Annotated in this window: 45 protein-coding genes, 1 tRNA gene and 2 pseudogenes; 23 read left to right on the plus strand and 25 right to left on the minus strand. The window is 60.6% G+C overall.

Annotated features, from left to right (window positions below; all coding sequences use genetic code 11):
* Positions 1-81: 81 nt before the first annotated feature.
* Complete coding sequence (locus KGA89_RS20290; RefSeq protein WP_223472392.1) at positions 82-2,382, minus strand: hypothetical protein; 2,301 nt, start codon at positions 2,380-2,382, stop codon at positions 82-84.
* Positions 2,383-3,548: 1,166 nt separating this feature from the next.
* Between KGA89_RS20290 and KGA89_RS30865 the strand changes: the two are divergent.
* From KGA89_RS30865 to KGA89_RS20310, 5 genes and pseudogenes are all read left to right on the plus strand, one after another.
* Positions 3,549-4,571: pseudogene (locus tag KGA89_RS30865) on the plus strand (HAMP domain-containing protein); the annotation flags it as partial.
* Positions 4,572-4,682: 111 nt separating this feature from the next.
* On the plus strand, positions 4,683-5,471 hold the full coding sequence (locus KGA89_RS30870) for a methyl-accepting chemotaxis protein (protein ID WP_371103541.1): 789 nt from the start codon (positions 4,683-4,685) through the stop codon (positions 5,469-5,471).
* A 131-nt stretch (positions 5,472-5,602) separates the two neighbouring features.
* Positions 5,603-6,037: a DUF3592 domain-containing protein gene (locus KGA89_RS20300; protein WP_003205539.1), complete on the plus strand. Its 435-nt coding sequence runs from the start codon at positions 5,603-5,605 to the stop codon at positions 6,035-6,037.
* A 14-nt stretch (positions 6,038-6,051) separates the two neighbouring features.
* On the plus strand, positions 6,052-6,639 hold the full coding sequence (locus tag KGA89_RS20305) for a hypothetical protein (protein WP_003205538.1): 588 nt from the start codon (positions 6,052-6,054) through the stop codon (positions 6,637-6,639).
* A gap of 106 nt (positions 6,640-6,745) precedes the next feature.
* Positions 6,746-7,123 carry a c-type cytochrome gene (locus tag KGA89_RS20310; protein WP_080587856.1) on the plus strand — a complete coding sequence of 126 codons (378 nt, stop codon included), beginning with the start codon at positions 6,746-6,748 and terminating at the stop codon, positions 7,121-7,123.
* Between the two features lie 229 nt (positions 7,124-7,352).
* On the opposite strand, the gene ychF is transcribed toward KGA89_RS20310, so the two are convergent.
* The 8 genes from ychF to KGA89_RS20350 all read right to left on the minus strand — a co-directional run bounded on the left by ychF (position 7,353) and on the right by KGA89_RS20350 (position 14,272).
* A complete protein-coding gene (gene ychF / locus KGA89_RS20315; RefSeq protein ID WP_003205534.1) occupies positions 7,353-8,453 on the minus strand; it encodes a redox-regulated ATPase YchF in 1,101 nt (366 codons plus the stop codon).
* Between the two features lie 22 nt (positions 8,454-8,475).
* Positions 8,476-9,060, minus strand: a complete 585-nt coding sequence (pth, locus tag KGA89_RS20320; RefSeq protein ID WP_003205533.1) for an aminoacyl-tRNA hydrolase — start codon at positions 9,058-9,060, stop codon at positions 8,476-8,478.
* 166 nt (positions 9,061-9,226) lie between these two features.
* Positions 9,227-9,829 (minus strand): 50S ribosomal protein L25/general stress protein Ctc, encoded by a 603-nt coding sequence (locus KGA89_RS20325; protein ID WP_003205531.1) that lies wholly within the window; start codon positions 9,827-9,829, stop codon positions 9,227-9,229.
* Between the two features lie 143 nt (positions 9,830-9,972).
* On the minus strand, positions 9,973-10,914 hold the full coding sequence (locus KGA89_RS20330; RefSeq protein ID WP_003205529.1) for a ribose-phosphate pyrophosphokinase: 942 nt from the start codon (positions 10,912-10,914) through the stop codon (positions 9,973-9,975).
* A 47-nt stretch (positions 10,915-10,961) separates the two neighbouring features.
* A tRNA-Gln gene (locus KGA89_RS20335) sits at positions 10,962-11,036 on the minus strand.
* A gap of 36 nt (positions 11,037-11,072) precedes the next feature.
* The gene (ispE, locus tag KGA89_RS20340; RefSeq protein ID WP_223472394.1) at positions 11,073-11,924 is read right to left on the minus strand and encodes a 4-(cytidine 5'-diphospho)-2-C-methyl-D-erythritol kinase; all 852 of its coding nucleotides are present in this window, start codon (positions 11,922-11,924) and stop codon (positions 11,073-11,075) included.
* A gap of 1 nt (position 11,925) precedes the next feature.
* Positions 11,926-12,543: a lipoprotein insertase outer membrane protein LolB gene (gene lolB / locus KGA89_RS20345; RefSeq protein ID WP_003205525.1), complete on the minus strand. Its 618-nt coding sequence runs from the start codon at positions 12,541-12,543 to the stop codon at positions 11,926-11,928.
* 4 nt (positions 12,544-12,547) lie between these two features.
* Positions 12,548-14,272 carry a tetratricopeptide repeat protein gene (locus KGA89_RS20350; protein WP_223472395.1) on the minus strand — a complete coding sequence of 575 codons (1,725 nt, stop codon included), beginning with the start codon at positions 14,270-14,272 and terminating at the stop codon, positions 12,548-12,550.
* A gap of 172 nt (positions 14,273-14,444) precedes the next feature.
* On the opposite strand from KGA89_RS20350, the gene hemA reads away from it, so the two are divergent.
* The 6 genes from hemA (at position 14,445) to KGA89_RS20380 (ending at position 19,823) form a co-directional block, all read left to right on the plus strand.
* On the plus strand, positions 14,445-15,734 hold the full coding sequence (gene hemA, locus KGA89_RS20355) for a glutamyl-tRNA reductase (RefSeq protein ID WP_003205522.1): 1,290 nt from the start codon (positions 14,445-14,447) through the stop codon (positions 15,732-15,734).
* The gene (gene prfA / locus KGA89_RS20360) at positions 15,731-16,813 is read left to right on the plus strand and encodes a peptide chain release factor 1 (protein ID WP_003205519.1); all 1,083 of its coding nucleotides are present in this window, start codon (positions 15,731-15,733) and stop codon (positions 16,811-16,813) included. The genes hemA and prfA overlap by 4 nt, the downstream gene beginning before the upstream one ends.
* A gap of 14 nt (positions 16,814-16,827) precedes the next feature.
* Positions 16,828-17,658, plus strand: a complete 831-nt coding sequence (gene prmC / locus KGA89_RS20365) for a peptide chain release factor N(5)-glutamine methyltransferase (RefSeq protein WP_223472396.1) — start codon at positions 16,828-16,830, stop codon at positions 17,656-17,658.
* Positions 17,652-18,407 (plus strand): molybdopterin-synthase adenylyltransferase MoeB, encoded by a 756-nt coding sequence (locus KGA89_RS20370; protein ID WP_223472397.1) that lies wholly within the window; start codon positions 17,652-17,654, stop codon positions 18,405-18,407. Before prmC ends, KGA89_RS20370 begins: the two co-directional genes overlap by 7 nt.
* Positions 18,400-19,191, plus strand: coding sequence for a glutamate racemase (gene murI, locus KGA89_RS20375; protein WP_003205515.1), 792 nt, complete (start codon positions 18,400-18,402; stop codon positions 19,189-19,191). The genes KGA89_RS20370 and murI overlap by 8 nt, the downstream gene beginning before the upstream one ends.
* A gap of 113 nt (positions 19,192-19,304) precedes the next feature.
* Positions 19,305-19,823 (plus strand): acyloxyacyl hydrolase, encoded by a 519-nt coding sequence (locus tag KGA89_RS20380; protein ID WP_003205514.1) that lies wholly within the window; start codon positions 19,305-19,307, stop codon positions 19,821-19,823.
* A 124-nt stretch (positions 19,824-19,947) separates the two neighbouring features.
* Here the strand turns inward: KGA89_RS20380 and KGA89_RS20385 are convergent, their stop codons facing one another.
* The 6 genes from KGA89_RS20385 to KGA89_RS20410 all read right to left on the minus strand — a co-directional run bounded on the left by KGA89_RS20385 (position 19,948) and on the right by KGA89_RS20410 (position 25,711).
* Entirely contained in the window at positions 19,948-20,253 is a 306-nt protein-coding gene (locus KGA89_RS20385) for a YkgJ family cysteine cluster protein (RefSeq protein WP_003205513.1), read from the minus strand.
* 27 nt (positions 20,254-20,280) lie between these two features.
* Positions 20,281-21,054: an SDR family NAD(P)-dependent oxidoreductase gene (locus KGA89_RS20390; protein WP_223472398.1), complete on the minus strand. Its 774-nt coding sequence runs from the start codon at positions 21,052-21,054 to the stop codon at positions 20,281-20,283.
* Between the two features lie 123 nt (positions 21,055-21,177).
* Positions 21,178-22,629 (minus strand): deoxyribodipyrimidine photo-lyase, encoded by a 1,452-nt coding sequence (gene phrB, locus KGA89_RS20395; protein ID WP_223472399.1) that lies wholly within the window; start codon positions 22,627-22,629, stop codon positions 21,178-21,180.
* A gap of 12 nt (positions 22,630-22,641) precedes the next feature.
* Positions 22,642-23,589: a MerR family transcriptional regulator gene (locus tag KGA89_RS20400; protein ID WP_223472400.1), complete on the minus strand. Its 948-nt coding sequence runs from the start codon at positions 23,587-23,589 to the stop codon at positions 22,642-22,644.
* Positions 23,589-24,551 carry a YbgA family protein gene (locus tag KGA89_RS20405; RefSeq protein WP_223472401.1) on the minus strand — a complete coding sequence of 321 codons (963 nt, stop codon included), beginning with the start codon at positions 24,549-24,551 and terminating at the stop codon, positions 23,589-23,591. Before KGA89_RS20405 ends, KGA89_RS20400 begins: the two co-directional genes overlap by 1 nt.
* 173 nt (positions 24,552-24,724) lie before the next feature.
* Entirely contained in the window at positions 24,725-25,711 is a 987-nt protein-coding gene (locus tag KGA89_RS20410) for an NAD(P)/FAD-dependent oxidoreductase (protein ID WP_223472402.1), read from the minus strand.
* A gap of 196 nt (positions 25,712-25,907) precedes the next feature.
* Here KGA89_RS20410 and KGA89_RS20415 point away from each other — a divergent pair, with 196 nt between their 5' ends.
* Entirely contained in the window at positions 25,908-26,807 is a 900-nt protein-coding gene (locus KGA89_RS20415) for a TIGR01777 family oxidoreductase (protein WP_223472403.1), read from the plus strand.
* Positions 26,808-26,820: 13 nt separating this feature from the next.
* A complete protein-coding gene (gene hemH, locus KGA89_RS20420) occupies positions 26,821-27,846 on the plus strand; it encodes a ferrochelatase (RefSeq protein WP_223472404.1) in 1,026 nt (341 codons plus the stop codon).
* A gap of 124 nt (positions 27,847-27,970) precedes the next feature.
* Here hemH and KGA89_RS20425 read toward each other — a convergent pair whose 3' ends face one another.
* Complete coding sequence (locus tag KGA89_RS20425) at positions 27,971-29,245, minus strand: uracil-xanthine permease family protein (protein ID WP_223472405.1); 1,275 nt, start codon at positions 29,243-29,245, stop codon at positions 27,971-27,973.
* Positions 29,246-29,247: 2 nt separating this feature from the next.
* Positions 29,248-29,886, minus strand: a complete 639-nt coding sequence (gene upp, locus KGA89_RS20430) for a uracil phosphoribosyltransferase (protein WP_223472406.1) — start codon at positions 29,884-29,886, stop codon at positions 29,248-29,250.
* Positions 29,887-30,050: 164 nt separating this feature from the next.
* Here upp and KGA89_RS20435 point away from each other — a divergent pair, with 164 nt between their 5' ends.
* A complete protein-coding gene (locus KGA89_RS20435) occupies positions 30,051-30,608 on the plus strand; it encodes a hypoxanthine-guanine phosphoribosyltransferase (RefSeq protein WP_223472407.1) in 558 nt (185 codons plus the stop codon).
* Between the two features lie 25 nt (positions 30,609-30,633).
* Positions 30,634-30,725 (plus strand): annotated as a pseudogene (locus KGA89_RS20440) (cupin fold metalloprotein, WbuC family); the annotation flags it as partial.
* A gap of 165 nt (positions 30,726-30,890) precedes the next feature.
* On the opposite strand, the gene dauA reads toward KGA89_RS20440, so the two are convergent.
* The gene (gene dauA / locus KGA89_RS20445; RefSeq protein WP_223472408.1) at positions 30,891-32,633 is read right to left on the minus strand and encodes a C4-dicarboxylic acid transporter DauA; all 1,743 of its coding nucleotides are present in this window, start codon (positions 32,631-32,633) and stop codon (positions 30,891-30,893) included.
* A 268-nt stretch (positions 32,634-32,901) separates the two neighbouring features.
* Here dauA and KGA89_RS20450 point away from each other — a divergent pair, with 268 nt between their 5' ends.
* Positions 32,902-33,387, plus strand: a complete 486-nt coding sequence (locus KGA89_RS20450) for a hypothetical protein (protein WP_223472409.1) — start codon at positions 32,902-32,904, stop codon at positions 33,385-33,387.
* Positions 33,388-33,448: 61 nt separating this feature from the next.
* Entirely contained in the window at positions 33,449-33,736 is a 288-nt protein-coding gene (locus KGA89_RS20455) for a PA4642 family protein (protein ID WP_223472410.1), read from the plus strand.
* Between the two features lie 113 nt (positions 33,737-33,849).
* Here the strand turns inward: KGA89_RS20455 and mqo are convergent, their stop codons facing one another.
* Both mqo and KGA89_RS20465 read right to left on the minus strand, forming a co-directional pair.
* Complete coding sequence (mqo, locus tag KGA89_RS20460; RefSeq protein WP_223472411.1) at positions 33,850-35,358, minus strand: malate dehydrogenase (quinone); 1,509 nt, start codon at positions 35,356-35,358, stop codon at positions 33,850-33,852.
* 738 nt (positions 35,359-36,096) lie between these two features.
* Positions 36,097-36,330: a hypothetical protein gene (locus tag KGA89_RS20465; protein ID WP_223472412.1), complete on the minus strand. Its 234-nt coding sequence runs from the start codon at positions 36,328-36,330 to the stop codon at positions 36,097-36,099.
* A gap of 205 nt (positions 36,331-36,535) precedes the next feature.
* Here KGA89_RS20465 and KGA89_RS20470 point away from each other — a divergent pair, with 205 nt between their 5' ends.
* Positions 36,536-37,120, plus strand: coding sequence for a YajG family lipoprotein (locus KGA89_RS20470; RefSeq protein ID WP_003205489.1), 585 nt, complete (start codon positions 36,536-36,538; stop codon positions 37,118-37,120).
* A 170-nt stretch (positions 37,121-37,290) separates the two neighbouring features.
* Here KGA89_RS20470 and KGA89_RS20475 read toward each other — a convergent pair whose 3' ends face one another.
* Positions 37,291-37,497, minus strand: coding sequence for a hypothetical protein (locus KGA89_RS20475; RefSeq protein ID WP_014340170.1), 207 nt, complete (start codon positions 37,495-37,497; stop codon positions 37,291-37,293).
* 230 nt (positions 37,498-37,727) lie between these two features.
* On the opposite strand from KGA89_RS20475, the gene KGA89_RS20480 reads away from it, so the two are divergent.
* A complete protein-coding gene (locus KGA89_RS20480; protein WP_072344446.1) occupies positions 37,728-38,009 on the plus strand; it encodes a hypothetical protein in 282 nt (93 codons plus the stop codon).
* 177 nt (positions 38,010-38,186) lie between these two features.
* Here the strand turns inward: KGA89_RS20480 and KGA89_RS20485 are convergent, their stop codons facing one another.
* Positions 38,187-39,353, minus strand: a complete 1,167-nt coding sequence (locus KGA89_RS20485; protein ID WP_223472413.1) for a 1-acyl-sn-glycerol-3-phosphate acyltransferase — start codon at positions 39,351-39,353, stop codon at positions 38,187-38,189.
* Positions 39,354-39,492: 139 nt separating this feature from the next.
* Between KGA89_RS20485 and KGA89_RS20490 the strand changes: the two genes are divergently transcribed.
* From KGA89_RS20490 to KGA89_RS20500, 3 genes are read left to right on the plus strand one after another with little or no spacing between them, the layout of a single operon-like run.
* Positions 39,493-39,675, plus strand: a complete 183-nt coding sequence (locus KGA89_RS20490) for a CPXCG motif-containing cysteine-rich protein (protein ID WP_003205483.1) — start codon at positions 39,493-39,495, stop codon at positions 39,673-39,675.
* Between the two features lie 15 nt (positions 39,676-39,690).
* A complete protein-coding gene (locus tag KGA89_RS20495; RefSeq protein WP_072344436.1) occupies positions 39,691-39,951 on the plus strand; it encodes a putative signal transducing protein in 261 nt (86 codons plus the stop codon).
* 39 nt (positions 39,952-39,990) lie between these two features.
* The gene (locus KGA89_RS20500; RefSeq protein WP_223472414.1) at positions 39,991-40,614 is read left to right on the plus strand and encodes an SOS response-associated peptidase; all 624 of its coding nucleotides are present in this window, start codon (positions 39,991-39,993) and stop codon (positions 40,612-40,614) included.
* Positions 40,615-40,730: 116 nt separating this feature from the next.
* Here the strand turns inward: KGA89_RS20500 and KGA89_RS20505 are convergent, their stop codons facing one another.
* From KGA89_RS20505 to algW, 3 genes are all read right to left on the minus strand, one after another.
* On the minus strand, positions 40,731-41,450 hold the full coding sequence (locus KGA89_RS20505) for a DUF4198 domain-containing protein (RefSeq protein WP_013694201.1): 720 nt from the start codon (positions 41,448-41,450) through the stop codon (positions 40,731-40,733).
* Between the two features lie 13 nt (positions 41,451-41,463).
* Positions 41,464-43,569, minus strand: a complete 2,106-nt coding sequence (locus KGA89_RS20510; protein ID WP_223472415.1) for a TonB-dependent siderophore receptor — start codon at positions 43,567-43,569, stop codon at positions 41,464-41,466.
* Between the two features lie 233 nt (positions 43,570-43,802).
* On the minus strand, positions 43,803-44,963 hold the full coding sequence (gene algW, locus KGA89_RS20515) for a Do family serine endopeptidase AlgW (protein ID WP_003205476.1): 1,161 nt from the start codon (positions 44,961-44,963) through the stop codon (positions 43,803-43,805).
* Positions 44,964-45,067: 104 nt separating this feature from the next.
* Between algW and KGA89_RS20520 the strand changes: the two genes are divergently transcribed.
* Entirely contained in the window at positions 45,068-45,826 is a 759-nt protein-coding gene (locus KGA89_RS20520) for a Nif3-like dinuclear metal center hexameric protein (protein WP_003205474.1), read from the plus strand.
* Positions 45,827-45,899 lie beyond the last annotated feature (73 nt).

The following is a 45,899-nucleotide window of genomic DNA, read 5'->3' on the forward strand; positions in this document are numbered from 1 at the left end:
ACGCCTTCGGAGCAAGCCCGCCGATCAACACGGCTTTTTCTTCGAGCGGAACTCCCGCTCCTCATGCCTGCGATTCACCCCTCAAGGACGGTAGATACTGGCCTGGATGGCGCCAGGGTATTGCTTGTACCCGCCCGTGTTGCACAGCGGTGTCGACAGTTGGTAGTCGCCCACCGTCGTGGCGTTGGCGGTGCGCACATTACCAGCCGCGAACCCAGAGTAATCCTGAAAGGCATCGAACGAGGCGATTGGCTCGTCGAAGTAGTTGCCACGGGAAGGGTCGAAGATCGAGAGAGTGATCGCTACGCCACCAGGATATGCAGCTTCGGCCTCGATCAACACCGTCTCGTAGGGATACAGGGTTTGTGGGGACGGCCCGGCGGAGGTGGGGGACGGATTGAACACCGTGGCCACCAGCGTGTTCGGGCTCAGGTTGGTAAGCGCGATTACCAGGTAATTGGCGGCGTTGCCGCTGTAGGTGTAGGGCCGCGTCAAGGCGAACGCCCAACCGTTACTGCTGTTAAAGAAGTCGTCCTTCGAGCCGCCATTGTCCCAGACCTGGGTGAGCGCGATTTCTTCCGGATAGATTGACCAGTCCGTCGAATCGGCGATCCAGTATTTGAAGTAGGTCCCGTCGATCGCGGGTGTGATGTACTGCGCATAGGCGGGCACACCGTCGATGGGGTTGTTATTGACGTCCAGGTATTGGTAGATCTGGTATTTGGCCGGCAGCAGCATCTGCATTACTGACAGCACGTAACCCTGCTTGGCGGCTTTCACCATATTTCCAGTTTCACCGGAGTTCCAGAACAATCCGTCGGGCGCTGTCGAGGCGATCAGCGTATAGGTGATTTTCAGCTTGGCCCAGTCTGTCAGGATGGCGGTTTCCATGGTGTCGAACGTGTCCAGCAACCCTTCGAAGGTAGTGCTCAATTGTCCCCACAGGTCGGCATAGGCCACCTGGAACAGGCTGGGAGAAACATTCGAGCTCTGGGCCGCGACCGCCACATTGATGCCGCTCTGGAGAACGTTGGCCGCGACGGCGAAATAATTGATGTCGCCTTCCATCGTTTCAGCCGAGAGCACGGTGTAGATGACGCCCGAGAGCACCGCCAGGATGATGCCGCCGATATTGGTCGAGTCACCGTCCTCGAAGCCGGCATCCAGGCCCAGTTCGGAGAGCAGCGCTCCTTGGTCCACGAATAACAGGGTGTGGAAACTGGTGTAGCAGGCGAACAGGCTGTTGACGGCGCTCGCTGCGCTGAGCTCCAACTTCAACTGCTCCACTACGGGTTGCCAGACTTGCGGTGGGAACGCGCTGTAGTCCAGGCCGAGCATGTCTTGCCGGTAATTGTCCAGGGTGCTGGCGCCGTTGGTGTACTGCTCGCGCAGGATCAAATGGCGCTGATTGTTCATGGCCGCCAGTTTGTTGTTGATCCAGTCATAGACAGCCTGTTGGTCAGGCGTAAAGGCCGGGAAGGCCGGGTCGGACGCCGGCAAGGCCATGATGCTGTCCAGGGGCGTGGTCGGCATGAAGTACCATTGGCTCGAGGTGTCGGTGTCTTGCATCTGTACCGAGCCCCCCGTGATATCGACACTCAGATACTGATTCGAAGCGCTGTTCTGGATGGCCGTGGGGCCGAGCCCCGTTCCCCAGAGCCAGGTCTGCTCGACCGGGACGGGTATACTCTGTGTGGTGTTGATTGGCGTACTGCTGCCGGCATCCTGACCCAACACCAACCCGTCGAGCAGGCCACTGAGCAGCCGTCCATCGGCGGTGACTTGCCAGATCTGGTTGGGCGAACCGGCCACGAAGGGGCTCAACGTCACGCCGTCGGAACTGGCGGTGAGTACAAAGGGCACGCCTTTCTCGGGAGCGACGAGACGGCTTTGCACATTGACCCAGCGAGTCGGCGGCCAAACCTGATAGTGATTGCTGCTCGAGGCCCAGCAGGCTTGGTTGAGGGTGTTGTACAGCACGAGGTTGCCGTCGGTCTGGACGAGCAGTTCCTGAGGGTCGATGCCATTGGTGTAGGGCGACCATGCCACGTTGCCGTCGCTGGTACCCAGGACCAGATTGCCATCGGTCTGGACATCGAAGTAGGCACCGTTGTTGGTGCCAGTGGCCCAGATCGCGCTACCGGTGAACGAGCTGTTGGCCGCCACGGGACCTGTGACGACCTGGTACAGCACCAGGTTGCCGTCAGGCTGCAGCAGCAACACATAGCCGTTGCCGTCCGCTGCCGCCCACTGGCCGGGCAGCATCCGCGTGTTGGGTGGAATGTTGCCGTTGTCAGCCTGGACCGGATCGCCGAGCGGGACCGTGAGGAAGGTGCTGGGGTTGGTGGATGTTGCCAGCGCTATATCGCTCAGGTTATTCATGTTGATCTCCTTTTCACGACATTGGGTGGACGCCTTGCGGTTGTTTTCGGACGTGAGAGCGCGCGGTGCATGGGCACGGTTGCGCTCCCACTCCCACGAATCCGGCGCGCCTGTGCCTGCTACGCCGATGCAATTGATCGGGAAGTCTTTTCAAGTGTTGGGTCGCGAACAGGTCCCGGAGCGAATCAACCGCTCCCGGACTTGAGGTAGCCGAGGGAATACTCAGCCAGGAGGGTGCCGTTCAATGTCGCCAGTGGCTGGCAGCACTGCACGAATGGCGGGGGCGGGGGCTGGTCTCTTCGTATATCCGTAGTCTGCGAGACTGTGCATGAGAATCTCCCTATCCATGCGGAAGAAGGCGCTTGAGCGTTGTGCCTTGCAGGACGCGCATGGAGTGTAGCCCGGCGCTCATATCTTGCCCGAGGTCGCCATTGCGGGGTGGCGGCCGGTGCCGTGCAACGAGAGAGTCTCAACTTGAATCTTGTACTTGATAAGTACGTTGCTGTTGCGACCAAAGTACTGGTTTGTATAAGCCTTAAGTGGGTATTTGTATAAAGGTTGGTCGTGTTAATTTGCTGTTGTGGTTAATGGTTAGAAGGGAATCTGCAGCATTATTCAAGGGTGACCCCTGTGGTGACTGGAAAAGCAGGTTTTCACATTCTTTCCACCTATCGCCCTTATTGTCCCGGACATAAGGCCTTCGGTTTTTGGTTTGATGACCTCTTCTGCGCTGCGGGCGGACAGGGGTTGCGCCCCCCACCTGCCATATTGAAATTCTTATAAAGAGCTGTATCGCCAAGTTCTTCCAAGGTGTTTGTCTTGGGGGTGGCGTAGCAGCCGTGATCGATTGTCATGCCGTGTCGTGCACACGTTAGATGCTGCCGTCTTTTGACGTTGGCCATAAATAGAATCAGGCGGGGAATGATATGAAGTTCAAGTCATTGCAGGCACGCATTTGTGTCACGGCAGGCGTATGCCTGTTTGTTTCATCCATCAGCCTGATTGCCTACGGGCTCTTCAGCGCCCGGGCCAATGAGCAATATGTCTCGACCGAGGTCAGCGCACTGGTTGAGAAATCAACCATCCGGGAAATTCAGAACCTGGCCGAATCCCGGGCCAACGCCATCCAGGCCAAGTTGCAGAATGCGCTGGATGCGGCCCGCACCATGGCCAATGCCTTTGCCGCCAGCAAGGCCTCGCAAAGCCCCCTGGCATTGGGGCGTGAACAGATCAACAGCGTACTGCTCAGCGTCCTCAAGGATAACCCGGACTTCAACGGCACCTATTCCTGCTGGGAACCGAATGCGTTGGACGGGCAGGATCCGGCGTTCCGCAATGCAGAGGATGGTAATAACCCACTGACCGGACGCTTCACGCCTTACTGGACGCGCAGCGCCGATGGCCATGTCGCGGTGCAGCCATTGGTCGAGTATGACTCCCCGGACCGTCATCCCAACGGTGTGCCCAAGGGCGGTTGGTACAGCGGCCCGCGCGACACCCTGAAGGAAAGCGTGCTGGACCCCATTCCTTATGTGGTCCAGGGGAAAAACGTCTGGCTGACCACCTTGTCGGTGCCCATTGTGTCCAACGGCAAGTTCTACGGTGTGGTCGGGGCTGACTTCGATATCGCGTTTATCCAGAAACTCAGCGAGCAGATGTCTGCTGATCTCTACGGCGGCAAAGGCACGGTTTCGATCCTGAGTAACCAGGGCTTGGTGGTCGCGGACAGCCAGCGGACCGACCTGATTGGCCAGCCGATCAAGGCCTTGTTGCCTGACTCCTGGGAAAAAGTGCTCCGCGATATCCAGGCCGGTCGGGGTGATGGCCTGCTCAATGCGCAAACACAGAACATTGAAGTGCTGATGCCCATTGCGCTCGGTCGCACGGGCAAGCCCTGGGCGGTGTTGATTCGCCTGCCCAAGGCTGTGGTCATGAGCCAGGCCATCGCCCTGGAGCAGGAGCTGCAGGCACGCAGCCTCAACAACAGCATCTGGCAAGTGTCGGTAGGGTTGGTCATTTCGTTGTTGGCCCTGGCTGCCCTGTGGTATGCCGCGGCAAAAATCGTTGGGCCGATTCGCGAAGCCGCCGCCTTGGCCGCCACCATCAGCCTGGGAGATTTCTCTCGTCGCCTGGTGCAGAAATCCGAAGACGAAGTCGGGCAGTTGTCTGCGGCCCTCAACGACATGTCTGAAAGCCTGCAACGGCAGGTGCGGGTGGCTGAGCGTATTTCCGAAGGTGACCTGGACCTGGAGGTCCGCTTGTCTTCGCCCCATGACACCCTTGGCAAGTCATTGGAGAAGATGGTCAGCAACCTGAACCAGCTGATTTCCGAGGTTCAGATCAGCGCCACCCAGATCACCGGCAGCTCGGCGCAGGTTACCGACTTGAGTCAGTCACTCTCCGACGGGGCCTCCAATTCCGCCTCGTCCATCACCGAAATCAGCGCGGTGATGACGCAGATGGCCGCCCAGACCCGGGACAACGCCGCCAACGCCAAGAAAGCCGATGAGCAATCCCAGGCCTCGCGGGCCGATGCCGGTGAAAGCGACAAATTGATGAGCGAACTGATTGCCGCCATGGCCGAAATCGACAACTCGGGCAAGGACATCACTGCGATCATCACCACCATCGACAACATTGCCGCACAAACCAACCTGCTGGCCCTGAACGCGGCGATCGAAGCTGCCCGGGCCGGTGAGCTTGGGCGCGGTTTTGCCGTGGTGGCCGATGAAGTACGCAGCCTGGCCGCCCGCAGTGCCGAGGCCGCCCAGCAGACCGCCGCGCTGATCGCCGATTCCTCGAGCAAGACTCAACGCGGCATGATCATCGCCGGCCGGACCGCCGAATCGCTGAAGAACATCGTCAGCGGAACCGGCGCGGTGTCGAGCCTGGTTTCGCTGATCTATCAGGCCTCCAGCGAGCAGGCTTCAGGTTTGCAGCAGGCCAGTATCGGGCTTGAGCAGATCGACGAAGTGACGCAGAAAAACCAGTCGAACTCGCAAGAGTGCGCGGTGGCGGCCAAGGATCTTTCAGAGCGAGCCTCGCTGATGCAGCGGGTGTTGGGACGCTTCAAAGTCAAAAGAGGCTAATGGGCGTCCGTGGCGAGGGAGCAAGTTCCCTTGCCACGGCGGTCACAAACCTCGAATGAACAGCATTACGGCATAGCAGGCTTTTTGTTATCCTCGCCGCCTTCTTTCATGGATGAATACCGGGACAAGCTATGGCTAACGACACCCCGTCACGCATCGGGACGATACTGCTGGGCCTGCTTTTTGCGCTGATCGGCATTGGCTTGCTGGGCATTGCCGTCAATCTCACCCTCGACCGTCGCGACTTCCTCGCCCGGGCACAGACCGCCGATGGCATCGTTAGTCGGCTGAACGCCGGTGGTTCTCACCCCGAAATCGCGTTCACCACTGGCAAAGGTGAAAAAATTTCCTACCCCCAGGGTGGCTTCATCTTCGGCTATGAGCCGGGGCAGCCGGTGCGAGTTTATTATTTGCCCGAGCAGCCGGCCGCCAACCCCCTCGTCGTGGATCGAGGTGCACTGTGGGGGACACCAGTGATGTTGGGTGCCATGGGGCTGTTCTTCACCCTGGTCGGGTTGCTGAAAACCATCCGACCAGCGCGGTCGCGGTGCGGTTCATTCACTTAAAGGACTTTGAACGTATGAGCTATAACATCCCACTCCCGGTTAATGAGAGTCGCTGGCAGTACCAGACCGCTAGCGGTGGTGGCCTGACCGTGGTCATGGTGGCTGGCAGTGGCGGTTCGATTATCCTGCGTTCGCCCCAGGGCGAGGACGTCAGTTACCGCTATGGCGGCGTCGGCGTAGGTGTCGGTGTTGGCGCGCGATTGCCGCGCTTTGGCAAGATCAATATTCAGATCAAGGGCAAGGGTGTATCGGCTGCGGGTGCGGCGGAGTCTTTTTACAGCGTTGGCAGAGTGTTTGTCAGTGACGCCCTGGTCGATCGCGACCTGACCAGTGACGACATCACCGGCCCTTGCATGTATACCGAAGTGGGCGTGGGCCTGGGGATCGGCGGTTCGGCCACAGCGCTGCTGTTCGGGCTCGATCCCAAGTTGCTGGCGTTGTCGGTGGTCCTGAGTTCCAACCCGGCAACCTCGCTCATTGCTTCGACCACAGTCAACCGGCAACTGGCGCGTTCGGCCAAGGGCGCGGTGGTCATGGCCGGGATGAACGCTGGCTTGCAGGCTGGTGGTGGGGCGGCGATCTACATGGGCTACCTGTTCTAGTCAGATTGTGCGAACAGACAACAATCCCGGCATCTAAAACCTGTGGGAATGAGATTGTTCCCGCAGGGCGTTGCGCCCATAAAAATTGGCATGTGCCGAAAGCATAATGAAAATATTAGTCATCGCTTCGCTAGGGTTTTTATCGCTCATTCAAACATCACTATCCTTTGCGGATAGTGCCAATGGGAAAAATCTCTATTTACAGAGATGTGCCATGTGTCACGGCGCAGATATCAAGGGGACAGGGCCGTTGGCTCATAAAAGCAATCCTCCTACGCCTGACCTTACAACTGCCGCTTTCAAGAAACGACTCGGTGATTATCCGGGTGTGATTGTGTCGTCGATAATACTGCGACCCAATGGGGATTTGATTCCGAGGACCTTGCGAGAGAATGGTGTGAAGCTATCGCCGTATCCTTGGAGTGTTAAGGATTTTCGCGATTTGAATCAGTATATGGGTGGTGTGATTTCGAAGGGCCGATGATTTTTTGGGTTGCTGTTGATCTCTTGAGTGCGATAGAAACGGTTTGGGGTGGTGTGTATATCCGTTTCTGCGGTAAGGACTACTGGCGGTTCCGCTCTTACAGCGGGTCACTTTTGACTGGGCCGGCTTCCGGGCTTCTCAAAAGTGAGCCGCCGTCAGGGCGGAATCCTAAGCATCCGTTACCTAAATAACGGATATACACACCATCACCCGCAACACCAGCGACAACTTAGACGTTAAAGCGGAAGTGCATCACATCACCGTCCTTGACGATGTATTCCTTGCCTTCCAGACGCCATTTACCGGCTTCCTTGGCACCGGCTTCACCCTTGTACTGGATGAAATCGTCATAGGCGATGACTTCGGCGCGGATGAAGCCTTTTTCGAAGTCGGTATGGATCACGGCCGCGGCTTGTGGCGCGGTAGCCCCGACGCGAACGGTCCAGGCGCGGACTTCTTTTACGCCAGCGGTGAAGTACGTCTGCAGGTTGAGCATTTCATAACCCGCGCGGATCACGCGATTCAGGCCAGGCTCTTCCAGGCCCAGGGCCTCCAGAAACATGTCTTTCTCTTCGCCGTCTTCAAGCTCGGCGATTTCCGCTTCGATCTTGTTGCAGACCGGTACCACGATCGCGCCTTCTTCTTCGGCGATAGCTTTTACCACGTCCAGCAGCGGGTTGTTTTCGAAGCCGTCTTCGGCAACGTTGGCAATGTACATGACCGGCTTGGTGGTCAGCAGGTGGAAGCCACGAACGATCTGCTTCTCATCGGCACCCATGTTCTTGATCAGGCTGCGTGCCGGCTTGCCCAAGGTGAAGTGGGCGATCAACTGCTCGAGCAGGGCTTTCTGGGCGACGGCGTCTTTGTCGCCACCCTTGGCATTGCGAGCGACTTTCTGCAGTTGCTTCTCGCAGCTGTCGAGGTCGGCGAAGATCAGTTCCAGGTCGATGATTTCGATATCGCGTTTCGGGTCGACGCTGTTGGAGACGTGAATCACGTTCTCGTCTTCGAAGCAGCGGACCACGTGGGCGATGGCATCGGTTTCGCGGATGTTGGCCAGGAACTTGTTGCCCAGGCCTTCACCTTTCGAAGCCCCAGCCACCAGGCCGGCGATGTCCACGAACTCCATGGTGGTCGGCAGCACGCGCTCCGGGATCACGATGGCCGCCAGGGCTTCTAGGCGTGGATCGGGCATCGGAACGATGCCGGTGTTCGGCTCGATGGTGCAGAAGGGGAAGTTCTCAGCCGCGATACCGGATTTGGTCAGGGCGTTGAACAGGGTGGACTTGCCGACGTTAGGCAGGCCGACGATGCCGCAATTGAATCCCATGGTGTTTCCCCTCGGATAAGTGTCAGGCCTTCTGGCTGTGCAGGTTTTTCATCGCGCGGTTCCATTCACCGGCGAGGATATCCGGCAGCACGCCGAGGGCAAAGTCGATGCTGGCATCGAGTTTTTCCTGTTCGGCGCGAGGCGCACGACCCAGGACAAAGTTTGAAACCATACTGGCAACGCCCGGGTGGCCGATGCCGAGCCGCAGGCGGTGAAAGGTATTCTGATTACCCAGTTGCGCGATGATGTCGCGCAACCCGTTGTGACCGCCATGGCCGCCGCCTTGCTTGAGCTTGGCAACGCCCGGAGGCAGGTCGAGTTCGTCGTGGGCCACCAGGATTTCTTCAGGCTTGATGCGAAAGAAACCGGCCAATGCCGCCACGGCCTGGCCGCTGCGGTTCATGTAGGTGGTGGGAATCAACAGACGAACATCCTGACCCTGGTGCGAGAAGCGACCGGTCAGGCCGAAATACTTGCGATCGGCTGCCAGGCTGACGCCTTGTGCCTGCGCGATGCGCTCAACAAAAAGGGCCCCTGCGTTATGCCGGGTCTGTTCGTATTCAGCGCCTGGATTTCCCAGGCCAACGATCAGTTTAATGGCAGTCACGATAGGGGCCCTTCCTGGAGTGTGGATAACGATGTCGCAATCAGGCGGTGTTGCGACAGTGGACGATAATGGCGGATTTACCGTTAAGTAAACTTCGCGTTCTCGCCCGCTGTCTCGCTACGTTCCAGTCCGCGATGTTTCCGGTCACTCCGGCGACAGAGTGAAATTACTCTGCAGCGCCTTCTTCAGTGGCTTCTGGAGCAACACGTGGGGCGTGGACGTTGGCAACTGCCTTGTCATCGCCGTGTGCCAGAGCAACAAACTCAACGCCTTTAGGAGCCTTGAGGTCGGACAGGTGAATGATCGTGCCGACTTCGGCGTCAGCCAGGTCGACTTCGATGAATTCAGGCAGGTCTTTCGGCAGGCAGGTCACTTCGATTTCCGAAACAACGTGCGAAATTTCGCCGCCTTTCTTGATCGGAGCAGCTTCGCCAACGAAGTGTACAGGCACGATAGCGGTCAGTTTCTGGCCAGCTACTACGCGTACGAAGTCGGCGTGCATCACGTGGCCTTTGGCCGGGTGACGCTGCAGGGCCTTGATCACGACGTTCTGCTTGGTGCCGCCAATGTTCAGCTCGATGATGTGGCTGTAGGCCGCTTCGTTTTCGAGCAGTTTGGCAACTTCTTTGGCCAGCATGCTGATGGACTCAGGGGCTTTCTCGCCACCGTAGACTACAGCTGGAACCAGGCTTGCGAGACGACGCAGGCGGCGGCTCGCACCTTTCCCCAGGTCGGAACGCACTTCAGCATTCAGAGTAAATTCGTTCATGTTGTATCTCCAAAGTAACCACATTCACCCCAGCGCTTGCGACCAGCGCTTAAGGCGATATGGGCAAAAAAGCCCCGCCCCGACAGGTAATGCCGGGGCGGGGCGCTTTTCGTCAACGAGATGTCCTGGAAAGGGCAGGGCCCTTAGCGGAACATCGCACTGATCGATTCTTCGTTGCTGATGCGGCGAACCGCTTCGGCAACAACCGGTGCGATATCCAGTTGGCGGATACGCACACAGGCTTGTGCTGCAGCGGACAGCGGGATGGTATTGGTGACCACCAGCTCGTCCAGCACGGAATTTTCAATGTTCTCGATCGCTCGACCCGACAGCACAGGGTGTGTGCAGTAGGCAAAGACCTTGGCAGCGCCATGCTCTTTCAGGGCCTTGGCCGCGTGGCACAGGGTGCCGGCGGTATCGACCATGTCATCGACCAGAATACAGGTACGCCCTTCGACGTCGCCGATGATATGCATCACTTCGGAGTGATTGGCTTTCTCACGGCGTTTGTCGATGATACCCAGATCCACGCCCAGGGATTTGGCAACCGCCCGTGCACGCACGACGCCGCCAATGTCCGGGGACACGATCATAAGGTTTTCGAAGCGCTGATCTTCAATATCATCCACCAGGACCGGGGAGCCGTAGATGTTATCCACGGGAATATCGAAGAAACCCTGAATCTGGTCAGCATGCAGATCAACCGTGAGAACACGGTCGATGCCGACTACGGTCAGCATATCAGCCACGACTTTCGCGCTGATTGCCACACGCGCGGAACGCGGACGGCGATCCTGACGGGCATAACCAAAGTAAGGAATAACAGCAGTGATACGAGTAGCCGAGGAGCGACGGAAGGCATCAGCCATCACGACGAGTTCCATCAGGTTATCGTTGGTCGGAGCGCAAGTCGGCTGAATAATGAAGACGTCTTTACCGCGAACGTTTTCATTGATCTCCGCAGTGATTTCACCGTCGGAAAACTTACCGACAGAAATGTCACCGAGAGGGATATGCAGCTGACGTACGACACGCCGAGCCAGATCGGGGTTGGCGTTCCCCGTAAAGACCATCATCTTGGACACGCGCAGTACCTGAAGGCTGAGGGTATACCTGGATGAGTATAGGAAAATGGCAGGGGCGGCTGGATTCGAACCAACGCATGGCAGGATCAAAACCTGCTGCCTTACCGCTTGGCGACGCCCCTGTATCTGTTGCTGCGAGTGCCCAGCACTCGATTCCTTTAGAGCAGGTCTTGCAGCTTGCGATGCAACATCGAAACGTTGCTTCCTTTTGCTACAAACCCTGTAAGGGTCTCTGTCAGAAGGGCCGAGACTTTATCAGCTTCAGCTTTGCTTGGGAAGCCCCCAAACACACAACTTCCAGTTCCGGTGAGTTTTGCTTCGGTAAATTTACCTAACAAATTCAAAGCGTTACGAACATCTGGATAACGCCTTGCTACCACCGGTAAGCAGTCATTTCGACTGTTTCCCTTGGGAACGGGGCGCACTTTAATGGGAGGAGAGTTACGTGTCAACAGTGGATCTGAAAAAATTTCTGCTGTACTTACAGAGACTTGCGGCACCAGCACCAAGTACCAGGGTTCTTCGGGGTCCACCGGGGTGAGTTTTTCCCCTACGCCCTCGGCGAAAGCGGCGTGGCCACGCACGAAAACCGGCACGTCGGCGCCCAGTGTCAGGCCCAGGGCGGCCAGGCGATCCGCGTCCCAGCCCAGTTGCCACAAGTGGTTGAGACCCAGCAGCGTGGTGGCCGCATTCGAGCTGCCGCCACCGATGCCGCCACCCATGGGCAGGATCTTTTCGATCCAGATATCGATGCCCAGCGCACAACCGGATTGTGCCTGGAGTTTTTTCGCGGCCTTGACGATCAGGTTGCTGTCGTGGGGAACGCCTTCGAATTCGGTGTGCAGGCGAATCACGCCGTCGTCGCGTACGGCAAAGGTGATTTCGTCGCCGTAGTCCAGGAACTGAAAAATCGTCTGCAGCTCGTGGTAGCCGTCCGGGCGACGACCGAGGATGTGCAGCATCAGGTTGAGCTTGGCCGGGGAGGGCAGGGTCAGGCGTGCGGCGCTCATGTCATTGCCCCAGTTTGCGCGGCTGCCATTGCTTGATCACCAGCGTGACGTCGAGGTTGCTGCCATGCAGTTTGATGCGTTCGGGCAGCCAGTAGCCGTTCTGCTGGGCATAGCTGAGGTATTCGATCTGCCAGTCATCCTGTTCCAGGTTGGACAGGCGGCTGTCGGCGTCGAGGGTCAGGCGGCTTTTACTGTCTGGTGCCGGCAGCCCGCGAACCCACCAGGTCAGGTGGGAAACCGGCAGCTTCCAGCCCAGTTGTTCTTCCAGCAGCGCTTCGGGCGTGGGCGCCTCGTAGCGTCCCTGATTGGCAACTTCCAGCGATACCTGGCCCGGTCGGCCGGTCAGGCGGGCCGCACCGCGCCCCAATGGGCCTGACAGGCGAATATCGTAGTAGTCCTGGCGTTGCAGCCAGAACAGCGTGCCACTGCCCGAGTCTTTCGGGGCGCGGATACCGATCTTGCCGTCGATCTGCCAGCCGTCGAGGCCGCTCAGTTGTTGCTTGTGCTCGCGCCATTGGGCCTGGTTGCCCTGGCCCTGGACGGATTCACGGGCGCCGAAGCCCGCGCAACCGGCGAGCAGGGCAATGAAGCTGAAAACGATGAGATGGCGCAAAAACATAATCTTAAAGAGTCTCGGATCCGGTCAGGCGTTTGATGGTGCTGCGCAAGATAGGGCTGTCAGGCTGATCCTTGAGGAATCGGCTCCAGATCTGCCGGGCTTCGCGTTGTTTGCCGTTGGCCCACAGGACCTCGCCCAGGTGAGCGGCGACTTCCTGGTCGGGAAAGCGCTCCAGGGCCTGGCGTAACAGGCGTTCGGCTTCATCGAGATTGCCCAGGCGGAAATTCACCCAGCCAAGGCTGTCGAGCACCGCCGGGTCTTCCGGATTGATCTGGTGGGCCTGTTCGATCAGCAGCTTGGCTTCGTCGTAACGGGTGGTGCGATCCGACAACGTATAGCCCAGGGCGTTGAGGGCCATGGCGTTGTCCGGGTCACGCTGGATGATCAGGCGCAGGTCTTTTTCCATCTGGGCCAGGTCATTGCGTTTCTCCGCCAGCATGGCGCGGGTGTAAAGCAGGTTCAGGTCATCCGGGTACTGCTTCAAGGCTTGTTGCAGCACGTTCCAGGCCTTGTCGCCCTGATTGTTGGCCGCCAGGGTTTCGGCTTCGATCAGGTACAGCTGGATGCCGTAGTCCGGTTGGGAGTCGCGTTGTACGGCGAGGCGGCTCTGGGCATCGGCGGTCTTGCCATTGCCGATCAGGATATCGGCCTGGCGCAACTGCGCCGGCAGATAGTCGTTGCCCGGGCCGACCTGGGCGTACTCGATCAGTGCGCTCTCGGGGTCATTGCGCTCCTCGGCGATGCGACCCAGGTTCAGATGGGCCGAGTCGACGTGGCTTTCCCGGGCGATCAGGTCTTCCAGGTAACCCTTGGCCTCTTCCCAGGCCTTGGCTTCCAGGCAGACCAGCGCCAGGGAATAACGCAACTCGTCGTCTTCCGGGTATTGCTGGACCAGGCTGGAGAACTCCACCTTGGCGTCGTCCATGCGGTTGTTTTCCACCAGCATGCGGGCGTAGGTGAGGCGCAGGCGTTTGTCGTCCGGGTACTTCTTGATGCTTTTTTCCAGCAGCGGCAGCGCTTCGTCGCCGCGGTTCAAGCCTTGCAGCAGGCGTGCGCGCAGCAGGATTGGCGCTACTTCGCCAGCTTCCGGTGGGTTGTCTTCCAGAAGGGTGAGGGCGCCCTGGGTGTCACCATCCTGTTGCAGCAGCAGGGCCTTGCCGAAAATCAGCTGGCCGTTGTTCGGGTGGCGCTGCAACAGGCGATCGAAGCTTTTCATCAGGCCGTTGCGGGTTTCCTGGTCGGTATCGGCGGCGGACAGGGCCAGGAAGTCGAAATGGGTGTCGCCCTTGCCCTGCAGGACCTTCTCCATATACATCATGGAGTCGTCGTAGCGCCCGGCCCGGGCCAGTTGCACGGCGGCGGCGCGCTGCGCTTCGAGGTCGTCCGGGGCGTTCTTGGCCCAGATCAGCGCGGTATCCAGCGCGGGCTGGTCGGCGCCCAGGTATTCGGCAATGCGAAATGCCCGCTCGGAAATTCCCGGGTCCTGGGTATTGATGGCCTGCGTCACGTAGTTGTCCAGCGCAATGTCAAAGCGATTGCGCTGGCCTGCCAGTTCGGCGCTCAACAGGCTGAAGATGGTTTCTTCGCTGAACGAGCCGTAGACCTTGGGTTTTTCAGGTACCTGCACGCTGTCTTCGACCGGCGGCGTACCGTCCGTCGAAACGGGGGCCATGGACTGGCAGCCGCTGAGCAAGGCAAGAGCGAGGAGCAACGCGGAAGATCTATTCATATAGGAAGAGGACGACTAACCTGCGGTCAGATCATCATGACACAAGCCTTCGGTCAAACATAACCGCCCCGTCGATTTACAACCCCGGGCAGGGCGATAGAGATCGAGTGGTTGTTCTGAATCTGACGAAGTAGGACAATTGCCGGCTTCACGTCACTATCAGCGACCTTGAATGGCCTTCCTTGCACTCGGTATTAACCACAAGACTGCGTCAGTAGACGTCCGCGAGCGCGTGGCCTTTACGCCTGAGCAGCTGGTTGAGGCCTTGCAGCAGCTCTGCCGACTCACCGACAGCCGCGAAGCTGCGATCCTCTCCACCTGCAATCGCAGCGAGCTTTATATAGAACAGGATCACGTTTCGGCCGATTCAGTCCTGCGCTGGCTGGCCGACTATCACAAGCTGAGCCTTGAAGAACTGCGCGCCAGTGCCTATGTGCATGAAGATGATGCGGCCGTTCGTCACATGATGCGTGTCGCCTCGGGGCTCGACTCGCTGGTGTTGGGCGAACCGCAGATTCTCGGCCAGATGAAGTCGGCCTACGCCGTGGCCCGCGAGGCCGGCACCGTCGGCCCGCTGCTGGGTCGCCTGTTCCAGGCGACGTTCAACGCCGCCAAGCAGGTGCGTACCGACACCGCTATCGGCGAGAACCCGGTGTCAGTGGCGTTTGCCGCTGTCAGCCTGGCGAAACAGATTTTCAGTGATTTGCAACGCAGCCAGGCACTGCTGATCGGCGCTGGGGAGACCATCACCCTGGTCGCCCGCCATCTCCATGACCTGGGGGTCAAGCGCATAGTCGTCGCCAACCGGACCCTGGAGCGGGCCAGTACCCTGGCCGAGCAGTTCGGTGCCCATGCGGTGTTGCTGTCGGACATTCCCGCGGAACTGGTACACAGCGACATCGTCATCAGTTCCACCGCCAGCCAGTTGCCGATCCTTGGCAAGGGCGCCGTGGAAAGTGCCCTGAAGCTGCGCAAGCACAAGCCGATTTTCATGGTGGACATTGCTGTTCCCCGGGACATCGAGCCAGAAGTCGGCGAGCTGGATGACGTGTATCTCTACAGCGTCGACGATCTGCATGAGGTGGTCGCCGAGAATCTCAAGAGCCGGCAGGGCGCGGCCCAGGCGGCCGAAGAGATGATTAGCGTCGGTGCCGACGACTTCATGGTGCGCCTGCGCGAGCTGGCGGCGGTGGATGTGCTCAAGGCCTATCGTCAGCAGAGCGAACGCCTGCGCGACGAGGAACTGCAAAAAGCCCAGCGCCTGCTGGCCAACGGCGGCAATGCCGAAGAGGTGCTGGTACAACTGGCCCGCGGCCTGACCAACAAATTGCTCCACGCCCCCAGTGTCCAGCTCAAGAAGTTGACCGCCGAAGGCCGCCTCGATGCGCTGGCCATGGCCCAGGAACTCTTCGCCCTCGGTGAGGGCTCACCGGATAGCTTTTCGGATAAAAAACCGCAATGAAAGCGTCACTGCTCAACAAACTGGACATCCTCCAGGACCGTTTCGAAGAACTGACCGCCTTGCTGGGCGATGGCGAAGTCATTTCCGACCAGAACAAATTCCGCACCTATTCCAAGGAATACGCGGAAGTCGAGCCGATTGTCGCCACCTATAAACAGTTGCTCAAAGTGCAGGGTGACCTTGAAGGTGCCCAGGCACTGCTCAAGGACAGCGACCCGGATATGCGCGAAATGGCCGTGGAGGAAGTCCGCGAAGCCAAGGATCAACTGGTTGAACTGGAAAGCAGTCTGCAACGCATGCTGTTGCCCAAGGACCCGAATGACGGGCGCAATGTGTTCCTTGAGATCCGTGCCGGTACCGGCGGCGATGAGGCGGCGATTTTTTCCGGCGACCTGTTTCGCATGTATTCGCGCTACGCCGAACGTCGCGGTTGGCGGGTGGAGATCCTCTCGGAGAACGAAGGCGAACACGGTGGCTATAAAGAAGTCATCGCCCGGGTCGAAGGCGACAACGTCTACGGCAAGCTGAAATTCGAATCCGGCGCCCATCGCGTGCAACGCGTGCCGGCCACCGAGTCCCAAGGGCGGATCCACACCTCGGCTTGCACCGTGGCGGTATTGCCCGAGCCGGACGAGCAGGAAGCCATCGAGATCAACCCGGCAGATCTGCGGGTCGACACTTATCGTTCCTCCGGCGCGGGCGGCCAGCACGTCAACAAGACCGACTCGGCGATCCGCATCACGCACTTGCCCTCGGGCATCGTGGTCGAGTGCCAGGAAGAACGTTCCCAGCACAAGAACCGCGCGCGGGCCATGGCCTGGTTGTCGGCCAAGCTCAACGACCAGCAGACCAGCGCCGCCGCCAATGCCATCGCCAGCGAACGCAAATTGCTGGTGGGCTCGGGCGATCGTTCCGAGCGGATCCGTACCTACAACTTCGCCCAGGGCCGGGTCACCGACCATCGCGTCAACCTGACCCTGTATTCCCTGGACGAGATCCTTGCCGGTGGTGTCGATGCGGTGATCGAGCCGTTACTGGCCGAATACCAGGCCGACCAGTTGGCTGCGATTGGCGAGTAAGCACAGGTGAAAAAATGACCATCATCGCCAGTCTGTTACGCGCGGCCGAGTTGCCGGATTCGCCCACGGCACGGCTGGACGCCGAGTTGTTGCTGGCCGCAGCCTTGGGCAAGTCCCGCAGCTTCCTGCACACCTGGCCCGAGCGGATCGTGCCCAGCGAGGCGGCGTTGCTGTTCTCCGAATACCTGCGGCGGCGGCGCTCTGGCGAGCCGGTGGCGTACATACTCGGACAACAGGGCTTCTGGAAACTCGATCTGGAAGTCGCGCCCCATACCCTGATCCCGCGTCCTGACACCGAGCTTTTGGTGGAAACCGCGCTGGCCTTGCTGCCGGCTACACCGGCCCGGGTCCTGGATCTGGGCACCGGCAGCGGCGCGATTGCCCTGGCACTGGCCAGCGAGCGCCCGGCCTGGAAAGTTACGGCGGTCGACCGGGTGCTGGAGGCTGTGGCCCTGGCCGAGCGCAATCGCCAGCGCCTGGACCTGCACAACGTCACGGTGTTGAGCAGCCACTGGTTCAGTGCGCTGGAAGACACGCGTTTCGAGTTGATTATCAGCAACCCGCCGTACATTGCGGCCAGCGATCCGCACCTGATCGAGGGCGACGTGCGCTTCGAGCCGGCCAGTGCCCTGGTTGCCGGGCCGGACGGGCTCGATGATTTGCGCCAGATCGTTGCCCAGGCACCGGCTCACCTCGAGCCGGGCGGCTGGCTGATGCTCGAGCACGGTTACGATCAGGCCGAAGCGGTGCGCGATTTGCTGCGCGCCCAAGGCTTTGTCGAAGTCCATAGTCGCAAGGACCTGGGTGGTCATGAGCGCATCAGCCTGGGGTGCTTGCCGTGCTGAACGATCAGGAGTTGTTGCGCTACAGCCGGCAGATTCTGTTGCAGCACGTCGACATCGACGGCCAATTGCGTCTCAAGCAAAGCCGCGTGCTGATCATCGGCCTTGGCGGCCTCGGCGCCCCGGTGGCGTTGTACCTGGCCGCCGCTGGCGTGGGTGAGATGCACTTGGCGGATTTCGACACCGTTGACCTGACCAACTTGCAACGCCAGATCATCCATGACACCGACAGCGTTGGCCTGAGCAAGGTTGATTCGGCGATGCGACGCCTTGGGGCGATCAACCCCGAGGTTCGACTGGTGCCTCTCCGGGCGGCCATGGACGAAGACAGTCTGGCCGCGGCAGTCGCGGCAGTGGATGTGGTACTCGATTGCTCCGACAATTTTTCGACCCGCGAAGCGGTGAACGCGGCCTGTGTCGCAGCGGGTAAACCGCTGGTCAGCGGCGCGGCGATTCGCCTGGAAGGGCAGTTGTCGGTGTTCGACCCACGCCGCCCCGAAAGCCCTTGCTACCACTGCCTTTATGGCCACGGCAGCGAAGCCGAGCTGACCTGCAGCGAGGCCGGTGTGATCGGACCGCTGGTAGGATTGGTGGGCAGCCTCCAAGCCCTTGAAGCCTTGAAGTTGCTGGCCGGTTTCGGTGAGCCGCTGGTGGGGCGCTTGCTGTTGATCGACGCCCTGGGCACGCGTTTCCGTGAACTGCGGGTCAAGCGTGACCCGGGTTGCAGCGTCTGCGGTGGCCAGCATGAGTGAAGCGCCGATTGGTGTGCTTGACTCGGGTGTCGGCGGGTTGTCGGTGCTGGGGGAAATTCGCCAGCTGCTGCCCAATGAATCGCTGTTGTATGTCGCCGACTGTGGGCATATTCCTTACGGCGAGAAGACCCCGGAATACATCCGACAACGCTGCTCGATCATTGCCGACTTTCTCCTGGGCCAGGGCGCCAAGGCGCTGGTTGTAGCCTGCAACACCGCAACGGTTGCTGCCGTTGCCGATCTACGCCGTGATTTTCCCCATTGGCCCATCGTCGGGATGGAGCCGGCGGTCAAGCCGGCGGCTGCCGCGACCCGTAGCGGTATCGTCGGCGTGCTCGCCACCACCGGCACCTTGCAGAGCGCCAAGTTCGCCGCTTTGCTCGACCGTTTCGCCACCGATGTGCGAGTCATCACGCAACCGTGTCCGGGCCTGGTTGAACTGATCGAAACGGGTGATTTGCACAGTCCGGCCTTGTATCAGTTGCTGCAACATTACGTCGACCCCTTGCTGGCAGCCGGCTGCGATACGCTGATCCTGGGGTGCACGCACTATCCCTTCCTCAAGCCATTGCTCGCGCGGATGATTCCGGAGCACATCAGCCTGATCGACACCGGTGCCGCCGTGGCCCGGCAACTTCAGCGCCTTTTGGCTGAGCGAGAGCTGTTGGCTGAGGGGCCAGCCGGCGAAACGTATTTCTGGACGAGTGCAGACCCGATACATTTAAGAAAAATCCTACCAACGCTATGGCATTCGTCCGGCGTTGTGCGAAGCTTCGATCTGTAAAAAGAATGTGAAAACCGTGTGAAACGGGCTGAACTTCTGTTTGGATGCGGATTTCTATAGCTTTGTCTGTTTGTAACAAAACTAACTAAGTCTGTTCGAAAAGGATGTTTCTAATGAAGCGCTTATTCTGCTTTTCCGCGCTTGCGGCCGCATTGTTGGGGCACACTTACACTGCACAAGCAGCGGGTGTGGAATTTGGGGTTGGCCAGACCAGCGATTCGACCATGACCTATCGCCTGGGCATGCAGTTCGACTGGGACAAGAGTTGGCTGCAAAGTGATGTCGGTCGCCTGACTGGCTACTGGAGCGGCGCCTACACCTATTGGGAAGGGGACGAGACATCCAGCAATCACAGCCTGTCGTTTTCGCCTGTGTTTGTGTATGAGTTTTCCGGCCAGAACGTGAAGCCTTACATCGAGGCGGGTGTCGGTGTGGCGTTGTTCGCCAATACCGAAGTGGAAGACAACAAGCTCGGTACGGCTTTCCAATTTGAAGATCGTATCGGCTTCGGCCTGCGCTTCAACGGTGGGCATGAAGTGGGCATTCGCGCCACTCATTACTCCAACGCCGGTATCAAGTCGACTAACGACGGTGTAGAAAGCTACTCGCTGCACTACACGATGCCGCTGTAACAAAACAGTTTGAGAACAGTGGGAGCGAGCTTGCTCGCGATAGCGATAGACCAGCCAAGATAAAGTTGTCTGACTCACCGCTATCGCGAGCAAGCTCGCTCCCACAATAGATCAGACCACGCCTTTATCGATACGCCGTCGCAATCCCTTGGCGTTCTTCCAGGCACTCCGGTGCGCCCATCTCGAACTCCCGGCAGATCAGCGGACGCTTTTCGTAGATGGTGCACATCATGCTGTCGCGATCGAGGGCCGCGCACCAACCGTCATCCAGCCGCAGCATCACCTCTCCACCCCAATCGTCCGTGTCGATAAAACGCTCCGGAACCCCAGTGTCGGTGATCAACATCACTTCCAACTGGCAGCAGCACGCCGCGCACGTCGAACACGTGACGGCCGGTGCCGGGATTTCATGGACGGGGATGGTTTTCATGGTCCGCAGTGTAAGGCAATCGGCGGCTCAGGGTTGTCCCTTGATCGGATAGCCGTTTTTCGCCTGGGATGAGCCGATATCGGTTGGCAGGGTTTCGGTCGACGAAGGCAAAGGCCAGAGTGCGGTCATGGAGGCAATGGGAAGCGCAACTTCTCGCGGGCGCTCGACCAACTGATTCAGCACATGCCGCGCTGTTTCGTCCGCCGACCAGTGAATCGGGGTTTGGAAGCAATCGTCGGGCCCCAGCAATGGGCCGTCGTAGCCAGGGTGTACCAACGTCACATCGACACCCGCGCACGCCAAGTCTGCCCGAGCCGATTCGAACAGATGACGCATCCCGCTGCCACCCGTTTCTATTTGCGAAGGCGGCAGGTAAGTCGCCGGGCTGGCAATGCCCACCAGATGAGGTTCGGTCCCGGCGCGCAACAAGGGCATGGCCACTTCGAGGCAGAAACTGGCAGCCAGCAGATTGCTGCGCACGATATGCTCGATCAATGTGTGATCAGCCGGCTGCCCGTCAACGTACTCAGCCGTCCCGGCATTGACGATCACCTGATCCAGGGCGCCCCATTGCCGGGCGATCTGTTCGCCGATCTCGCGCACGGCCTGGCTGTCGGTCAAATTGCCGGGCACGCTTAGCACTTGTCCTGGATAACGTACCGAAAGGGTTTCGCATGATCGGGTCGAGCGCGAACTGACGGCCAGGTATGCACCTGTCTCCAGTATCGCCTCAGCCAACGAAGCGCCGATTCCGTTGCCAGCCCCGGTGAGCCAATAGCGCCGTGGCAGTCTTAGACCCATTCCCTACTCCTTTCGATTGGACAGCGCACTGATACGTAGCTTTTCAGTAGAGTCCGTACGACTAGTAAGACTATATGTTATCGGATAAACAATGCATCCCGCTGGCTGGCAATTTCTTGTTCGCTAATCGCCCATCCCCTCGACGGTCGCGTCCTGTCGTGCTGGCAGGTTTCTGAACGCTGCCAGCGCACGCGCCCTGGATTGCTTCAAGTCGACAATCGGTGCCGGATAATCCGCGGCGCCAAACAAGCCGCCCTGGGTATTTGGGCTATGGACCTGTTGCTTGTCCAGATCGTTCAGTTCAGGTAGCCAGCGTTTGATGAACAGGCCCTCGCGGTCGAATTTTTCCGACTGGCTCAACGGGTTGAAGATACGGAACCAGGGCGCGGAATCGGTGCCGGTGGAGGCGCTCCACTGCCAGCCGCCATTGTTGGCGGCCAGGTCGCCGTCGATCAGGTGCTGCATGAAAAAGCGCTCGCCTTCGCGCCAATCGATCAACAGGTTCTTGGTCAGGAACATGGCTACGACCATCCGCAAGCGGTTGTGCATCCAACCGGTCTCCAGCAATTGACGCATGGCTGCATCGATAATCGGCAGGCCGGTGCGTGCTTGCTTCCAGGCTTCCAATTCTGCGGGGGCCTTGCGCCATGCCAGCGCCTCGGTTTCCGGGCGAAACGCACGATGGCGCGACACGCGTGGATAGCCCACGAGAATGTGTTTATAAAACTCGCGCCAGAGCAATTCATTGATCCAGGTCACAGCACCGGCACTTCCGCTCTCGAATTCACCTTGGTTGGCTTGCAGCGCGGCGTGCAGGCACTGACGTGGCGACACCACGCCGGCCACCAGATAGGCCGAGAGCTGGCTGGTGCCGGGTCTGGCGGGATAATCCCGTTCGCCTTGGTAATCGTCGATGTGCTGGTCGACAAAGGTGTCCAGGCGCCGACGGGCTTCGGTTTCCCCGGCGGGCCAGAGGGCGCGTAGCGCTTCGCTGGGCGGGGCGAACCCATCGACTTGCGTCGGCACCGGGTCGCGGGCAATGCCGGTGAGGGCCTGCCGGGCCGGCGTGGCGACCAGGCTCGGCAATGAAAAGTGCAGACGGCTGTAGCAGACCTTGCGGAACTGACTGAACACTTGGAAGTAATTGCCGGTCTTGGTCAGTACGCTACCGGGCTTGAACAGCAATTGATCGAGGTGGCTGTGAAATTCAACGCCCTGGTCATTCAACACGCGGGCGACTTCTGCGTCGCGTCGCGTTTCATTCAGGCCGTACTCTTCGTTGACATGCACGGCGCCGACGTTCAGTTCGCGACACAGCTTGAGTAGTACCTGCGGGGCCTGGTGCCAATGCGCAGCGGCGCGGATCAGCAGTGGGATGTTCAATTCGGCCAGGGTCGCACTCAACGCGTCGAGGTTGCGCAGCCAGAAATCGATCTTGCACGGTGCGTCGTCATGGGCCCGCCATTGTTCGGGGCTGGTCAGGTACACCGCCACGCAGGGGCCTTGGGCTGCCGCAGCCGCGAGGGCGGTGTTGTCGTGCAGGCGCAAGTCGCTGCGCAGCCAGATCAGTTGCATCCTGTCTTCCATTTAAAGGAGTTCTCGGCGACTCAGTTCGCGGTGAGCCGATAACGGGTCTTCGGCCCAGGACACGTCAATCATCGACACGCCTGTGGATAACCTGGCGTGGTGGATCGACGCGGCCGGGCCGGCAATGACGATCGGGCAATCGATTCCACCCAGCAGCCTGGGCAGTTGGGACAGGTTGAGGGCGTGACTGGAATACAGCAGGACGCCGCGGGCCTTGAGGCGCTCGACCGCCAGGGCCAGTTCGCCGGCCGGTAGCGGGCTGTCGAACACTTCCACCGGGCAGTCGGCGCTGCTGGCCAGCCAGGCGGTGAGCCACAGGTGCGGCTCCTGGGGCGAGTCCGAATGATTGACCAGTAACAGTGGCGCGCCGCGCAACTGACGGTTGTTGTGGTAGATCCGGCTGCCGAACTTGCTGCGCAGCCACGAGTTGAGGAAGACCCGTTCCAGCTGCGCACCGAACTGGCCTTGCCAGCGCTGGTGCAGCTCGGCCAGCAACGGCAAGAGCAACTGCTCGCACACGGTCCAGGGCGGGTACAGCGCCATCGCCTGGTTGACCAGGTCATCGATCTGGCGCTCGGCCAGTTGCGTCACCGCCAGCACCAGGGCGTGGCGCTGACGCTGCCAGTCATTCTCCGGCACCTGTGTGGGTTCGGTCGGTGGCTGCGGTGTGTCCAGCAAAGGCTTGATCTTGCTCACCGCAACGCCACGGTCGATCCAGGTGAGAATGCTCAGGATCCGTTGCACATGGTCGGCATTGAACAGCCGGTGCCCCTTGGGCGTGCGGTGTGGCACGATCAGGCCGTAACGGCGTTCCCAGGCTCGCAGCGTGACGGCGTTGACACCGGTTTGCCGGGCGACCTCGCGTATAGGCAGCCAGCCTTGCGCCAAAGCCTTGGCAAAGTCGGCCCCCAGATCTTCGCTGGCGCTGGAGTCGGGTTCGTTGCTCATCAAATAGCGTTTCGCAAGCTGAGGTTTTCCGGGTGCGGTTGCAGGTAGACCTGCTGCGCCAGGTAAGGATCGGGATGCTGGCGCAAGTGATGTTTGAGCAGCGTCAGTGGCACCACCAAGGGCACGATGCCGAGGCGGTATTGCCCGATCAGATGCTGTACTTCCTGCTTGTCCTCGGCGTCGATGGCACGCTTGAGGTAACCGCTCAGGTGTTGCAGCACATTGGTGTGGGTGCGGCGGGTGGCGCATTTCTTCAAGGCGGCCATCAATGCGCTGAAATAGCGTGGGCCCAACTCATTGGGGTCGGCCTTGCCCATGTTGCCCAGCAAATTGCCCAGGGCCTTGTATTGCACCGGATTGTGGGCCATCAGCAGGTATTTGTAGCGCGAGTGGAATTCGATCAGGTTGCGACGGGTCAGTCCGTCGCGACGCAAAGATTGCCAGGCGGCATAGGCGAACACCCGGGTCAGGAAATTCTCGCGCAGCACCGGGTCGTTGAGGCGACCGTCTTCCTCCACCGGCAGGTCGGGGTGGCGTTCGCAGAAGGCCTGGGCATAGATGCCGCGCCCGCCGCCATCCTGGGTCACGCCGTTGTGGTCGTAGACCTTGACCCGCTCCAGTCCGCAGGACGGCGATTTCTGCATGAAGATGTAGCCGCAGATGTCATCCAGTTCCCCGGCCATTTGCTGCCCGTAGTCGGCCAGTGGCCGGGTCACGTTGAGGTCGCGATTCACGGTGCCGAGCGCCTCGGGATGTTCGGGGTCGCCCACCAGGCGAATCGGCTCCCGGGGAATACCCAGGCCGATGGCGACTTCGGGGCACACCGGCACGAAATCGAAATAGTCGACGAGGGTGCGGCTGCACAACTGCGATTGCTTGTGCCCGCCATTAAAGCGAACTTCAGCACCCATCAGGCAGGCGCTGATGGCGATTCTGGGTTTGGCGATGGCTGTGCTGGGCATAGGCGGCCTCTGATTGCTAAATCTTGTACAGTTTTGTGTTTCTGTACAATATTTTCATCATAGGTCCGAACGGGCACAAGTCAACCGGATTGTGTGGCGAGGCGACCTCAATCTGTGTCGCAGGCAGGCTGCTGTCTCTTTCGACAGCAGCGGATAGCGATGGATGACGCGCTTTACTGCAGGCTTGCATGCAGGCGGCGCGCAGCCTCCTGGCCGCTGAGCCATGCGCCTTCGACCCGGCCGGACAGGCACCAGTCGCCGCACACATACAGGCCCAGGTCGGCATCGGCCAGGGCGCCCCATTCGTGGTTGCCGGCGGGGCGGGCGTAGAGCCAGCGATGGGCCACGCTGAAGCTCGGTGCGGGCATCGCGCTGTGCAGCAGTTCGGCGAATGCGCCGTGCAGGTGTTCGATCACCGCTTCCTTGGACAGGTCGATGTGCTGCCGGCTCCATTCGCTGGTGGCGTGCAGTACCCAGGTGTCGAGCGTGTTGTCGCGTCCCGGCTTGCTGCGGTTGCGCGCCAGCCAGTCCAGGGGACTGTCCTGTAGGAAGCAGCCTTCCATGGGTGTATCCAGCGGTGTTTCGAAGGCCAGCGCCACGGCCCAGGTCGGGTCCATCTTCACACCAGCGGCCACTGCGGCCAGCTTCGGTACGGCCGCCAGCAATGCGGTGGCCTGGGGCGCGGGCGTGGCGATCACCACCTGGCCGAAGGGGCCGTGGGTGAAACCTTCCGCGTCCTGCAAATGCCAGTGTTCCTGGCCACGGTACACCTCAGTGATCCGGCAGGAAAACTGCACCTGCAACTTGTCGAGCAAGGCGCGGGTGATGGCGCTCATGCGCGGCGTGCCGACCCAGCGGGTCTGTTCGTCCGGCGATGGGCTCAGTTGTCCGTTCTGGAAGTTGTAGAGTTGCGGGTTCCATTCCGCCGCCCAGCCGTTGGTTTGCCAGCGCTGGACCTCCGTGACAAAGCGGCGATCGCGGGCGGTGAAGTATTGCGCACCCATGTCCAATGCGCCGGCGTCGCTGCGTTTGCTCGACATGCGTCCGCCGCTGCCGTGGCTTTTATCGAAGAGTTGAACGATATGCCCGGCCTCCGTCAGGGCCTGGGCGGCTGAAAGTCCGGCGATGCCGGTGCCGATGATTGCGATAGGTACAGTCATGAGGGCCTCGTTTACCTTTCTGTACAGACTACGCCGTCGTTTAAACCTGTACAATTCGGGTTTTTGGTATAAGTTTTACCGTTCGCGTTTGGGCAGCTTGTCCTATTGTTAAACACAGACCCTGCCCGATACGAAAAATCCCTGCTTATAAAAATAGACTAATGGGCCGGGTAAAACGCGATGCGAGGAACATCTCATGCACATATTGCTGACCGGCGGTACTGGTTTGATCGGACGTCAGCTCTGCCGCCTCTGGTTGGGGCAGGGACATCGCTTGACGGTGTGGAGTCGCCGACCCGAAGAAGTGGCGAAAAACTGTGGGGCAGATGTGCGAGGCGTTGCCCGGCTCGATGAAATTGTCGAGCCGGTGGACGCGGTGGTCAACCTCGCGGGAGCGCCGATTGCCGACCGGCCCTGGAGCCACAAGCGCAAGATGTTGTTGTGGAGCAGTCGCATCACGTTGACGGAAGTTTTGCTGGCGTGGCTGGAGCGTTGCGAGCAGAAACCGCAGGTATTGATTTCCGGTTCCGCGGTGGGTTGGTATGGCGACGGTGGCGAGCGTGAGTTGACCGAGGAATCGGGGCCGGTGAGCGAAGATTTCGCCAGCCAGTTGTGTATCGCCTGGGAAGAAACCGCGCAACGGGCCGAGGCGTTGGGCATGCGAGTGGTGCTGGTTCGTACCGGCCTGGTCATGTCTGCCGAGGGCGGCTTTTTGTCGCGGCTGCTGCTGCCGTTCAAACTGGCGCTGGGCGGGCGTATCGGCAATGGTCGGCAGTGGATGCCGTGGATTCATATTGACGATCAAATCGCCCTGATTGATTTTCTTCTGCACCGCTTTGATGCTCGCGGTCCTTATAATGCGTGCGCTCCGAACCCGGTGCGCAACCGCGATTTTGCCAAGGCCCTGGGGCATGTATTGCATCGGCCAGCCGTGGTGCCGATGCCGGAACTTGTGTTGAAAGTCGCGTTGGGGGAGTTGTCATTGCTGTTGCTCGGCGGCCAGCGCGCCACGCCGGCCCGATTGCAGGCGGCGGGTTTCACATTCCGGTTCACTGATTTGCCTGCGGCCCTGGAAGACTTGTCCAGCCGCCTTTGAAATAGGACGTTGCATGACCGATCACGCGTTGCTTCTGGTGAATCTGGGTTCGCCTGCCTCCACTTCGGTGGCCGATGTGCGCCGCTACCTCAATCAATTCCTGATGGATCCGTATGTCATCGACCTGCCATGGCCGGTGCGGCGCTTGCTGGTGTCGCTGATCCTGATCAAGCGTCCCGAGCAGTCGGCCCATGCCTACGCCTCGATCTGGTGGGACGAGGGTTCGCCGCTGGTGGTGCTCAGCCGCCGGTTGCAACAGGCCATGACCGCGCAGTGGACCCAGGGCCCGGTAGAGCTGGCAATGCGTTATGGCGAGCCGTCCATTGAATCGGCATTGGTGCGGCTGGCGAGCCAGGGTCACAAGAAGATCACGTTGGCGCCGTTGTACCCGCAGTTCGCCGACAGCACCGTGACCACGGTGATCGAGGAGGCCAAGCGGGTTGTGCGGGAAAAGAAACTCGATGTGCAGTTCTCGATTCTCCAGCCATTCTACGATCAGCCCGAATACGTCGACGCCCTGGTGGCCAGCGCCAAGCCGTACCTGATGCAGGAACACGATCATCTGTTGTTGAGTTTCCACGGCTTGCCGGAGCGACACCTGACCAAGCTCGACCCTACGGGGTTTCATTGCTTCAAGGATGCCGACTGCTGCAAGAACGCGCCGCCGGAGGTCATGGCGACCTGTTACCGCGCGCAATGCATTCGCACTGCCGAACTGTTCGCCCAGCGCATGGGGCTCAAGGATGGTCAGTGGTCGGTGTCGTTCCAGTCGCGATTGGGACGGGCCAAGTGGATCGAACCCTATACCGAGGCGCGCTTGGAGGAACTGGCTAAAAGCGGCGTGAAGAAAGTGTTGGTGATGTGCCCGGCGTTCGTGGCCGACTGCATTGAAACCCTGGAGGAAATCGGCGATCGCGGCCGCGAGCAGTTCCGCGAGGCGGGGGGAGAAGAGTTGGTGTTGGTGCGTTGCCTCAATGATGAGGCGCAGTGGGCGCAGGCGTTGAGTACCCTCTGCGAACGGGCGCCGATAGCTCTGTAAACCTCGAAAAGCATCGCGGGCAAGCCTTGCTCCCACAGATTTTGTCTTGACCATTCAAGCATGGTCCACTCAAAACCTGTGGGAGCAAGGCTTGCCCGCGATGACAATAGTGCAGGCGGTGAATCTACAGCAGCGGCTCATCCGCCTGCTTCTGCTTCCAGCTGTCATTGCCCGGCAGCAGCAGGTTCAACGCGATCGCCACCACCGCGCACAGCGCGATGCCTTTGAGGCCGAAGTCGTCCGGCCCAGTGCCAGTGCCCACCAGTACACCGCCGATGCCGAACACCAGTGTGACCGAAACGATCACCAGGTTGCGCGCCTCGCCCAGGTCGATCTTGTGGCGGATCAAAGTGTTCATGCCCACCGCCGCAATCGAACCGAACAACAGGCACAGGATCCCGCCCATCACCGGCACCGGGATGCTTTGCAGCAGCGCGCCGAACTTGCCGATGAATGCCAGGCTGATGGCAAAGATCGCCGCCCAGGTCATGATCTTCGGGTTGTAGTTCTTGGTCAGCATCACCGCGCCAGTCACCTCGGCGTAGGTGGTGTTGGGCGGGCCGCCGAACAGGCCGGCGGCGGTGGTGGCAATGCCGTCACCGAGCAGTGTGCGGTGCAGGCCGGGTTTTTTCAGGTAGTCGCGACCGGTCACGCTGCCCACGGCAATCACGCCGCCGATGTGCTCGATGGCCGGCGCCAGCGCTACCGGTACGATGAACAGGATCGCCTGCCAATTGAACTCCGGTGCGGTGAAGTTCGGCAGGGCGAACCACGGCGCGGCGGCGATTTTCGCGGTGTCCACGACGCCGAAGAAAAACGCCATGGCAAAGCCCACCACCACGCCGGAAATGATCGGCACCAGGCGGAAAATGCCTTTGCCGAACACCGCCACGATCAGGGTGGTGAGCAAGGCCGGCATCGAAATCAGCATCGCGGTTTGATAATGAATCAGCTCGGTGCCATCGCCAGCCTTGCCCATCGCCATGTTGGCGGCAATCGGCGCCATGGCCAGGCCGATGGAGATGATCACCGGGCCAATCACCACCGGCGGCAGCAGCCGGTCGATGAACCCGGTGCCCTTGATCTTCACCGCCAGGCCAAGAAAGGTGTAGACGAAACCTGCCGCCATCACGCCGCCCATGGTCGCGGCCAGGCCGAACTGGCCCTTGGCGAGGATGATCGGGGTGATGAAGGCAAAGCTCGAAGCCAGGAACACCGGCACCTGGCGCCCGGTGACGATTTGGAACAGGATCGTTCCCAGGCCGGCCGTGAACAGCGCCACGTTAGGGTCCAGCCCGGTGATCAGCGGCATCAATACCAGCGCGCCGAAGGCGACGAACAGCATCTGCGCGCCGGACAGCACCTGGCGCCAGAGCGGATCGTTGAACTCATCCTGCATGCTCAAGCGTCCTTCTGCTTGGTGCCGAAGATCTTGTCGCCGGCATCGCCCAGGCCCGGGATGATGTAGCCGTGTTCGTTGAGTTTCTGATCGATGGACGCGGTGTAGATGGTCACGTCCGGGTGGGCATCCTGCACGGCCTTGATGCCTTCGGGAGCGGCGACCAGCACCATGGCGCGGATGTCCCGGCAGCCGGCCTTTTTCAACAGGTCGATGGTGGCGACCATGGAGCTGCCGGTGGCGAGCATCGGGTCAATGATCATCGCCAGGCGCTCGTCGATTTCCGGCACCAGTTTTTCCAGGTAGGTGTGCGCCTGCAGGGTCTGCTCGTTGCGAGCCACGCCCACGGCGCTGACCTTGGCCCCCGGGATCAGGCTCAGCACGCCCTCGAGCATGCCGATGCCGGCGCGCAGGATCGGCACCACGGTGATCTTCTTGCCGGCGATTTTCTCGACCTGGACCGTACCGGCCCAACCCTCGATTTCATAGGACTCCAGCGGCAGGTCCTTGGTGGCCTCGTAAGTGAGCAGGGCACCGACTTCCTGGGCGAGTTCACGGAAGTTCTTCGTGCTAATGTCAGCGCGGCGCATCAGGCCGAGTTTGTGTCTGATCAGCGGATGGCGGATCTCGAGGATGGGCATGGGGAAGGCTCCGGCGGCGGGCAAAAAAACCGGCCTAGATTAATCTATCCGAGGGTGTTGTCCTATAGACAATACAGAACGTTAGTCCACAAACGCTTGATCTGGCCGGGCGGGATGCGTACCTTTGCCGGTTTTTCCGAACCCTGCCACCCTTGGAGAGCGCCATGTCCGCTGATCTCGAGCATATCCGTCAAATCATGCGAGAGGCTGACTGCCTGTACACCGAAGCCGAAGTCGAAGCGGCCATCGCCCGTGTCGGTGCGCAAATCAACGACCAACTGGCCGCTGCCAACCCGGTGGTGTTCTGTGTCATGAACGGCGGGCTGATTTTCTCCGGCAAGCTGCTGACCTACCTGAACTTCCCCCTGGAAGCGTCCTACTTGCACGCGACGCGTTATCGCAACGAAACCAGCGGCGGCGACCTGTTCTGGAAAGCCAAGCCGGAAGTCTCGTTCATCGACCGCGACGTGCTGATCATCGACGACATCCTCGACGAAGGTCACACCCTGGGTGCGATCATCGACTTCTGCAAACACGCCGGTGCCCGCGCCGTGCACACCGCCGTGCTGATCGACAAGGACCACGACCGCAAGGCTCGTCCGGACTTGAAAGCCGATTTCGTCGGCCTGCCGTGCATCGACCGCTACATCTTCGGCTACGGCATGGACTACAAAGGTTACTGGCGCAACGCCAATGGCATTTTCGCCGTCAAGGGAATGTAATCGATGGCCCGGCCAGCTCCGGACCGTGGACGATGGCGAACTGGCCCACGGGCACCCCGTGAAGGCGAGGCCGGCGTGGCGCAATACCACGCATGGACGCGCGCCCAGTTCGACTAGTACTCCGTAACGAGGAGCTTGTTCCCGAGGGTGGGAGCGAGCTTGCTCGCGATAGCGGAGTGTCAGATTACCAGGGTGTCGGACGTGCCGCCGTCGTCGCGAGCAAGCTCGCTCCCACAGTTTTTGGCATCCGCCCCCGGCACCAGCAAGCCCCCTTGCCACGGTTCAGGCAAGACTGGAATGAGCGGTGCTGCCAGCAGCCAGCCATTGCTCGCTCTTGACCCGCGCCTGCTCCAGGGTCTGCACATACGCCAATTGCCGCTGCTCGCGATGAATACCGGCACGGCGCAGCTTCAGGCGCACCCTTGGCGCCGTCGCGACCAGGATCAGGCCGATGCCCTGTTTGCGGTAATCCTTCAGGACGTTTTCAAACGCAGCCAGCGCGGTCATGTCCAGCATGGGCACGGCGCTCATTTCCACCACCACGACGCGCACCCCCGGATCGAACTTGCGCAGCACGTCCAGGGCTTTTTCTGCCGCACCGAAGAACAGCGGCCCACGAATTGCGTAGCAGCGCACATGCTCGGGCATGTCCAGCAGCGCCTGGTGGAAGTGGCGCGGCAGTTCGGCGCTGTCGGTCAGTTCGCTCATGCGCTTGATGAACAGCCCGGCGGCCAGCAGCAGGCCGACGGCGACGGCCATGACCATGTCGAACAGGACGGTCAGGCTAAGGCAGGTCAGCAGCACCAGTACGTCGCTGCGCGGTGCGATGCGCAAGGTATGCAGCACGTGTCCGGCTTCGCTCATGTTCCAGGCCACTATCACCAGTAGCGCCGCCAGGGCAGCCATGGGCAGGTAGCTGAACAAGGGCGCCAGCAGCACCATCGCCAGCAGCACCACAAGGCTATGAATGATCGCGGCCAGCGGCGAAGAGGCGCCGCTGCGCACATTGGTCGCGCTGCGGGCAATGGCCGCCGTGGCGGTGATACCGCCAAACAGCGGCGCCACGAGGTTGCCCAGGCCTTGGCCGATCAGTTCGGCGTTGGGGTCGTGCTTGCTGCCGGTCATGCCATCCGCCACTACGGCGCACAGCAGCGACTCGATGGCGCCAAGCATGGCAATGGCGAAGGCCGGGCCCAGCAATTGGCGGATCAGGTCATAGGAAAGCGTCAAGGGATGCCCCTGGCCATCAGGCAGGTTCCATGGCCACTCGAAGCTCGGTAAAAACGGCGGGATACCGGGATGGCTGATGCCATCGACCACGTAGCTGAAACGCTCGCCCAATGTTGCCACCGGCCAACCGCCGCGCTCCAGCGCCAGTCCCAGTAGCGCCCCGACCAGCAAGGCAACCAAATGCCCGGGAACCCGAGGTACCCAGCGTGGCCAGGCAATCAACACCGCCAGGCACGTGACGCCGATGATGCCATCGCCGAGCCGGGCACTGGGCAGTGCCATGATCAGTTCGCCCAACTGTTCGATGTAGTGCTTGGCTTGCCCGATGGTGGTCAGCCCCAGCAGATCCTTGAGTTGCAAGGTGGCGATGACCACGCCGATCCCGGCGGTAAAGCCGAGGATCACCGGGTAGGGGATGTATTGGATCAGCCGTCCGGCGCGCATCAATCCCAAGGTGATGAGAATCAGGCCGGCGAGCATGGTGCACAACAACAGGCCGCCGAGGCCGTATTGTTGAGTGATGGGCAGCAGGATCACCACGAACGCCGCCGTCGGCCCGCTGACGTTGAAGCGCGAGCCGCCGGTGAGGGCGATCAAGGGCGCGGCCACCAACACCGTGTACAAGCCATGTTGCGGCGGCACGCCAACGGCAATCGCCAGGGCCATGGCCAGTGGGATGGCGATGATGCCGACGGTCAGCCCGGCCACCAGGTCGCCACGCAGGCGTTCAAGGGTGTAACCGGCGCGCCAGGCCTGACGCCAGGCGGCAAACAACGGTGGGGCGGAGAAAGACATGAGTACTCCTCGCAAAGGGGGGGGCTGGCACTGGCCCTATACAGATCCCGCGTGGGAATGCTGCCCGGAACGCTCCGCGTCCCATGTGACGCGGAGCGTCACTGGATGCATTTCCACGCAGGAGCGTGGGAACGATCATGCGTCGGTAGACCGGGGCTGATGGCTCTTTGAGTATGCCGTGCTCGTTGCGCAGATGTATTGATCTGGATCGTTATTTTTATCGCTTGGGCTCATGCTAGAGTGCCCGGCCAAGACCCCGGAGCTTGTCATGCGTGTATCGATCCGCTGCTGCGCCACTTTGCTGTTGATCTCCAGCCTGCCCTTGGCGGCCGTGGCTGCGCCGATGCACAGCCAGTTCCTGCCGCCTGATGACCTGGTGGTGCGCCAGGAGCAGCCTGAACAGCAGCAGTTGCTGCAAGTGACCGAGTATTCGGTGGTGCTGGGTAACCAGCGTCAGTCCAATCAGCAACCGATTCCAGTCACTTCGCCGCTGCTGGTCCGCCTCAAGGGCAAGCCGATGAACAAGGGTGCGACCCTCAGCCAGGTGATCCTTAACTTCGACGGCGAAAGCAAAAGCCTGAAGAAACCGGTCTTCGACGAGGTAAGCAAGACCCTGACGCTGTCTTATCCACAGGCCCAGTACCGGGTGGTCATCGATCTGCTGCGCAACAACACGGTCTATGTGCAGTTTCTCACTTACGCCAACGGCCATATCTGGGCCGACCTGCACACCGGTGCCGAACGCCCGCGTTGAGCCCCGAGGCCTGCCGGGGGTAAACTGCCCGCCCCGTGAACTGTGCGAGCTGGAGCCGGCAATGCGTAAAGACAAGAAACAAGTGATTGGCGACGAGATTGGCGATGAACAGATCAAGCTGTTCCTCAATTTCGAACCGGTCGATGCCACGTCGCCGTCGCTGCACAAACTGATCAAGGCCTACCGCGGCCTGCGGGTCGACGATTTCGAGCGTTTCCTGACGTTCTTCGTCGCGGCCGGTCATGACCTCAATGGCAAGGATGAACACGGCAACGATTTCGTCGCACTGGTTCGTGACCAGCGTAATGCCGAGGATTACATCGAGCTGGTCAACAAGGCTCGCGGTTAGATCAAAAGATCGCAGGCTTCGCCAGCTCCTACAGGAGATCGCGAAGCCTGCGATCCTTTAAACAAAAACGCCCCGCTCTCATGGAGAGCGGGGCGTTTTTTTATGCGATCAAATCAAGCGTAGCTTTGAGTCTCGCTGCTTTCTTCAACCAGCTCCAGCGCGATGTTGTTCTGCGCATTGATCTTGCGATACAGCGCCGCGTCGGTTTCCAGCACTTTTTCCCGGGCCGGGAAGATCTCTGCGAGCTTGGTAGCCCACTCGCCCTTGGCTTTGTCCGGGAAGCAGCGCTCGATCAGTTCCAGCATGATCGACACGGTCACCGAAGCACCCGGCGATGCGCCGAGCAGAGCGGCGAGGCTGCCGTCCTTGGCCGCCACCAGTTCGGTACCGAACTGCAGGACGCCACCTTTCTTCGGGTCTTTCTTGATGATCTGCACCCGCTGGCCGGCCACTTCCAGGCGCCAATCCTCGGCTTTCGCCTCGGGGTAGAAGCGACGCAGGGATTCCAGGCGCTGTTCCATGGACTGCATCACTTCGCTGATCAGGTACTTGGTCAGGTCCATGTTGTCCCGGGCCACGGCCAGCATCGGGCCGATGTTGCCGGCACGTACCGACAGCGGCAGGTCCATGATCGAGCCGTGCTTGAGGAACTTGGTGGTGAAACCGGCGTATGGCCCGAACAGCAGGGATTTCTTGCCATCGACCACGCGGGTGTCCAGGTGCGGCACCGACATCGGCGGCGAGCCCACGGCAGCCTGGCTGTAGACCTTGGCCTGGTGGTGCTTGACCACTTCCGGGTTGTCGCAACGCAGCCACTGGCCACTGACCGGGAAGCCGCCGAAGCCCTTGCTTTCCTCGATGCCCGAGGCTTGCAGCAACGGCAACGCCGCACCGCCGGCACCCAGGAACACGAACTTGGCGTCGACATCGCGGCTGCTGCCGGAATTGACGTCCTTGATGCTCACGGTCCAGCCACTGCCGTTACGCTTGAGACCGGTGACGCGCTTGCAGTATTTGACCTGGGTGTCCGGGGCGCTGGTCAGGTGCTTGAGCAACTGGTTGGTCAGGGCGCCGAAGTTGACGTCGGTACCGTTCATGACGCGGGTGGCGGCGATGACCTCATCGGCCGGCCGACCAGGCATCATCAGCGGCATCCACTCGGTCATCCGGGCCTTGTCCTCGGTGTATTCCATGTCGGCGAAGGCGTGATGCTGGCGCATCAGCTCGAAGCGTTTCTTCAGGAACGACACGCCTTTCTCGCCTTGCACGAAGCTCAGGTGTGGCACCGGGGCGATGAAGGACTTGGAGGAGCCGAACGTGCCTTTTCTGGTCAGGTACGTCCAGAACTGCTTCGACACCTCGAACTGGGTGTTGATGTGCACGGCCTTCTTGATGTCGACATTGCCATCGGCTGCCTGGGGCGTGTAGTTGAGCTCACACAGCCCGGCGTGGCCGGTACCGGCGTTGTTCCACGGGTTGGAACTCTCCGCGGCACCGGAATCCATCAGCTCGACGACTTCCAGCGAGATCGCGGGGTCGAGCTCCTTGAGCAGTACGGCCAGGGTGGCACTCATGATGCCGGCCCCTACCAGAACTACATCGACTGCTTCGTTATGCGCCATTTAACGCGTCTCCAAAATCTGCAGCACCAAATTGTCGGCATAGCGGCCAAGAGTGGCGGGGCAGGTCAGTTGCGCCCCAGTTATCCATGGCCAGGATCGCCATGTCCGAATCTTCGCAATTTTTCGCACCTACTGCGGATGCATGCAGCCTGGCCTCAAGAGTCACATGAACTCATTTAAGCGCCGGGCAGGCAATTCGACTTATGGCCGAGACATCCGTTCGTGCAACCAAATCCGTAGCGGACAGGCTTCAGGCGCCGGTTCTTGAGCGATATCCGGTCCTGTGTCGTTGGGCTGTTTCAGACGCTAATGGTGCTTGTTCAGACGCAAAACTCTTCATTTGCTCGCCACACTCTCGTGAAGTTGTGAAAACCCGTTTTTTCACGCTCTTTTGAAGACGTGAACCTCAAAAAAGGGCTGTCCCAGCCTGGCACTGCGCCCGGTTTGGTTGCCCCCATGTAATACATGACAGGCAAAACGGGCAGACAGCTCAGTGACCGAGCGTAATGACAGCTCTGCAGATTCGCGAAAAGTGGTGATTTGCCTGGAGGAACAGCAAGCACGCCAGCTTCACTCGATCTGTGTGGGCGGCTCTCTGTGGGCGTTGCGGGGTGCCAATACCAGCGCATCAGCGGTGTTGCGAGGCCCGATCAGGAGACGTCCTTATAATCGGGGGGAGATTGTATCGAAGAAACGCAGGGAAATGGTCGTGTTTAATGACTTTTATTAGCCGTCCGGTCAGACGGTCAACAGCTGCCGGTTACGTGCTCGAGCAGGAAGCGCTTGCACGCGGGCGCTGGCGGGCAGTGGCTGGTGCAGCCAGTTGAGACGGATCTCTTCGATTTCCACCCAGCCTTCGCCCATGGGTTGCAGGCTGCACTGCTTGAACGCCTGGCAACGGCCGTCGCGATCGAGCAAGGCGAAGCTGCGGTGATGAGGACGAGGGGTGAACAGGGAAATAAGGAAGCGCATGATCGGATACCGGGTCAGGGAGCTTGGGATAAGCCTGACAGTGGGCTATGACATGCCGGTGTAAGGACCGTGACAATGGGGTGACAGGAACCGGCAACCGAGGCCCGTGTCAGACATTTCAGTATTCATCGTGCGACGCTAGTTCACGGCGATGGCGCACCGCTATACTGCCGGCCTGTTTGTGCCCGATTCTGGAGAGAAGAGCATGTTGCAACGCCTGTTGTTCGGTTTGATCGCTGTGACCAGTCTGACCCTCGTCGGCTGCGCCCACAGCCCGCAACAACTTAACCCGGAGCCCAAGCTCAATGCCCAGCTGGCGCCTGTGGGTCGTGGCCAGCCGGTGGTGGTGCGGGTGGTGGACGGTCGTCCGTCGCCGACGCTCGGCACCCGTGGCGGGCTGTATCCGGAAACCAGTGTGATCACGGTGCAGGGCGCGCAGATCCTGCCCAAGCTGCAGGCCCAGGCTGAAGCCGCCGTGCGTTTGCTGGGCTTCACGCCGACCGCCAATGCCTTGAATGCACCGCAACTGACGGTGACCCTGGCCGAGCTCAAGTACCAGTCGCCCAAGGAAGGCATGTACGTGACCGAAGCCACCATCGGCGCGACCTTCCGCTCCGACGTGCAGAACGCCAACCGTCGCTACAGCGGCCGTTACGGTGCGTCCCTGGACCAGCGCTTCGGCATGGCACCTAACCAGGACACCAACACCAAGCTGGTCAGCGACGTCTTGAGCGATGCCCTGACCCGGCTGTTCAAGGATCCGACCATTGGCCAGGTGCTGGCCGAGTAAGGTTTCGGCGGCATGACCCCTGGGCTGCAATGGTCCAGGGGGCGAATGAGACTTTTGAAAGCAAGACCTGTGGGAGCAAGGCTTGCCCGCGATAGCGATCTGTCCTTCACAGCGTTGTCGAAGGTGCTGCCCTCATCGCGGGCAAGCCTTGCTCCCACAGAGTGAAACCGTCATGCAGCCTCTGAGTACAGCTCCAGCACACTGATCCCGGTCAGCAGGTCTGTCTCCGGAAGATCGGCATGTTGATGGCCGCCCAGGGCGCAATACACCAGCCAATGACGGTCCTGCACGTTGAAGGACAGGCTGTCGACGAGGTTCTGCTGTTCGTCGCTTGGGCTGATGAGATAGAGGCGGTCCTGGTTTTCGGCGTGCAGCATGACGGGTTCCGTGCAGGTTTGAAGGGCGACAGAGTGGCCTAATCAGATGACGAAACCGTGACGGGTGAAATTAACCTTGGGCGTGCTCCCTCGCCACAAAAGAACCCAGCGTTGCGGCGGGATCGTTACTGGTCGGAAAAAACGGTGCAGGGCGGCAGGCTTTCGGTAGAATCCGCGCCCTGTTCGTAGGCCACGGGCGTGTCCTGTCCGTTTTTCGCTTGAGGTTCGTGATGTCGCTGCATCTGCTTTCGTTGTTCGCCGCCCACCCCGCCAAACTGATCAACCTGCTCGCGTTGCTGTTTGCCTGCCCGGGCGGCTGGGTGCTGCATGCGACGCGCCGCCGTGAACAACGGGCGCGAGCCTGCCTTGAAGCGCGCAATCGCGATGGCAACGAACGATTTGAAGCGCTGCTGGATCTGGCCACTCAGCGGATGAACCGGTTTTTCTACCGGTTTGGCTTTGGCTGCCTGGCGCTGGCGTTGCTGGTGTCGTGGATCAGTACGCAGTTCTAACGCAGTAGCCGTGGAACGGGCGTTTGCTCCCGCTGGGCTGCGCCCGTAGGAGCTGTCGAGTGCAACGAGGCTGCGATCTCTCTCCAGACACTTGAATCTCAAGCGAAAGAACAAAAGATCGCAGCCTTCGGGAGCTCCTGCACAAACCCAGCGGGAGCAAGCTCCCTCGTCGTGGCTTTAAAGCGCCAACCCCGCCTTGACCCGATACTGATTTCGCACCGGCGTTGCGTATTGCAGCACCAGGAACGGTCGGTGTTCCGGTGGGCAAGCGTCCAGCCTGCGCTGCCATTCCTGCTCGGCCTTGGCCAGCTCTTCGGCACCGAACACCTTGGCCGCCTTAGGCACCTGCAACTGCGGGTCGGCGTCGGCCCATTGGGCGTAAGCCAGGTAGTGCACCGGGAACAGGCGGTAGCCGCCGAGAATCTGCCGGTCCATCTCCTGGGCCAATTGCTTGGTGTCCTCGAACAGCTCGGTGATGGGCGCGGCGAAGTTCACGTGGACCCGGCCCTTGTAGCCGGTGATGCCCTTGGCGATGCTCACGTCGTCCTCGCCCGGGACCTTGGTGTAGGTGCCGGTGGTGGCGCGGATGTACAGCTCGCGGGCCTTGGCCTGGTCGCACGGGTCGTATTCGTAGCTGATCGACACCGGCGTAAGGTTGAGTGACTGGATCACCTCGCCGAACGGCTCGTCCTTGCGGCTCATGTGGAACATCTTGAGGATCGCCGATTCGGTCCGGTCGTCACCGTCCTTGGCTCGTCCTTCGGCCTGGGCGATCCAGATCGAGGCGCAGTCGTTGCGGATCGAATGGTTGATGTACGCCGACAACAACTGGTACGCCGCCATTTTTTCCCGCCGCCCGGTGATGGAGCGGTGCACGATGAAGCTCTTGTTCAGGCGCATCAGGTCGCTGACAAAGGGCTTTTGCAGCAGGTTGTCGCCAATGGCGATGCGCGGGGTCGGCAGGCCGGCGTGGTAGACGGCGTAGTTGACGAAGGCCGGGTCCATCACGATATCGCGGTGGTTGGCGATGAACAGGTACGCACTGCCGGACTTGAATTGCTCCACCCCTGTATAGGTCACGCCATCGGTGGCGCGCTCGATGGTGTGGTCGACATAGAACTCCACCTTGTCCTGCAACGTGGCGACCGACGTCACCCCGGCGAACTCACGGCGCAATCTTTGCGCTATAAGGGGTTTGAGCATCCAGCCGAAGGCGCCGGCCAGGCGTGGGAAGCGGAAGTGGGTGAGGATATCTAGAAACGCCTTGTCGCCAAGCAGTCGTGCCAGCACCGCTGGGACTTCGCTGTCGTCGTAAGGTCGGATGGCATCGAATTCGCCCATCATGCTCTCTTGTTGGAAACGGCTAGGGTAAGTAAAGGTTCTAACGAAAAAACGACAGGGCACGGTCAGGAAGATAAGCCAGACAAAAATAGCCCTGCAAATAGACCGGCGATTATACGCACAAGTCACCTGGGAGACCGCGATGCTGGAAAGCGCTCATTATGAATGTCCCTATTGTGGGGAGGACGTTGAGACATCCCTGGACTTGTCCGGCGGCGACCAGACCTACATCGAGGATTGTCAGGTGTGTTGCCGGCCAATCACCTTTGTGTTGCAGGTCCATGGTGAGGAATGGCATCTCGAGGTCTTCAGAGAAGACGACTGACGGGGGGCAACACCGATGCGGCGAATCTACGAGCTGGAAAACCTGATGGAAGGCGAGTTGTTGCAAGGCATGCTTGCCAGCGAAGGCATCACGGCGCATCTGGTGGGGCGCGATTTGCTGGGCGGTGCGGGGGAGTTGCCGATGCAGGGCTTGCTGGGACTGGCGGTGGAGGATGACCAGGCGCAATACGCCCGGGAGTTGATCGCCGCGTACAATGCCGCACTGCCGTTGCCCGGCGATGAACCGGACAGCTATCCCGGCACGCTGGTCTGTTAGGCTGGCGGCCGTTTGTTCGATCAAGAGTCGTGTTGCCCCATGTGTGGACGTTATGCCCTGTTTCGCTGGAACCCCACCTTTGCAGCCCTGCCCGGTTTTCCCGCCGATCAGAAGGCTCAATGGAATATTTCGCCTAACGATTCCGTGCTGATCCTGCGGGCCGGCGCCGAGGGCCAGCGTGAGCTGGCCCGGGCACGCTGGGGCCTGACGCCGCCGTGGCTGACCGACCTGTCCCGCACCCCGGCTCATGCCCGGGCCGAAACCGTGGCCGAACAACCGATGTTCCGAGAGGCCTTGCGCCTGCGCCGTTGCCTGCTGCCGGCCAATGGTTTCTATGAGTGGCGCGGCGGCACGCGCAAGCGTCCGTACTGGTTGACGCCGGGGGAGGGTTCGTCGCTGTTTTTCGCCGCGATCTGGGAAGCGTATCCGGTGCAGGAACAGGTGTGGCTGAGCACGGCGGTCATCACCCAACCGGCGGCGGGTCAGCGCCGGCCGTTGATCCTGGACGAAGAAGGCCAGCGCCTGTGGCTCGACCCCGAGACACCGCTGCATGCCTTGCAAGGACTGCTGGCAAGCGAGCCGGCGGTACTGCGCGAGCGAGTGCTGGCCAACATGGTCAATGATCCGAAGCTCAATGGGCCGGAGTGCTTGACTCCGGCTTGAGCTTTGCGGCGCTTGTATTGGCCTTATCGTCGGATCGCCGCCCGGAGCAGGCTCGCTCCCACAATAGGCTACGGGTGTTCACAAAAAATGTGTTCACCGCCTATCCCCCTGTGGCGTTACTCGTGATGCGGTTCACCCAGGAAGGTCAACGAGGTGAACACGCCACGGGTGGCCACGTCCTTGTTGTCCTTGAGTGCAATTTCCATCTGCGCCGCGATCACATTCAAGCCTTCGTTGCGCACCAGCACCTTGGCCCGGCCTTCTGCGTCGGTTTCAGTCGATACGGTGTTCGGCGCGCTGCGGTAGTCACCCACCAGTTTCACACCCGCTGCCGGTTTGCCGTCCAGCAGCACCCGTACCGGCAATGACTGGCCTGGCCCTACGGTCAGCGGGTCGACTTCCGGCAGGATCACGAACTTGATCGGTGCAAGCGTCGGCAGTTTCGCCCCCGGCTCATAGATCGCCAGGCTGTACTTGAACGTGTGGGTCGACTCGATCGCCCCGGGCACTTTGCTGCGGCCTTCGTTGATCCACTTCTTGTCCGCCGTCTGGGACCACATGCCGTTGTCCAGCGCCACGGCCAGCACCGCCGGTGGCTTGAGCGGTTGCAGGCGGGCGTGGTCCGGCAGGCGCTCGACGGTGACGGGGATCATCTTGCCGACCTGATCATAGGCCCAGGCACCGCTGATTTTCTGCGCCTTGAAGGCATTGTCTTCGGCGCCGTGGCCGTAGATCACTTCGATGTTGCCGCGACGCTGTTCGGTCCACAGGCCATGGGCCGAGGCCTGTGTGGCCAGGAGCAGGCCGAGCAGGGCGAAGGTCTTGGGGTATTTCATGCGGATGTTCCTTTTACAGAGCGAGGGTGAGACTGACGGTGAAGTTGCGCGGCTCGCCGGGGGTGACCCAGTAGTTGCTGTAGGCGCGCTCGTAGTACTTTTCATCGAAGACGTTGTTCAGGTTCAGCCCCACGGTGACGTCATCGCTGGCCTTGTAATGGGCCAGCAGATCCACGGTGTGGTAGGCCGGCAGTTCGAAGTCCTTGCCCGCTTCGCCCGAGCGATCGCCGACGTACGTGAACGCCGCGCCAACATCCGAACCGCGCAGGTGCCCGTCCTGGAATTCGTAGACGCCGAGCAGGCTGCCGCTGTGTTTGGCGACGCCAAGGATCCGGCTGCCCGTGGGGATTTGCTCGTCACCCTTGGTCACTTCGGCATCGATGTAGGCGAAGGCGCCAATCACCCGCACGGCATCGGTCACCTGCCCGGTGACTTGCAGGTCGATGCCCTGGCTGCGGGCCTTGCCCATGGCGCGGCTGAAGTCGGTCCCGGCGATCGGGTTCAGGACGTTTTCCTTCTCTATATGGAACGCCGCCAGGGTGGTGCTCAGGCGATCGTCGAACAATTCGCTCTTGATCCCCACTTCATAGCCGACGCCTTCCTCGGGGTCGAAGGGTTTACCGCCGGCATCCAGGCCATTGTTGGGTTTGAACGAGGTTGAGGCGTTGGCGAACAGGCCAACCTCGGGCGTCAGTTGATACAGCAGGCCGGCCCGCTGCGTCAGGGCATCGTGGCGTTGGCGGTTGGTGCGATCGCGGGTGTGATCGTCGATGCTCTGCTCGAAATGCTCATAGCGCACGCCGAGCATGCCCCGCAGTTTGTCGGTGAAGACGATCTGGTCTTGCAGGTTCAGCGCGCGGCTTTGCACATGTTCGAAGAAGTCGGTGCCGGTCCGAGTACCATTGGGTTTCGGCTGGCCGTAGATCGGCTGATAGATGTCGATGGGGTAGGTGCTGCCACCGATGGTGGTCACGCGCTCGTTCTTGCGGTAATCCTCATATTCGCTGCCGATCAGCAGTTCGTGTTGCCAGGGGCCGAGGTCGAACAGGCCGCGCAATTCCAGTTGGGTGATGCTGTCGTGCCAATTGTTGTCGCGCTCGCGATAGCGGCGGTTCACCGTGTGGCCATCGGCGTTCAGCGGGCGCGCTTCGGAGGCGAAGCCCCAGAGTTCACCCTGCTTGTAATGGCTGGCCAGGCGCAGTTGCCAGGTGTCGTTGAGCTGATGTTCGAGGGCGGCCTGGAGCATGTTGTTGTGATTGTCGATGTCGCCATCGTTGGGTTCGCCCAAAAAGGTCGAGCGGGAAACGCCGCTCCAGCGATTGTTCGGGGCGACGATGCCACGGTCGAACGTCGAGCTGTGGCGCACGATTTCGCTTTCCACCAGCAACCGGGTGTCGGGGTTCAATTGCCAGCTGATGGAAGGCGCGACGAAGACGCGCTGGCTGTCGACGTGATCGCGAAAGCTGTGGTTGTCCTCGACCGCCAGGTTGACCCGCGACAACAGGTTGCCTTCGGTGTCCAGTGGCCTGTTGACGTCCAGCGCGGTGCGGTAGCGATCCCAGCTGCCGGCGCTGGTTTGCAAGGTGGTGAAGGCTTCGGGCTGGGGTTTCTTGGTGACAATGTTCACCGTACCGCCGGGATCGCCACGGCCATACAGGCTGGCGGCTGGGCCCTTGAGCACTTCGATGCGTTCGATGTTCGCCGCGTCCGGCGTGCTCGGATAGCCACGGTTGGCGCTGAAACCGTCCTTGTAGAATTCCGATGTGGTGAAGCCGCGCACGCTGTATTCGTAGAGCGTCAGGCCACCGAAGTTGTTCTGCTTCGATACACCGCCGGCGTATTCCAATGCTCGTTCGACGTTGGTGCTGCCCAGGTCCTTGAGCACGCTGGCAGGGATCACGCTGATCGATTGCGGGATGTCGCGCAGGGCCGTGTCGGTTTTGGTGGCGCTGGCAGAGCGGGTGGCGCGATAGCCCGTGACGGGGCCGGTGGGGGATTCGTAGTCGGACGTCACGTTGACGGCGTCCAGTTCCAGAGGCTGGACTTCTTCGGCGTAGGCGGGATCGGCGAGCAAGCCCAGGGCGAGACTGGCAACGGAAATCCGTTTCAGGGATGACATGTTATGTTGTTCCAATTTTTAGTATTGAAACAATATAACACTACTAATGAGAATTTATGCTATCTGTATTTTCAGGTGAATCAGGATGAGATGACCGTCCCCACGCTCTGCGTGGGAATGCATACCGTGACGCTCTGCGTCACTTCCAGCAGTGGAACGCAGAGCGTCCCAGGCGACATTCCCACGCAGGAGCGTGGGAACGATCGATTCGCGCTAGTCGGCTATGACGCGGCTTACTGTTCTTCCTTGAGCGCCACTGGTGCCGGCGGTGGGCGCAGGCCGATTTCAGCGGTGAGCTTGAGCTCCTTGCCATTGCGCATGACCTGGATCGTCACCTTGTCAGTGGGCTTGATCCGCGCCACCTGGTTCATCGAGCGACGGCCATCGCCGGCCGGTTCGCCATCGATGCTCAGGATCACATCGCCCAGTTGCAGGCCGGCTTTCTGCGCCGGGCCGTCGCGGAAAATCCCCGCCACCACGATGCCGGGCCGCCCGGACAAGCCGAAGGACTCCGCCAGTTCCTGGGTCAGCGGCTGGACTTCAATGCCCAGCCAGCCGCGAATCACCTGGCCGTGCTCGATGATGGACTTCATCACCTCCATCGCCAGCTTCACCGGAATGGCGAAGCCGATACCCTGGCTGCCGCCGGACTTGGAGAAGATCGCCGTGTTGATCCCGGTCAGGTTGCCATTGGCATCCACTAGCGCGCCGCCGGAGTTGCCGGGGTTGATCGCGGCGTCGGTCTGGATGAAATCCTCGTAGTTGTTCAGGCCCAACTGATTGCGCCCGGTGGCGCTGATAATGCCCATGGTTACGGTCTGGCCGACGCCGAACGGGTTGCCGATGGCCAGGGCCACGTCGCCGATGCGGATACTGTCGGAGCGGCCGATGGTGATGGCCGGCAGGTTCTTGAGGTCGATCTTCAGCACCGCGAGGTCGGTTTCCGGGTCGCTTCCGATCACTCGAGCCAGGGTTTCGCGGCCGTCCTTGAGGGCCACCACGATCTGGTCGGCACCACTGGTGACGTGGTTGTTGGTCAAAATATAACCTTCAGGGCTCATGATCACGCCCGACCCCAGGCTCGACTCCATGCGCTTCTGCTTGGGCGAGTTGTCGCCGAAGAAGCGCCGGAATTGCGGGTCTTCGAACAATGGATGGCTGGGTTTGTTGATGACCTTGGTGGTGTACAGGTTCACCACGGCTGGCGCCGCGGTGGTCACGGCGTCGGCATAGGACACCGGCCCCTGTTGCACCGCCTTGGTTTGCGGCGCCTGTTGCAAGTTGACGTCGAGGCTCGGCAGGCCCACCCATTCCGGGTAGCGCTGGATAATCAGTAGAGCGACAAGCACGCCGGCCAACAGCGGCCAGCCGGAAAAACGCAGCGCCTTGAGCATTAAGCACGTCCTACAAAGGTTGCAGGCGGTATGAGACCGCCCATAATGTCGCGCATTATACGAGGCCGCGCGTGCCTCTGAACGGGATATTTAGGAGTCTTTTCATGGCCGTAGCCCTGAACACCCTGGTCGAAGAAGCGGACCGTTACCTGGCCAGCAGCCGGATTGCCGATTATTGCCCCAACGGCCTGCAGGTCGAAGGCGCGCCCCAGGTGATGCGCATCGTCAGTGGCGTCACCGCCAGCCAGGCTTTGCTTGACGCTGCCGTCGAGGCCGAGGCCGACCTGGTGCTGGTGCATCACGGTTATTTCTGGAAGGGCGAGAACCCTTGTATCACCGGCATGAAACAGCGTCGTCTCAAGACGTTACTCAAGCATGATATCAGCCTGTTGGCCTACCACTTGCCTTTGGACCTGCACCCGGAGGTGGGCAATAACGTGCAGTTGGCCCGCCAGTTGGACATCACCGTCGAGGGACCGCTGGATCCGGACAACCCCAAGATCGTCGGCCTGGTCGGCTCCCTGTCCGAACCGATGACGGCCCGGGATTTCGCGCGCAAGGTCCAGGAAGTCATGGGGCGTGAGCCGTTGTTGATCGAAGGCGAGCAAATGATCCGCCGAGTTGGTTGGTGCACGGGTGGTGGCCAGGGCTATATCGATCAGGCGGTGTTGGCCGGCGTCGACCTGTACCTCAGCGGCGAGGCGTCGGAGCAGACCTTCCACAGTGCGCGGGAAAATGGCATCAGTTTCATCGCCGCCGGGCATCATGCCACCGAACGCTATGGCGTCCAGGCGTTGGGTGATTACCTGGCGCGGCGCTTTGCCCTGGAACACATATTCATCGATTGCCCGAATCCCATCTGACTGTTTATAACCCCTGTGGGAGCGAGCTTGCTCGCGATGGCGGCGGATCAGCCGACATTAATATGGCTGACAC

The sequence above is a fragment of the Pseudomonas sp. A-RE-22 genome (genome assembly GCF_019956035.1).
In the GTDB taxonomy this organism is placed as follows: Bacteria; Pseudomonadota; Gammaproteobacteria; order Pseudomonadales; family Pseudomonadaceae; genus Aquipseudomonas; species Aquipseudomonas brassicacearum.

Excerpts from the sequence above, each read along its gene's own strand:
- KGA89_RS20450 (WP_223472409.1), top strand. The coding sequence starts at position 32,902 with ATGCGTGTATCGATCCGCTGCTGCGCCACTTTGCTGTTGATCTCCAGC.
- KGA89_RS20425 (WP_223472405.1), bottom strand. The coding sequence starts at position 29,245 with ATGCAGGATGAGTTCAACGATCCGCTCTGGCGCCAGGTGCTGTCCGGC.
- KGA89_RS20290 (WP_223472392.1), bottom strand. The coding sequence starts at position 2,382 with ATGAATAACCTGAGCGATATAGCGCTGGCAACATCCACCAACCCCAGC.
- KGA89_RS20500 (WP_223472414.1), top strand. The coding sequence starts at position 39,991 with ATGTGTGGACGTTATGCCCTGTTTCGCTGGAACCCCACCTTTGCAGCC.
- mqo (WP_223472411.1), bottom strand. The coding sequence starts at position 35,358 with ATGGCGCATAACGAAGCAGTCGATGTAGTTCTGGTAGGGGCCGGCATC.
- KGA89_RS20400 (WP_223472400.1), bottom strand. The coding sequence starts at position 23,589 with ATGAGCAACGAACCCGACTCCAGCGCCAGCGAAGATCTGGGGGCCGAC.
- ispE (WP_223472394.1), bottom strand. The coding sequence starts at position 11,924 with ATGAGCGCCGCACGCCTGACCCTGCCCTCCCCGGCCAAGCTCAACCTG.
- hemA (WP_003205522.1), top strand. The coding sequence starts at position 14,445 with ATGGCCTTCCTTGCACTCGGTATTAACCACAAGACTGCGTCAGTAGAC.
- KGA89_RS20350 (WP_223472395.1), bottom strand. The coding sequence starts at position 14,272 with ATGAATAGATCTTCCGCGTTGCTCCTCGCTCTTGCCTTGCTCAGCGGC.
- KGA89_RS20490 (WP_003205483.1), top strand. The coding sequence starts at position 39,493 with ATGCTGGAAAGCGCTCATTATGAATGTCCCTATTGTGGGGAGGACGTT.
- KGA89_RS20390 (WP_223472398.1), bottom strand. The coding sequence starts at position 21,054 with ATGGGTCTAAGACTGCCACGGCGCTATTGGCTCACCGGGGCTGGCAAC.
- KGA89_RS20495 (WP_072344436.1), top strand. The coding sequence starts at position 39,691 with ATGCGGCGAATCTACGAGCTGGAAAACCTGATGGAAGGCGAGTTGTTG.
- KGA89_RS20475 (WP_014340170.1), bottom strand. The coding sequence starts at position 37,497 with ATGCTGCACGCCGAAAACCAGGACCGCCTCTATCTCATCAGCCCAAGC.
- KGA89_RS20410 (WP_223472402.1), bottom strand. The coding sequence starts at position 25,711 with ATGACTGTACCTATCGCAATCATCGGCACCGGCATCGCCGGACTTTCA.
- KGA89_RS20435 (WP_223472407.1), top strand. The coding sequence starts at position 30,051 with ATGTCCGCTGATCTCGAGCATATCCGTCAAATCATGCGAGAGGCTGAC.
- KGA89_RS20325 (WP_003205531.1), bottom strand. The coding sequence starts at position 9,829 with ATGAACGAATTTACTCTGAATGCTGAAGTGCGTTCCGACCTGGGGAAA.
- KGA89_RS20505 (WP_013694201.1), bottom strand. The coding sequence starts at position 41,450 with ATGAAATACCCCAAGACCTTCGCCCTGCTCGGCCTGCTCCTGGCCACA.
- lolB (WP_003205525.1), bottom strand. The coding sequence starts at position 12,543 with ATGTTTTTGCGCCATCTCATCGTTTTCAGCTTCATTGCCCTGCTCGCC.
- ychF (WP_003205534.1), bottom strand. The coding sequence starts at position 8,453 with ATGGGATTCAATTGCGGCATCGTCGGCCTGCCTAACGTCGGCAAGTCC.
- KGA89_RS20455 (WP_223472410.1), top strand. The coding sequence starts at position 33,449 with ATGCGTAAAGACAAGAAACAAGTGATTGGCGACGAGATTGGCGATGAA.
- algW (WP_003205476.1), bottom strand. The coding sequence starts at position 44,963 with ATGCTCAAGGCGCTGCGTTTTTCCGGCTGGCCGCTGTTGGCCGGCGTG.
- hemH (WP_223472404.1), top strand. The coding sequence starts at position 26,821 with ATGACCGATCACGCGTTGCTTCTGGTGAATCTGGGTTCGCCTGCCTCC.
- KGA89_RS20300 (WP_003205539.1), top strand. The coding sequence starts at position 5,603 with ATGGCTAACGACACCCCGTCACGCATCGGGACGATACTGCTGGGCCTG.
- phrB (WP_223472399.1), bottom strand. The coding sequence starts at position 22,629 with ATGCAACTGATCTGGCTGCGCAGCGACTTGCGCCTGCACGACAACACC.
- KGA89_RS20485 (WP_223472413.1), bottom strand. The coding sequence starts at position 39,353 with ATGATGGGCGAATTCGATGCCATCCGACCTTACGACGACAGCGAAGTC.
- KGA89_RS20380 (WP_003205514.1), top strand. The coding sequence starts at position 19,305 with ATGAAGCGCTTATTCTGCTTTTCCGCGCTTGCGGCCGCATTGTTGGGG.
- upp (WP_223472406.1), bottom strand. The coding sequence starts at position 29,886 with ATGCCCATCCTCGAGATCCGCCATCCGCTGATCAGACACAAACTCGGC.
- KGA89_RS20465 (WP_223472412.1), bottom strand. The coding sequence starts at position 36,330 with ATGCGCTTCCTTATTTCCCTGTTCACCCCTCGTCCTCATCACCGCAGC.
- KGA89_RS20510 (WP_223472415.1), bottom strand. The coding sequence starts at position 43,569 with ATGTCATCCCTGAAACGGATTTCCGTTGCCAGTCTCGCCCTGGGCTTG.
- prfA (WP_003205519.1), top strand. The coding sequence starts at position 15,731 with ATGAAAGCGTCACTGCTCAACAAACTGGACATCCTCCAGGACCGTTTC.
- KGA89_RS20470 (WP_003205489.1), top strand. The coding sequence starts at position 36,536 with ATGTTGCAACGCCTGTTGTTCGGTTTGATCGCTGTGACCAGTCTGACC.
- KGA89_RS30870 (WP_371103541.1), top strand. The coding sequence starts at position 4,683 with ATGGTCAGCAACCTGAACCAGCTGATTTCCGAGGTTCAGATCAGCGCC.
- KGA89_RS20385 (WP_003205513.1), bottom strand. The coding sequence starts at position 20,253 with ATGAAAACCATCCCCGTCCATGAAATCCCGGCACCGGCCGTCACGTGT.
- KGA89_RS20310 (WP_080587856.1), top strand. The coding sequence starts at position 6,746 with ATGAAAATATTAGTCATCGCTTCGCTAGGGTTTTTATCGCTCATTCAA.
- KGA89_RS20520 (WP_003205474.1), top strand. The coding sequence starts at position 45,068 with ATGGCCGTAGCCCTGAACACCCTGGTCGAAGAAGCGGACCGTTACCTG.
- KGA89_RS20415 (WP_223472403.1), top strand. The coding sequence starts at position 25,908 with ATGCACATATTGCTGACCGGCGGTACTGGTTTGATCGGACGTCAGCTC.
- prmC (WP_223472396.1), top strand. The coding sequence starts at position 16,828 with ATGACCATCATCGCCAGTCTGTTACGCGCGGCCGAGTTGCCGGATTCG.
- dauA (WP_223472408.1), bottom strand. The coding sequence starts at position 32,633 with ATGTCTTTCTCCGCCCCACCGTTGTTTGCCGCCTGGCGTCAGGCCTGG.
- murI (WP_003205515.1), top strand. The coding sequence starts at position 18,400 with ATGAGTGAAGCGCCGATTGGTGTGCTTGACTCGGGTGTCGGCGGGTTG.
- KGA89_RS20405 (WP_223472401.1), bottom strand. The coding sequence starts at position 24,551 with ATGCCCAGCACAGCCATCGCCAAACCCAGAATCGCCATCAGCGCCTGC.
- KGA89_RS20480 (WP_072344446.1), top strand. The coding sequence starts at position 37,728 with ATGTCGCTGCATCTGCTTTCGTTGTTCGCCGCCCACCCCGCCAAACTG.
- KGA89_RS20305 (WP_003205538.1), top strand. The coding sequence starts at position 6,052 with ATGAGCTATAACATCCCACTCCCGGTTAATGAGAGTCGCTGGCAGTAC.